This window comes from Sinorhizobium sp. CB7, assembly GCF_041357635.1.
Classification (GTDB): Bacteria; Pseudomonadota; Alphaproteobacteria; order Rhizobiales; family Rhizobiaceae; genus Rhizobium.
The window spans coordinates 1-54522 of record NZ_JAULLL010000012.1 but is presented as its reverse complement, the minus strand read 5'-3'; the positions used below and the strand labels follow the sequence as shown (position 1 = coordinate 54522).

The window sequence follows — 54522 nt, the reverse complement described above, 5'->3', positions numbered from 1 at the left end:
GCAGGGCTGAGGAACCGAAGCGGATATGATCAAACTCGTTATCTTTGCGCTTCTTGTCCTCATCCTCGGCTACGGATTTTCATGGTTGGCGGATCGTCCGGGCGACCTCTCGCTTATCTGGGAAGGGCGGCTTTACGAAACCAAGCTGATCGTCGCGGCAAGCGCCCTGATCGCGCTCATCGCCGTCGTGATGGTGCTTTGGTGGCTCATTCGCCTTGTCTGGACCTCACCGCATTCCGTGACGCGCTATTTTCGTGCGCGCAAGCGGGATCGGGGATATCAGGCGCTTTCGACAGGCCTGATCGCCGCTGGTGCTGGCAATGCTGTTCTGGCAAGAAAGATGGCTGCGAGAACCCGCGGGCTCATCAGCGTCGACCAGGAGCCTCTCATTCATCTCCTAGAAGTCCAGGCAGCGCTGATCGAAGGCAGGAATGATGAAGCGCGCGCGAAGTTCGAGCAGATGGCAAACGATCCGGAGACACGCGAACTCGGGTTGCGTGGTCTTTATCTCGAGGCCAAGCGGCTTGGCGCCAACGAGGCAGCACGCCAATATGCGGAAAAGGCAGCCGACAACGCACCCTACCTTCCCTGGGCAGCGCAGGCCACGCTGGAATATCGCTGTCAGGCCGGCAGATGGGACGATGCCATCCGGCTCCTCGACCAGCAGAAGGTGGCGCGCGTGGTCGAAAAGGAGGAAGCGGGCCGGCTGCGGGCCGTCCTGTTGACCGCACGCGCCGAAGGCAAGCTGGAAGCCGACCCGGCCGGTGCTCGCGACGATGCGCTGGCAGCGCTGAAACTTTCCGCCGATTTCGTACCGGCTGCCCTGATCGCCGCAAAGGCGCTGTTTCGCGAGGACAAGATCCGCAAGGCTGCGACCATCCTGGAGCAGGTCTGGAAAATCGAACCGCATCCGGAGATCGGTCAGACCTATGTCCGCGCTCGCAGTGGCGATTCGGCACTCGACCGGCTGAAGCGGGCGGAGCGCCTTGCGGCTCTGAAGCCCAACAATGTCGAATCGCTTATTGTCGTCGCCCAGGCTGCGCTCGATGCGCAAGACTTCGCCAAGGCACGTAGGAAGGCGGAAGCCGCAGCCCGCATGGAGCCCCGGGAAGGGATCTTCCTGCTGCTTGCCGATATCGAGGAAGCCGAAACCGGCGACCAGGGTCGCGTCCGGCACTGGCTCGCGCAGGCGGTGAAGGCGCCACGCGATCCGGCCTGGGTCGCAGATGGCTTCGTATCCGATAGATGGTTGCCTGCATCGCCCGTGACCGGCCGGCTCGACGCCTTCGAGTGGAAAGCGCCATTTGGTCAGCTCGAAGGTCCTGTGGAGGAGGCTTCAGCCGCTTCCATCGACACGGCGCTGAAAACCCTTCCTCCGATACGCGAGGCGAGGTCAGAAAGCCCGGCAAATGATCACCGGATCATCGAGCTCGAGCGGGCTGCGACCATTGCAGAGGCGGCGCATCCTGTCCCGGCCAAGGAGACGGCTGCTCCACCCAAAACCGACAATTCCGCGGACCGTGAGCCGCGGCCCTTCTTCGGCGGACTTCCGGACGATCCCGGAGTTCGCGACACACAGAGCGAGCCGGAACCCAAGACACGGCTTCGCCTTTTCTGAAATGGAAACAAATACTTATGTTTGAACGCTTCCAGGCCTTCTTTCAAAATCTCACGGCCGACCGCCCTAGATCAGGCTTTGCTCCGGATGATCCGCGGATCGCGGTCGCGGCGCTCTGCATGCAGGTGATGGAGGCCGATGGCAAGATACAGGACAGTGAAAAGAAACGGCTGCGGAAGCTGCTGAAGGAGCAGTATGCGCTGGACGGCAGGCAGCTCGACGCCCTGATCGCCGCCGGACAGGAGGCGGAAAGTGCGGCGGTTGATTATTTCCGTTTCACATCCGATCTAAAGCGTCATCTCGACAATGAGCAACGGCTCGAACTGATCGGCATCCTCTGGGACATCGTCTACGCCGATGGCGAACGCAGCGAAATGGAAGATCATGTGATCTGGCGGATTGCCGACCTGCTTGGGGTCTCGGCTCGTGAGCGGATCATGAAACGGCAGGAGGCTGCCGCGCGCGTGATCGATGTGAAAGTGAAACAAGACGATGCTGACTAAGCTTCCCTCTTCGGAGAAACGTCCCGTTCTCATTGTGCTCCACCAGGAACACTCCAGTCCTGGCCGTGTCGGACAGCTGCTTTTGGAGAAGGGCCATCGCCTGGACATCCGCCGGCCGGTGCTCGGTGAGAGGCTGCCGGTTACACTTAAAGATCACGCCGGCGCCGTGATTTTTGGCGGGCCGATGAGCGCGAACGATCCGGAAGACTTCGTAAAAGCGGAGATAGATTGGCTGGACGTGCCCCTGAAGGAGAACCGCCCTTTTCTCGGAATCTGCCTGGGTGCGCAAATGCTCGCGCGTCATCTCGGCTGCAAGGTGCAGGCACACAAGGACGGGCTCACCGAGATCGGCTGGTATCCGCTGCACGCTACCGAAAGGGGCCGGCTGCTCATGCATCCTTGGCCGCGCATGGTCTATCATTTTCACCGGGAAGGTTTCGATCTGCCGCATGGTGCCGAGCTGCTGGCAGAGGGTGACACCTATCCGAACCAGGCCTTCCGTTACGGCCAGAATGCCTGGGGGCTGCAATTCCATGCCGAACTCACGCGCGTAATGATGCATCGCTGGGTCGTGCATGGCGCTCACCGTTTCATCCTGCCAAACGCGCAGCAGGGACGCGAGCATCTCGAAGGGCGCATGCTGTTCGACGCGCCGTTGCGGGCTTGGTTGACCGAATTCCTGGATATCGTCTTCGAAGACCAGCAGACCGCTCGGCGGAAAACCGAAATGGTGCTCGCTAACGTTCAGCACGCGTAGGCGCGTCGAGACTGTCGATCTTGCGCAGCTGCGGAAAGCCGCTTGCCCAGATGATCGAGACCGCGAGCGTGCCGATGCCGCCGATGATGACCGCAGGCACGGCGCCGAAAACGGAGGCCATGGATCCGGCACGGAACTCCCCGAGCTCATTCGAAGCGCCGACGAAGACCATGTTGACCGCGTTCACGCGGCCGCGCACCTCGTCCGGCGTCCAGAGCGCGATCAGCGTCTCACGCACATAGACGGAAACCATGTCGGAAGCGCCCATGACGGCGAGTGCGGCGATCGACAGCCAGGCGGTCTGCGACAGGCCGAAGAGAACGGTTGCGATACCGAACATGGCAACGCCGAGAAACATGTAGATGCCCGCCCGATGCTTGAGGGGATAGGTGGCGAGCAGCACGGCCATGACGATGGCACCGACCCCGGGTGCGGCGCGCAACAGGCCGAGACCCCAGGGACCGAGAGTGAGAATATCTCGTGCGAAAATCGGCATGAGCGCTGTCGCACCGCCAAGCAGCACGGCGAAAAGATCGAGCGAGATCGCCCCAAGGACGACCTTTTCCGAGGCGATGAAGCGGAAACCGGCGAGGATGGAAGCCCAGCTTTTCGTCTGGTCCGACATGCGCTGCGCCGGCTTCGGGATCATGAAGAGCAGTATGGCGCCGATGCCGGCGAAGACGACGGCAACGGCATAGGCGACGGAGGCCCCGACGCCGTAGAGCAGCCCGCCGGCGACCGGGCCGAGGATCGCAGCGATCTGCCAGGAGGACGAATTCCAGGCGACCGCGTTGGAAAGGTCCTTGGCCGGCACGAGGTTAGGGGCGAGCGACTGGATCGCCGGCGCCATGAAGGCTCGTTCGATGCCGAACACCAGCAGGATGGCAAAAACCGGTAGCGGGGAAAAACTTCCCGTCATCGTCAGGATCAACAGCGCTGCCGAACAAAGTGCACTGACCAGAGTGCAGATAGCTGCTATTGCGCGGCGATTGTAGTGATCGGCTACCGACCCGGTGACAAGAATAAGCAGAAGGGATGGAAGAAACTGAACCAGGCCGATCAGGCCGAGATAGATGGCGCGGCCGGTATGATCGTACATCTGCCAGCCGACCGAAACACTGACGATCTGGATCGAAAAGGACAGGAGGATACGCGCCAAAAAGAATAGCAGATAGGAAACATGCCGGAACGCTGCAAAACGATCCCCGGCGGCGTGTAATGACATAATCAAACTTTCCGAGAAAACAGACGGCTTTTATGCGCCGCGGACGCCTGTTAAGCATGAATTGCCGTGCCGCCCGGGACAGCACTTGCCCGTTTAGTCGTCAATGTCTACATGTCTGTCAACAACGAAATGGAGACGACCATGCTCGCGCTATTTCAAACCATTGATCTGGCTTTGAATCTTTATACCTGGGTGTTGATTATCAGCGCCATTTTTTCCTGGCTCTATGCTTTCAATGTCATTAATTCGAGCAACCAGTTCGTCAATTCGGTCGGCATGTTTCTTTACAATGTGACGGAGCCGGCCTTGCGTCCCATCCGCCGGCTTCTGCCGAACCTGGGAGGCATCGACATTTCCCCGGTCATCCTGCTGCTGATCATCTTTTTCGTGCGTTCGTTGATGTGGAACACGATCTATCCGGCGGTCGTGTGAACCGGCCCTGGCAGGCTTTCGATGACCATGTCCGGCTTTCCATGCGCCTGACGCCGAACGGTGGACGGGACGCTTTCGATGGCGTCGAAAGCGGCGCTGATGGTGAAGTCTATCTCAAGGCAAGGGTGACGGCGGTACCCGAAAAGGGCAAGGCAAACAAGGCGCTCGTCGCGCTCGTGGCAAAGTCGCTCAGTGTCGCCAAATCCTCCGTCAGCCTGATTTCCGGCGAAACGGCGCGCAAAAAAATCCTCCGGATCGATGGCGATCCGGAGGATATTTCAAAGAGGCTCGAAGCTTTAAGCGGAGCCTAGGCCTTCTTTGCCTTGGCGCGTTCAATGGCATCACGGATAAGGTCGCCGGCTTCCTTGGCCCCCCTCCAGCCGAAAATCTTCACCCATTTGCCGGGTTCCAGATCCTTGTAATGCTCGAAGAAGTGCTCGATCTGCTTCAGGGTGATTTCCGGCAGATCGGTATATTCCTTCACCTTTTCGTAACGAAGGGTGAGGTGCGGCGACGGAACGGCAATGATCTTCTCGTCCTGGCCGGAGTTGTCTTCCATCATCAGGACGCCGATGGGGCGGACGTTGATGACGCAGCCCGGAACCAGCGGACGGGTGCTGGCAATCAGGACGTCGATCGGGTCACCGTCATCGGAAAGCGTATGGGGAACGAAGCCGTAATTGCCTGGATAGGTCATCGGCGTATAGAGGAATCGGTCGACGACCAGAGTGCCCGCCTCCTTGTCCATCTCGTACTTGATCGGATGACCGCCGACCGGAACTTCAACGATAACGTTGACATCTTCCGGTGGGTTTTTGCCAATGGAAACGGCGTCGATACGCATAGGGGACCCCCAACTGGTGTGAAATTCTGAAGCGAGATAATCAGATTTATTCCGCAACGCAACAAGGCTCTGCGGCGATGCTTAATAGCAGCGTGAAAACGGATTTTTCGTGTCAATCGGACGCAAAAATGGTTTCCGACGAAAGCATCGGGAAATGCAGCCGAGGGGTGGTAAGGCTCGTCGGCGACGTCGACATCAGGCCCAGACGAAACCGATCTTCTTGAGCTGTTTTCCGTCGAAGGTCTCGATGCCCTCGCAGAAATCTATGCCGCCATTGCCGCGATAGAACCGGTCGCCTTGTTCATTTTCCTCCAGGCACCAGACGACGAGGCCGTTGCAGCCAAGCGACTTCAGCAGGCGCCGGGCTTCACCGAAAAGAAGACGTCCCAGACCAATGCCCTGATATTCGGGGCGCAGATAGAGCTCGTAGATCTCGCCTTCCTGCGGCAGCGCCCTGGCGCGATTGAGTCCCAGCGTTGCATAGCCGGCTACCGTTCCCGCTACATCGACCACGAGAAGCGTCGCAGGACCGCGAGTCGCCTTACGCCACCAATTTTCGCCGCGCCGTTCGATCATCTGCCTCAGGGCGCGATGGGGAATGATGCCCTCGTAGGTGTGTTGCCACGATAGGCGGTGCGCCTCCGAAATGGCTCGGGCGTCATGCGGTTCGGCCCGCCGGACATCGATCGATAACGTCTTCATAACGTTTACTCTGGTCCTGTCGGAGCAATTTAACCATCCATAAACCTATGGAGAGGCCAGTTGCCCACAGACTTTGCATGTGGACGATGGTCAAAATTTAACGCTTTTTTAACGATTGCCACAAGGCTGAAAAGCGGGGGCACACAAATAAAAAAAACCCGGCATGGTGCTGCCGGGGGTTGATCGATGATAAAACCGAAGATGTCTGAGAGCCGGGATGCCGAAAAGTGTGCGCGGTTTTCGCGTGACGTCCGGCTCTATGCGTAGCGTGCCTTTTCGAAGCGCTTGCGCTCGTTTGGATCGAGATACATCTTGCGCAGGCGGATCGACTTCGGCGTGACCTCCACCAGCTCGTCGTCCTGGATCCAGGAGAGTGCGCGGTCGAGCGTCATGCGGATCGGCGGGGTCAGCTTTACCGCCTCGTCCTTGCCGGCGGCACGGATGTTGGTGAGCTTCTTGCCCTTCAGCACGTTGACTTCGAGGTCATTGTCGCGGCTGTGGATACCGATGATCATGCCTGCATAGACCTTTTCGCCGGCATCGATGATCATCGGGCCGCGATCTTCCAGGTTGAACAGGGCATAGGCAACAGCTTCGCCGGCCTCATTGGCGAGCAGAACGCCGTTGACGCGGCCGCCGATCTCGCCCTTGTACGGCTGGTAGTCATGGAACAGACGGTTCATCACGGCGGTGCCGCGCGTATCGGTCAGAAGCTCCGACTGGTAGCCGATGAGACCGCGGGTCGGCGCGAAGAAGACGAGACGGACGCGGTTGCCGCCCGAAGGACGCAATTCGACCATTTCGGCCTTGCGTTCGGACATCTTCTGAACGACGACGCCCGAATGCTCCTCATCAACGTCGATGACGACCTCTTCGATCGGCTCCAGGAGCTGACCGCTCTCATCCTTGTGCATGACGACGCGCGGACGCGAAACGGCAAGCTCGAAGCCTTCGCGGCGCATGGTCTCGATCAAAACGGCGAGCTGCAATTCGCCGCGACCGGAGACGTAGAAGGAATCCTTATCTTCCGCTTCTTCGATCTTGAGGGCGACGTTGCCCTCGGCTTCCTTGAAGAGACGGTCGCGGATAACGCGGGAGGTGACCTTGTCGCCTTCGGTGCCGGCCAGCGGGCTGTCGTTGACAATGAAGGACATGGTGACGGTGGGCGGATCGATCGGCTGCGCGATCAGCGGCTCGCTGACCGCCGGATCGCAGAAGGTATCGGCGACCGTACCCTTGGAGAGACCGGCGATCGCGACGATGTCGCCGGCGCTTGCCTCTTCGATCGGCTGACGCTCGATGCCGCGGAAAGCGAGGATCTTGGAGATGCGGCCGGTTTCGATCGTCTTGCCATCGGCGCCAAGCACCTTGACGGCCTGGTTCGGCTTGATCGAGCCGGAATGGATACGGCCGGTGATGATGCGGCCAAGGAAGGGGTTGGCTTCCAGGATCGTGCCGATCATCCGGAACGGGCCTCCGCCGACGGTCGGCTCGGGAACATGCTTGACGACGAGGTCGAGGAGCGGTCCCAGACCTTCGTCCTTCGGGCCTTCCGGCGAATAGTTCATCCAGCCGTTGCGGCCCGAACCGTAGAGGATCGGGAAGTCGAGCTGCTCGTCCGTCGCGTCGAGTGCTGCGAAGAGGTCGAAGACTTCGTTGATGACTTCCTCGTGGCGGGCATCCGGACGGTCGATCTTGTTGATCGCGACGATCGGGCGGAGGCCGACCTTGAGCGCCTTGCCGACGACGAACTTCGTCTGCGGCATCGGGCCTTCGGCGGCGTCGACCAGAACGATCGCACCGTCCACCATCGAAAGGATGCGTTCGACTTCACCGCCGAAATCGGCGTGGCCGGGGGTGTCGACGATGTTGATGCGGGTATCCTTCCAGACGACCGATGTCGCCTTGGCGAGAATGGTGATGCCGCGTTCCTTTTCCAGGTCGTTGGAATCCATTACGCGCTCGGCGACGCGCTGGTTCTCGCGGAACGAGCCGGATTGTTTCAGGAGTTCGTCGACGAGCGTGGTCTTCCCATGGTCGACGTGCGCGATGATCGCGATATTGCGGAGGGCCATTGTCAGATCTCTGAGGCTGGGGCGCCAATTCGGGAGGGTGCGCCAATTACGTTTGGCGCGCTCATACAGTTTTTTTTGCGTTTGCGAAAGGGGGGACGCATAAAAGCAGTGTCACCCCGCCGGTTCTGATTGCCTAAGCCGTCGCTCAGGGCTGATTTTGCTCAGGCGTCGGAGCCGGAAAGCTCCTCGAATGTCGCCAGTCCCTTCTTCTTCAGCATGGCGTCCGGACTGGGCAGCTTGCCGCGGAAAGCCCTGTAGGCGTCTTCCGGATCGATCGAACCCCCGACCGAGTAAATATTCGCCTTGAGCTTTTCGGCTGTGTCGGGGTCGAAGGCGTCGCCGGTCTCTTCGAAAGCGGCGAAGGCATCGGCATCGAGTACTTCCGACCACATGTAGGAATAATAGCCGGCCGAATAGCCGTCGCCAGCGAAGACATGCTGGAAGTGAGGAGTTGCATGCCGCATGACGATCGATTTCGGCATGCCGATTTCCGCAAGCACTTCCGTCTGCACCGCCATCGGATCATCGACGGCACCGCGTGTATGAAAGGCCATATCGACCAGCGCCGATGACGTGAATTCGACGGTCGCAAAACCGGCATTGAAGGTCCGCGCTGCCAGCACCTTGTCGAGCAATGCCTGTGGCATCGGCTCCCCGGTTTCATAATGCACTGCATATTGCTTCAGGATCGCCGGCACCGTCAGCCAATGCTCGTAGAGCTGCGACGGCAGTTCCACGAAATCGCGGGAAACGCCGGTGCCGGAAACGGAAGGATAAGTCACGTTGGACAACATTCCATGCAGCCCATGGCCGAATTCGTGGAAGAGCGTCCGTGCATCCTCGATCGACAGCAGCGCCGGCTTTCCTTCGGCGGGCTTGGCGAAATTGCAGACGTTATAGATGATCGGTAGTTCGCCGATGTCACCGTTCTTGAGCGGAAGCTTGTGCTGCGACTGGAAGGAGCTCATCCAGGCGCCAGAACGTTTGGAGGTCCTCGCGAAATAGTCGCCGAGAAACAGAGCGATGAGCTTGTCTTGCGCGTCGCGGATTTCGAAAACCCGCACGTCCGGATGATAGGCCGGTATGTCGCGAGCTTCCACGGCGCGGATGCCGAAGAGACGCCCGGCGACATCGAAGCAGGCCTCGATGACCTTTTCGAGCTGCAGGTAGGGCTTCAGCTCGGCTTCGGAGAAGTCGAATTTCCGCGCCCGGATCTTTTCGGCATAATGGCGCCAGTCCCAGGGCATGACGTCATGGTTTCTTCCTTCTTCGGCAATCAGTGCGGCAATGTCGGCCTCCTCTTCCTTGGCACGGGCGGCCGCCTTCACCCAGACCGTTTTCAGAAGATGGTTTACCGCCTCCGGGGTCTTCGCCATCGTATTGTCGAGCTTCAGCTTGGCATAGTTGCCATAGCCGAGCAGGGCGGCCTTCTCCGATCTCAACGCCAGCGTCTCGCGAATGATGGCCCGATTGTCGGTATCGCCGTCATTCTCGCCCCGCGCCACCCAGGCCCTGAAGGCCTGTTCGCGCAGGTCGCGCCGCTCGGAAAAGGTAAGGAACGGTTCGATGATCGAGCGCGACAGCGTCACCGCATATTTGCCGTCTGCACCGCGTTCCCGGGCGGCCGCCGCCATGGCGTCCTTCAGAAATTCCGGAAGGCCGGCGGTTTCGGCCTCGTCGGAGAGAATCAGCGCCCAGCTTTTTTCATCTCCCAGCACATTCTGGCCAAAGCGCGCACCAAGGCCGGCAAGCGTCTCGTTGATCGCGGCGAGGCGCTCCTGCTCTGGTTTTGCCAGCTTGGCGCCAGACTTGACGAAGCCTTTCCAATGGCGTTCGAGGACACGCGTTTCCTCCAGCGTCAGGCCGAGGCTTTCGCGTTTTTCCCACAAGGAATCGATGCGGGCAAAGAGAACGGCATTCATGCCGATCTTGGAATAGTGACGCGACATGCGCGGCGCGATCTCGCGCTCGAGCGCCTGGATGACATCGTTGGTATGCGCGCCCGCGCGATTCCAGAACAGGGACGACACGCGCGAAAGCTCGTCGCCCGCGATTTCGAGGGCCGTGACCGTATTTGCAAATGTTGGCGCGTCGGTATTGTTCGCGATCGCATCGATCTCCGCTTCATGGGCGGCGAGAGCGGCCTCGAAGGCGGGGGCAAAGTCGGCGTCGCTTATCCGGTCGAAACGCGGCAAGCCATTGAATCCGTTCCATTCGACAAGAGCGGGATTAAATTCGTGTGTGGAAGGCATACGGAGATCCTTTGAAAGCAATTGTCTTCTCGTAATAGGAAGCTTCGCTGATTGATATGGCACCTGGCTGCGGCAAGAAAAGAAGCCCAGCGTTTTATGAAAGCGCAGAACCGCTCAAGCTTTTTGTTTCTACGCAGTTCCGGACGGAAAGCCGCTTTGCACCTTTTTCTGGAATTGCTTTAAGCCTTGCGCCAGCCGAGCAGGCCCGGCATCGCATGCCAGAGCGCCTGGACGGCGAAACCCATGAACAGAACGCCTGAGCAGCGCACGATCAGGCGTTCATGGGCGCGGTAGAAACGCCGGACCGTGCCGGCGCCGATGATAACGATCAGAATGAGATCGGCGGTCAGGAATCCGACGAAGGAGACGCTGAGCAGGACCGGCAGCGTCTGAAAATCGAGCGCGCTGGCAGAGCCGGCAACCAGCGCCGTGAATGTCGCAAGCGCCACGGGATATCCCTTCGGATTGGTGACGCCGAAAACCAGCCCGCGCCGAAAGGGCCGCTTGACAGTCACAAGGGCCTGCCCATCGCCCTTCGGCTTCGCATTGACGGCGCTCCAGCCGATCCAGGCGAGATAGAAGCCGCAAAGCAGGCCAAGAAGATCAAAGACGAATGTGCCGATCGTCCTGGCTCCGACGATCGCAACAAGAGCCAGTGACGACCAGAGCAGATCTCCGGCGAGATGGCCTGTCATGAAAAGCGCGCCGGCCTTGCGACCCTGCCCTGCGCCGATTCCAAGCAATTGCAAGAAGGCGGGACCGGGAATGAGCACATAGAGAAGCGCGGCCAGGAAAGCGCCGACGAGCAGGGACTGGGGCATCGGATAGGCTCCGCAAAAACGACTCCGCCAGACTATGCCACGACGCGCGGCCGTCAAGCGCCTTGCGAAGCGCGAATGGAAAAGCCTGCGCGACGGTATCGGCGAGCCTTTCTGATCCCGGTCGAGGATCGAGTGATTACTTGGAAAGATTGCGCTTGCCGAGCGTGCGCAGACGGAGCGCGTTCAACTTGATGAAGCCGGCCGCATCCTTTTGGTCGTAAGCGCCCTGGTCGTCTTCGAAGGTAACCAGCTTGTCGGAATAAAGCGACTTCGGGCTCTCGCGGCCGATGACCATGACATTGCCCTTGTAGAGCTTCAGCGTTACTTCGCCCTCGACATGTTCCTGGCTCTTGTCGATCGCCGCCTGCAGCATCTCGCGTTCCGGGGAGAACCAGAAGCCGTAGTAGATGAGTTCGGCATAGCGCGGCATCAGCTCGTCCTTGAGATGTCCGGCGCCGCGGTCGAGCGTAATGCTTTCGATCGCGCGGTGGGCGGCGAGCAGGATCGTGCCGCCGGGCGTTTCATAGACGCCGCGCGATTTCATGCCGACGAAACGGTTCTCGACGAGATCGATGCGGCCGATGCCGTTATCGCGGCCATAATTGTTGAGCGTTGCCAGCAGGGTCGCAGGCGTCATCCGCACGCCGTTGATCGAGACGGCGTCGCCCTTCTCGAAGCCGACCTTGATGACTGTCGCCTTGTCGGGGGCGGCCTCCGGCGAAATGGTGCGCATATGCACATATTCCGGCGCCTCTTGCGACGGATCCTCCAGGACCTTGCCTTCGGAAGAGGAGTGCAGCAGGTTGGCGTCGACGGAGAACGGGGCTTCTCCCTTCTTGTCCTTGGCGACCGGGATCTGGTGCTTCTCGGCGAATTCGAGAAGTTCCGTGCGGCTCTTGAAGGCCCAGTCACGCCATGGAGCGATGATCTTGATGTCAGGGTTCAGCGCATAGGCGGAAAGCTCGAAGCGGACCTGGTCGTTGCCCTTGCCGGTCGCGCCATGGGCGATGGCGTCGGCGCCGGTCTTTTTGGCGATGTCGATCAGATGCTTGGAGATCAGCGGCCGGGCGATCGAGGTGCCGAGCAGATAGATGCCTTCGTAGACGGCATTGGCGCGGAACATCGGGAAGACGAAATCGCGGACGAATTCCTCGCGCACATCCTCGATATAGATTTCCTTGATGCCGAGCATCTCCGCCTTCTTGCGAGCAGGCTCCAGTTCTTCGCCCTGGCCGAGGTCGGCGGTGAAGGTGACGACTTCGGCGCCCAGCTCCGTCTGCAGCCACTTCAGAATGATCGAGGTGTCGAGGCCGCCGGAATAGGCGAGAACGACTTTCTTCACGTTTTTGTACGATGCCATGATGATTGAGGTCCGTTCGAATGCGTGCGCGGCAATGCCGCAAAACCGTTGTCGCGGCACTTTTAGCGAGATTATCGCAGGGCGCAAGGGGAAGGCGGCTCGGCTCGTGCCGGCATTGTGATAGGTAGCTGTCACAGGGCAGCCGTCACAGAACTGCCTAGGGTCGGCCAGTCACCCGATTTCGATTTGACTTGCGAAGACGGCAGGCCATATCTGCCGAGGTTCGAACAATCACCGCAAGAGGGAGCGCAGCGATGACGCACGCCCAATCCGTATTCAAGAAAGCCAATGTCGCCGTGATCACCGGCGGCGCTTCGGGGATCGGCCTTGCCGCCGCCAAGCACTTCGCCAGGCTCGGCATGAGTATCGTCCTTGCCGATCTCGGCGGCGACAGGCTGGCAAATGCCCGTGCCGAGGTCATCGCGCTCGCTGAAGGAGCCGATGAGCATGTCATGGCGATCGAAACCGATGTCAGCCAAAAGGGATCGCTCGAAGCCCTCGAGCGTGCGGTCATCCAGCGCTTCGGCCGTGTCCATGTTCTCATGAACAATGCCGGCATCGGCCCAGGGACTTCGATCTTCAGTCCGCAGGCGGACTGGGACAATATTCTTGCCGTGAACCTGATGGGCGTCATCAACGGCACGCGCACCTTTGGACCGCACATGCTGGCCCATGGCGAACCCGGCATGATCATCAACACCGGCTCGAAGCAAGGCATCACCACGCCGCCCGGCAATCCGGCCTACAATGTTTCGAAGGCCGGCGTGAAGGTTTTCACCGAGGCGCTGCAGCATGAGCTGCGCAATACCGAGGGCTGCGAGCTCTCCGCCCATCTGCTGATCCCCGGTTTCGTCTTCACCGGGCTGACCAAAGGCGATCGCGAGCAGAAGCCGGCGGGTGCCTGGACCCCGGAACAAACAGTCGATTTCATGATGCAGAGCCTGGAGAGCGGCGACTTCTACATCCTTTGCCCGGACAATGATGTTCCCCGACCGGTTGATGAACGCCGCATGCTCTGGGCGGCCGGCGATATTGTCGAGAACCGCCCGCCGCTGTCGCGCTGGCATCCGGACTATGCCGACAAGTTCAAGGCGTTCCTGGAAAAGAAGGATTGATTCGCATTTTTCTGAAAGGCGGATTAGAAGGTTCTCTTCCTTTCCGGCTTTCAGAGTATGCCATGGATTTTCTGCCCAGCCTGACGACCTTAATCGCGTTTGCGGCCGCGAGCCTGCTTCTGGCCGCAACGCCCGGACCCGACATGACGCTTTCGATCAGCCGTGCCCTGGCGCAAGGAAAGCGCGCGGCTCTTTTTGTAGTTCTGGGTACGAGCCTCGGTATCATTGTGCATACGATGCTGGTTGCCTTCGGCATCTCCGCGCTGATCACGGCCTCTCCGACTGCCTTCCTGATCCTGAAAACCGGCGGTGCCGCCTATCTGCTGTGGCTGGCACTGCAGGCGATCCGCTTCGGATCGAAGCTTTCGGTCAAAAAGCTGGATGAACCAAAAGGCACTCCGCTTGCCAACATTTCCACTGGCTTCTGGGTGAACCTCTTGAACCCCAAGGTCATCATCTTCTTCATGACCTTCCTGCCGCAATTCGTCTCCGCCGGCGATCCGGCGGTCACGCACAAGCTGCTGTTTCTCGGCTTCTTCTTCATCCTGATCGGCATGCCGGTGAATGCTTCGGTTGTACTTGCCGCCGATTGGCTTGCCTCATGGCTTCAGAAGAACAGGAACGTCCTGCGTGGACTGGATTATACTTTCGCCGGGGTCTTTTCGATCTTTGCGGTGAAGATCTTTTTCACGCAGGCCCGCTGAACGCGGGTTCAGGGCGCCGAACGGATCTTGCCGGAGAAGCGGCCCGCTATCCCCCAATAGATCGTTGCTGCAAGCAGGCCCAGAAGCGCGGATCCGCATACGATCGCGGCTGAAGGCAGAAGGCCGGGCTGAGAGGGGATGACGGAAATCACAATCGATACGGCTGCTGACAACAACGCCCCGAAGATAGCGTAGGGCCCCCATCGCCGCTCGCTCCTCCATTCAAAGATGGCAATGGCGACGGCCGAGGGTATGAGGCTTGCGATCGCGACAATTCGTGTCATGAAAATCGCCGTGGCCAGGAACACGGGAAGGATTTCCCGAAGGGTGTTGCCGGGTACCCTGGCCGTAACAATCGCTCCAAGGATGATGCCTGTCACGGCGCATGCGCAGAGATAGCCGGTGGTAATCCTGAGCGGTCGACGCATGCTCAGAAGCATAATCGTCAGTCCTCGCCGTGATTGGCGATCATCATGGCCTCGAAGGCGAGCCGCTCGGTCTTGCGCATGCGTTCCGATTCCGACTTGAGCTGGCCGCAGGCGGCAAGAATATCGCGGCCGCGCGGCGTGCGGATCGGCGAGGCATAACCCGCCTGATTGATGAAATCGGCGAATTTTTCGATCTGCTCCCAGTCCGAGCACTGATAGTTCGTGCCCGGCCAGGGATTGAAGGGGATGAGATTGATCTTGGCCGGAATCCCCTTCAGGAGCTGGATCAGGCCCTTGGCATCTTCCAGACTGTCATTGACGCCCTTCAGCATCACATATTCGAAGGTGATGCGGCGAGCGTTGGAAAGGCCCGGATAGGCGCGACAGGCCTCAATCAGTTCCTTCAGCGGATATTTCTTGTTGATCGGCACCAGCATGTCGCGCAGATCGTCGCGAACGGCATGCAACGAGATCGCCAGCATGACGCCGATCTCTTCGCCGGTTCGGTAGATTTCCGGCACGACACCGGAGGTCGAGAGCGTGATGCGGCGTTTTGAAAGCGAAAGGCCGTCGCCATCAGATGCGATCAGCAGTGCCTGCTTTACACTTTCGAAATTATAGAGCGGCTCGCCCATACCCATCATGACGATATTGCTGACCTTGCGGCCTTCAGAGGGCACCATGGCGCCCAGTGGCACGTCACGATCCGGAAAGTCGCCGAGCCGGTCGCGCGCCAGCAGTAGCTGGGAGAGAATTTCCTCGGCCGTGAGATTGCGCACCAGTCGCTGCGTACCGGTGTGACAGAAGGAGCAGGTTAACGAACAGCCAACCTGGCTGGAAATGCAGAGCGTGCCGCGGCCCTCTTCGGGAATATAGACGCTCTCGACCTCCACTGGCCGGCCGGCGCCGCGCGGTGGAAAGCGCAGCAACCATTTGCGCGTGCCGTCACTCGAAACCTGCTCCTCCACGATCTCCGGCCGCGCGATGGTGAAATGCTGCTTCAGCATCTCGCGCATATCCTTGGCGACGTTGGTCATGGCGTCGAAATCGGAGACGCCGCGGACATAGATCCAGTTCCAGAGCTGGCTCACGCGCATCTTCAGCTGCTTTTCGGCGACTCCCTTTTCCTTGAGCGCCGCCGCCATCTCCTCGCGGGTCAGGCCGATCAGGGAAGGTTTCGGCGAAAGCTCCGCTGGGCGGGCATTCGGCGTCCTTCGGTCGGTAAGGGGCATCGCATCCATGACGGACATATCGTTATCCCGGGTTTCAAACGTACCTTGCCCCGGTAAGCCGGAGGACTTGCGGGTACGATTGGCTCATTGGCAGAATTTGAATGCGGAATGGCGAGAGACTTCGCGATCTGTCCGCTGTTGCGCGGCGCTTTAGCACTATTTTCGATGTACGTCACTATGAATGCAAAGCAAAGGCAGGCACAAGAGCGCCGCGCGTCCGTCGGGACGCTAAGGACGCTCTATCACTTTGAAGTGACGCATAAGCCTTTCCGAAAACCGGCATCGATTTTCGGGTTTGTGCGCAACGCCTGGCTCTGATCTGTTTCTGATGCCCGGAAGCACCGCTCTGTAGATTACTTGCAGGCTTCGATCTGCTTCAGCGCGGCGGAAATGCCGGAGAGAGAATAGGTGTAAGCGGTGCCGGTTCCGCGACGGGACGTCGCCTTTACCGTCATCGAATGGCCGGTCTTCATGGCAGCGACGAGCGCCGGTTCCTGCGCGGCATTTTCCACCCAGGCTGCCTTGTCCTTGGTGAACATTACGAAGGACTTGCCGTCGATGGTCACGTTGACCTTGGAATTTTCCTGCAGCGAGTAGCCCATCATGACTTGCGGCTCGTAGGAGATATTCTGGCCCGGGCGCTGCGATACGATGAAGAAGTTATCGCCATGGTCGACGCTCGCCGGCTCCTTGGCGGTGGGTACGGACAGAACATAGCAGACCGTGCCGTTGCCGGATTTATACGAGTACGCACCCCAGGCCTGAAACTGCTGGAGGCGAGTCGGAGACTGGGCATATGCGATGCTGGCTGTGATCAGTATGAATGTGAGAGCGGTCGCGGTACTTTTTACAAACATGGATTTCCTGCCGATTTCTTGCATTCCAGGGCCCAAACCGGTCAAATTCGGGCAACAACGTGGTCACGTCCTGCTCCATTTTGACTTAATTCAGGTTACCAAACCGTCAACAGAAGCTGCAATTTGCCTTAGCCTGTGCCATTTCAGTCAAAATGCCGACGGGTGGGTCAGTAAGCGCCGCGGGGGTTGCAAAGTTTGGATGGCGACGCCATCCTTCGCGTGAATCTAAGAGCTAAAGATTCAGGCAAGAGTTTGACCTTTAAAATTCCTCGCACGACCTTGTGAAACATCGCTTTCATCAGGGATTTGAGGGAGCCCGGTCGTCAGAAAAATGAGCGGAGCCGGGTCGCGGCGAAAGGTTTTAGACAATTGTTTTCATGCATGTCGTTGCCACAAAACCGCTGCACACTTTTGCGCGACATGCATTAGATCGTCTTCATGGTATCCTCCGGCCTGTCCGCAAGTGCCCGGTCCGCCGCCTCGTAGTGATAGGGGCGAATATGGCTGCTGATCAGGGCGAAGGCAGTCGAAAGGACGGCGACATCGTCGGAAAAGCCGATAACGGCAAAGACATCCGGGATCATGTCTATCGGCATCACAAAGTAACCAAGGGCCGCAAGCAGGATGCCGCGCACACGTGTTGGTGTCTGCGGATCGAGCGCACAATAAAAAGCCGCGACGAGATCGCGTGAGAACGGGATCTGGCGCACGGCTCGCTTGAAAGTTGGCCAGAACTTCTTGCGCACGCTCTTTTCGCGACGGTTTTGGGTCTCCTCGTCGCCCGGCAGCAGGATCTCACCAAATTTGACGTCATCCATCCCGTTATCCCTTTCACTTGCGAACATATGGTGATGGCGAAGGCCGTTTCAATCGGGCCGGCGTGCGGCCGCCTCGTTGAAATCCAATTCGGTCAGATTTGCATCGATGGCGGATCGCTCCAATACCTCGTATTTCATGCGAGCTTACTCCTTTGGCAAAATTCGGACCCGAAATGGAACGCTTCAGGATACTATTTGTTTGTGCAGGCAATATCTGCCGTTCGCCATTGGCGGAGGGCATCTTCGCCCATCTGGCCGCTCAATCAGGCAGGGCCCAAGATTTCGAAGTGGATTCGGCCGGTACCGGCGGGTGGCACCAGGGCGATCCTCCCGACAGGCGATCGATCGCCGTTGCCGGTCGACACGGCATCGATATCTCCAGGCAGCGTGCCCGGAAAATACGGCCCAGCGACTTCGATGCATTTGGTCTTATACTCGCGATGGATCGCGACAATTTGAAGGAGCTGCGCAAAACAGCGCCGGCTTCAGCTCCCGTCCATCTCTTCTGTGATTTCACCTCAGGCACCGAAGAGGATATCCCCGATCCCTATTACGGCGGCGCTGAAGGTCTCGAAACCGTCTACGCCAAGCTCTTTGCCGGCTGCAGCAGATTGCTGGACATTGCGGGGACGGAGCGGGCCTCGCGGAGCGGGAACACTTCCTCGGTCAGATAAGGCCCGCCACCGACCGATTCGCGCGACGACAGCAGGACGAAACGTGAGACCGTGAACGGGGTCGTATGGAAATTGCCGTGGCCGGTCAGATAATGTACGACATCGTCGACGCGGGGGAATTTCAACCGAGCGAGCGTTACATGGGGCGTGAACTTGCGGGGGTCCGGCGGCAGGCCGATCCTTTGGCAGATCCGCTCGATTTCGCCTTGGAGCGCATACATTTCCGGCGATTGGGAAACGCCAGCCCAGATCGCATGGGGTTTTTTCGATCCGAAGGAACCGATCCCTTCGAGCCGGAGCTGAAATTCCGTCCGGCTGATCCGGTCGAGACGCTCGACGATTTCGTCGGCCGTCCGGCCGTCCACGTCGCCAATGAAACGAAGGGTAATGTGGTAATTTTCCACATCGATCCATCGGGCTCCGGGAAGGCCGCCGCGCAACAATGAAAGGCTCATGGCCGCGTTGCGCGGAATTTCGAGGGCGGTAAACAGTCTCGGCATAACGAGATCTCCCCGAATCTTTTGCAGATGCTAACAGCGAATCACGCAATTGGTGTGCGCGCAAGCCCCTATTTCTTCACGGAAGAAATCTTCCCGATGAAATCCGTGACCACAGGCTCGATATGCTGGACCATGACATCCACGCCTTTCGTGTTGGGATGCATCCCGTCTTCCAGCTTCAGCGCGCTGTCCAGGGCGACGCCATCGAGGAAAAAGGGGTAGAGTGGAAGGTCGTATTTGTCCGCGAGCCGTTTATATATTGGGTTGAAGCGCGCGGCGTAATCGCCGCCCATGTTGGGTGGTGCGAGCATGCCGACCAACAGCACGGAAATGCCCCGGCCCTTCAGCCGGTTGATAATGGCGTCGAGATTTTTCTCGGTTTCCTCCGGCGCAATACCGCGGAGCGCGTCATTGCCGCCGAGCTCGAGGATCACACCGTCGGTCCCGTCCGGCACGGACCAGTCGACGCGGGCAAGACCGCCGCTAGTCGTGTCGCCGGAAACGCCGGCGTTGGTGATCGTCACATCGAGCCCCTTGGCTTTCAGTGCGGCCTGGAGCTTTTCGGGAAATCCGTCGCCCGGCGGCAGCTGGTATCCGGCCATCAGGCTGTCACCGAAGCCGACGAGATTGATCGTTGCCGCATTTGCGGCCGGCATCATGGCGCCGAACAACAGCCCTGCAGCAATGACGGCGATTTGAAATACAGTAACTTTAAATCTCATGATCTATTTCCTAAATTGCCTTTGCGGCTATTACGCGCCAATCGATGTCTAGAGAAATATATAGGACGGTTTCATTTGGCTAAAACCATCATCGAACTGAAACGGGCGGATCTGACGCTCGGCAGCGCGGCCGCTTCCGTCCACGTGTTGAAGGGGATCGATCTGGCGATCGGTGAGGGTGAATCGGTCGGTATTGTCGGACCTTCCGGTTCCGGCAAATCAACGCTCCTGATGGTTCTCGCCGGCCTTGAGCGATTGGATCGCGGTGAAATCCATATCAAGGACACGCCGCTTCACCAGCTCAGCGAGGATCAGGTCGCCGATTTCCGAGGCCGCAATATCGGCATCGTTTTTCAGTCCTTCCATCTGATCGCCAACATGACGGCCATCGAGAATGTCGCTGTCCCGCTGGAACTGGCGAGTGTAAAGGACCCATTCGAGATCGCGCGCCGCGAGCTGCAATCGGTCGGTCTCGGCGAACGGTTAAACCACTATCCCGGCCAGCTTTCCGGCGGCGAGCAGCAGCGTGTAGCCATCGCCCGGGCGCTCGCGCCGTCTCCGGCGCTGCTGATTGCCGACGAGCCGACCGGTAACCTCGACACGGATACCGGCCGCCAGATCGCCGATCTGCTTTTCTCGAAGCAGGCCGAGCGCGGCATGACGCTGCTGCTGGTTACCCACGATCCGGCGCTGGCGGGGCGCTGCTCACGGCAGATCCGCGTTCGTTCCGGACAGATCGAGAGCGACAGCGCAGCCACGCCCAAATCGCAGGCGGCGCTTGCATGAGGATTGTCCTGCCGCGCATTTCGCTTGCCTTTCGTCTCGCTCTTCGCGAGCTGCGCGGTGGCTTGAAAGGCTTCTATATTTTTCTTGCCTGCATCGCGCTCGGCACGGCCGCAATCGCTGCCGTCAATTCGGTTTCGCAATCGATCACAGACTCGATCACCTCGCAAGGGCAGGAGATCCTCGCCGGCGACGTGCGCTTCGAACTGAACAATCGGGAAGCAACACCCGAGGAAATGGCCTTTCTCAAGGGGCTGGGGGACGTGTCGACCTCCACCTCCCTTCGCTCGATGGCGCGCCTTCCTGATGGTTCGGATCAGTCGCTGGTTGAGGTCAAGGCCGTCGACAGCGCTTATCCTCTCTATGGCCGGTTCGAAGCGGAACCGGACCAGCCGCTCTCGGAGCTACTTGCGACAAAGGGCGAGTTGCACGGTGCCGTCGTTGCCCCTCTGCTGCTCGAAAGGCTCAATCTTTCGATCGGCGACGAACTGCTTCTCGGCAATACGAGATTGCGAATTTCCGGGACGGTCAAGACCGAACCGGATGTGCTGTCAGACGGCTTCGGCTTCGCTCCCAGGCTTCTTGTCAGCCGCGATACGCTGATTGCCTCCGGTCTCATTCAGACGGGCAGCCTCGTCGAGCATGCCTATAAAGTCCGGATGGACGACCCTGCGGAGACGGTGGGTATCCGAGGGCGGGCAAACGCCGCCTTTCCTGCGGCCGGCTGGGCGATCCGCACCAGCGACCGTGCCGCTCCTTCGCTCAGCGAGAACGTGACGCGCTTTACCCAATTTCTCACACTTGTCGGATTGACCGCATTGATCGTCGGCGGGGTCGGTGTTGCCAATGCGGTCCGCGCCTTCCTCGATGCCAAACGCACGACGATCGCCACCTTCAAATGCCTCGGCGCGCCAGCCGGCACAGTCGTGCTGACCTATCTCTTTCAAATCGCAGTGATCGCGTTGGCCGGCATAGCGGTCGGCCTCGTCATCGGCGCCGTGGCACCGGTGGTGGCCTCGCAGTTTCTCGCCCGATTCCTACCGGTTGCGACCGAGCCGAGGCTCTATCCCGGCGCGCTGACGCTCGCCACTCTATTCGGTATCCTGACGACTTTCGCCTTTGCGATCCTGCCGCTCGGCCACGCGCGCGAGGTGCCGGCGACCGCGCTTTTCCGGGAGCAGGGTTTCGAGGCGAGACGCCTGCCATCCTGGCCCTATCTGCTTGCCGCCGCCGTCTTCATGGCGGCGCTCGCGACACTCGCCATCGTGACGGCCTATGACCGTTTCATCGCGGTGATCTTTGTCGGTGCAATCGCTGCCGCTTTCGTGATCCTGCGCGCGGTTGCTGCCCTGGTCGCCTGGCTCGCAAGCCGGAGCCCGCAGGTGCCCTCGCCGTCGCTGCGGCTTGCTATCGGCAATATTCACCGTCCGGGCGCGCTCACGCCTTCCGTCGTCCTTTCACTTGGGCTCGGGTTGGCGTTGCTTGTGACATTGACGCTGATCGACGGCAATCTGCGCCGTGAGCTCACCGGCAACATGGCGGAGCAGGCGCCGAATTTCTTTTTCGTCGACATTCAGGGGACCGAACTGGACGGGTTCCGCGACATCGTGCACCGGGAGGCTCCGGAAGGAAAACTCGTCGAGGTGCCGATGTTGCGCGGTCGTATCATCGCCTTCAATGGCCAGGACGTCAGCAGGATGAACGTTCCGGCCGCGGGTCAATGGGTATTGCGGGGAGATCGAGGCATCACCTATTCCGAGACCCTGCCCGAGGGCACCTCGCTCGATTCCGGCACATGGTGGAGCAGGGATTATACGGGGGAACCACTGGTATCCTTTTCCGCCAACGAGGCGAAGGATCTTGGGCTGAAGCTCGGCGATACGGTCACCGTGAACGTGCTCGGGCGCAACATAACGGCGAAGATCGCCAATTTTCGCAACGTCGAATGGGAAACGCTCTCGATTAATTTCGTGATGATCTTCTCTCCCAACACGTTCAGGGGTGCTCCGCATGCCTGGCTTGCGACGCTCACCGAGCCATCCGCGACCGCGGCTGAGGATGCGGCGGTGCTTAAAGCCGTCACAAACGCCTATCCGACAATCACCAGTGTTCGCGTTAAGGATGCGATCGATGTCGTCAACACGCTGGTCGCCCAGCTTGCCACCGCCATCCGCGCGGCCGCCTCGGTCGCGCTGATCGCGTCTGTCCTGGTTCTTTCCGGCGCGCTTGCAGCTGGAAACCGTGCGCGCACCCATGATGCCGTCGTCTTGAAGACGCTCGGGGCGACGCGGGCGATGCTGATCCGCGCCTTCAGCTACGAATACATTATCCTCGGCACAGCCACGGCCATCTTCGCGCTTTTTGCCGGCGGCGTGGCCGCCTGGTTCATTGTCAGCCGCATCATGGGGCTTCCGTCGGTCTTTCTTCCAGATGTCGCCGGGCTGACGCTTGTCACGGCCCTAGTATTGACGGTCGGCATCGGGCTGATCGGGACATGGCGGGTGCTCGGCCAGAAAGCGGCACCCGTTTTGCGCGAACTCTAGACACAAGAGCGGGATGCCGAAAAGTGTGTGCGGTTTTCGGGCGACATCCCGCTGCAACTTTCTAATTTAGAGACGGATTCAGATTTCAGCTCGGTTCGACCTGAACTCATCCGGCTCTAGAGCGTTAACCCAGCTCCCGGAATACCGGCACCTTACGCCGATTTAACCCGTTTCAGGGTTGCAGGCTCTTGTTTGTAAAGCCCTAAAGGCTCATATTGTGCACAGGCTTGCTGGGCTCCGCAGCGGCGCCCGGGTCCTTGACCCGACCGTCACAACCCCGGGAGCTTATAAGAGGAAACAATGGCTGATTTTCGCAATTACCAGAACCGGGTTTCACGCAGTGGCGTGCAGGCCGGCGCGGTCGTGGACGAAGGCCTGCGCACATACATGCTCAAGGTCTACAACCTGATGGCGCTCGGTCTGGCGATCACGGGTGTAGCCGCCTATCTCGCCTTCACCTTCGCGGTCTCAGACGGTCAGCTCACCGCCTTCGGCCAGGCCATTTACACGAGTCCGCTCCGCTGGGTCGTAATTCTGGCACCGCTCGCGTTCGTGTTCTTCCTGAGTTTCAGGATCAATAGCATGAGCGTGTCAGCAGCCCAGACGACATTCTGGGTCTATGCCGCGCTTGTCGGCCTGTCGCTATCGACGATCTTCCTGGTCTATACACAGACGAGTATCGTGCAGACGTTCTTCGTGACGGCAGCATCCTTCGGTGCATTGTCGCTTTACGGCTATACGACGAAGCGCGACCTGTCGGCCATGGGCTCGTTTCTGATCATGGGTCTGTTCGGCCTGATCATTGCTTCCCTGGTCAACATCTTCCTGGCGTCGTCGGCAGTGCATTTCGCCATCTCCGTGATTGGCGTGCTGATCTTCGCAGGACTCACCGCCTACGACACGCAGCGCATCAAAGAGATGTATTACGAAGGCGATGACGTGGCGGTTGCCGGTCGCAAGGCGATCATGGGCGCGCTGACGCTCTACCTCGACTTCATCAACCTATTCATGTTCCTCCTTCAGTTCCTGGGCAACAGAAGGTAAGGGAATGACACGAATGAAAAGGCGGCTTCGGCCGCCTTTTTTATTGCCATGTTCAGCGTCAGGTGCTTGTTAAGGCTTTCCCTTTTCAGCCCCGATGCCAAGGCACATATGTCTATCACGATCCGCGACGCCAGCCCTGCCGATCTACCCTTCATCACCGAAATCTATCGCGATTCCGTCCTGAACGGTGTTGCGAGCTACGAGATCACGCCGCCATCGCAAGAGGAAATGATGAAGCGTTTTAGCGCCAATACGGGTCTTGGCTATCCCTATATCGCCGCGCTGGATGAAGGAGGCGCACTGCTTGGCTACGCCTACGCTTCCGCATTTCGTACCCGCCCGGCCTATCGCTGGCTGGTGGAGGACTCGATTTATCTGGCGCCAGCATCACGCGGGCGCGGCATTGGCAAGCTCCTTCTCGCCGGGTTGATTGAACGCTGCGTCGCGCTTGGCTTCAGGCAGATGGTCGCCGTGATTGGCGGCGCCCATCCTGCCTCCATCGCCCTGCACCGCGCCGCCGGCTTCGAGGAAAGGGGTCTCTTGAAAGGCACCGGCTACAAGCATGGGCGCTGGCTCGACACCATGATCATGCAGAAGGAACTCGGTGAGGGAATGGGAACGGATCCCGATCCGGCAGCCTATCCAGGTACGCTCTTCAGGCAAGAAGCCTAAAACGGCGAATCACTTTTCAACCAGTTTCAGCGCCTTGTCGAAGATCTTGAGAACCTGTTGCAGGTCATGACCACGCTTCAGGATCATGCCGTTGACATTGACGACGGAAAAAGCGCCCTGCTTGGCGGCGAGTTTCGGATTTTTCTCGATACGAAAAAGCGGCATCTCACCTGAACGTTTGAAGACGGAAAAGACGGCCTTGTCCTTCAAGTGATCGATCGCGTAGTCCCGCCATTCGCCCTCGCCGACCATCCGGCCATAGATCCACAGAATGGCGTCGAGTTCCCGACGATGGAAGGTGACGGGCAGCGGATCCCTGCTTTGCCTGTATTCCCGGAGATCGATGACGGAAGCGTTTTCGCTCATGACTCGGCTCTCGCCGTGTCGCAAATCCGGATGATCGGTCATCAATCTTCGACGCCTCCGTTCATGACAGCATGGTGACACTTTGCCCTAGCCACGAGAAAAAGCAAGTCCAGGCTGTGCCCAAGCTTATCGGGGATAGTCTCCAATCGCGCCGCATTTCAGACAAAACAGCGCCGCAATTGCGAGAAATTATGCGCGCGTAGTTTGGCGTCAGCACGCCAAACGGCCCGGCCGAGGTGTATCGACCTTAACCCCAGCCCCGAATACGCTTCAGCCGGGCCGCCCTTAGATCACGAAAAATCAGACGTCTTTGCCTGCCAACAGGACCGTGGCGCCGAGAATTGCGGAAGGGTCGCCCTGTGGTGTTGATGTCTGCAGCAGTATGGCACAGCCTTCCAGATTCGCTTTTTCCATGACGTTTGCCGGCAATGTCAGGGTAATTTCCTTGCCATCCCACATTCCGACGGTTTCGACGTCATTCACGCTGTGGAAATAGGAAATTTTCCTGCCGCTGTTTTCGCCCTTCTCCATTTCGACGGTCTTTTCCTTGTCGAAATAGACGACAACGACATTGGCACGGCCTTCTCCGGCGCCGATCTTGATTTCCATCTCGTCGCCTTTCATCTTGGCGGCCACGGGCACACGCAAGCCCTTGCCTTCCTTCGAGAAGGTATCGATCTTTTCATTGATCGCACTGAGGTCGGAGCCATTCAGGTGATCCCGACCATTGATCACCGCCTGCGGCGTATAGACGTTGCTGCGCCCAAGTGTTCGTGCATAGCCATACTGCCTGGATGTGTTTTCCTTCGAACTGAGCGTATCGGCCCAGCCAAGGTAATTCCAATAGTCGACGTGGTAGGCAAGCGCGATAACATCTCCCTGGCGGATCAGTTTCTCGAATGCGGCATCGGCCGGCGGACAGGAAGAGCAGCCCTGGGACGTAAACAGCTCAACGACACCTTTCGGCTTCGGCGCAACGCTGTCCTGAGCTGAAAGCTGGCCAGCAAGCGTCATGCCGGCTAGCAGCGAAATAAGAAACCGCGCGAACATACCTCTACCCCTGCTTCAGGTCCGCGAGACATTGCGACGCGGCCGCCGAACCCGATCGATATGGCGTAGAGATAGCTCCTTCGGGCTTCAACGGAAAGTCACGATGGGGTGAGAGATTGGGCAGAGCGGCTGTCTGAAGGAACACATCCTTGTGAATGTGCAAAAATGAAGAGACGGCCGGAACGATGATGTCCGGCTGTCTCCACTAAAGGCTGTCGCGGGAAGAGAGATTCACGTGACAGGCTTTAGACTATTGTCTTCATGCCATCGCCGCAAAACCGCTGAACACTTTTGCGCGATATGCATCAAGGTCGGATTGCCCTTGGTCAGGCGGCAAGATCCCGCAGAACAGTCTGCAGAATGCCGCCGTTGTTGACGTAGGTGACTTCATCGAGCGTGTCGATGCGGCACAGGATCGGAATCTCCTTCACCGTGCCATCGCCATAGGTGATCTTGGCGATCTTCTTCTCGCGCGGCTTGATGTTTTCCAGGCCCTCGATCGTGACGGTCTCGTCGCCCTTGAGGTTGAGGCTCGCCCAGGTCGTGCCTTCCTCGAAGACGAAGGGAACGACGCCCATGCCGACCAGGTTCGAACGGTGAATGCGCTCGAAGGACTGAGCGATCACGGCGCGAACGCCGAGCAGGTTGGTGCCCTTGGCAGCCCAGTCGCGCGATGAACCGTTGCCGTATTCGATGCCGGCGAAGATGACGAGCGGAATGCCGTCTGCCTTGTATTTCATGGCCGCATCGTAGATCGACATCTCTTCCTTGGACGGATAGTGGATGGTGTAGCCGCCTTCCTTGCCGTTCGGGCCGAGCATGTGGTTGCGGATGCGGATGTTGGCAAAGGTGCCGCGCATCATGACCTCATGGTTGCCGCGACGCGTGCCGTACTGGTTGAAGTCGGCAACGCCGACCCCATGGCCAAGCAGATAGGAACCTGCCGGAGACTGCGCCTTGATCGAGCCGGCCGGAGAGATATGGTCGGTCGTGATCTTGTCGCCGAAAAGGCCGAGAACGCGGGCGCCCTTGATGTCGGAAACGCCGGAACCGGTCTTGCCCATGCCGACGAAATAGGGCGGGTTCTGCACATAGGTCGACGCGTCGTCCCAGGAATAGGTCTGACCGGCCGGAACCTTGACGTCCTGCCAGTTGGCGTCGCCCTTGAAGACGTCGGCATATTTCGTCTCGTAGAGCTCGCGGGTGACGTATTTCTGGATGAACTCCTGGACTTCATGCGCCGTCGGCCAGATGTCGCGGAGGTAGACGGGCTTGCCGTCCTTGTCCTCGCCGATTGGATCCTTGGTCAGATCCGTCTGGACCGTGCCGGCGAGCGCGTGCGCGACGACGAGCGGCGGCGAAGCGAGATAGTTCGCCTGAACGTCCGGCGAAACGCGGCCTTCGAAGTTGCGGTTGCCGGAAAGCACGCCCGCGACGATCAGGCCCTTGTCGTTGATCGTCTTGGAGATCGGGGCGGGCAGCGGACCGGAGTTGCCGATGCAGGTCGTGCAGCCGAAGCCGACGAGATTGAAGCCGAGCGCGTCGAGATCGGCCTGCAGGCCGGACTTCGCCAGATATTCGGCAACGACCTGCGATCCGGGGGCCAGCGAGGTCTTGACCCAGGGCTTGGACTTCAGGCCCTTGGCGACGGCCTTGCGGGCCAGAAGGCCGGCAGCGATCAGCACGGACGGGTTCGAGGTGTTGGTGCAGGACGTGATGGCGGCAATGGCGACATCGCCATGGCCGAGATCGAAATCCGTGCCTTCGACGGCATAACGGTTCTTGAGCTGGCCCGGCTTCTTGTAATCATTTTCCATCGCAGCGGCGAAGCCCTGCTCGATGTTTTCGAGCGCGATACGGCCTTCCGGACGCTTCGGGCCAGCCATCGACGGGACGACGTCGCCGAGGTCGAGTTCGAGCGTGTCGGTAAAGACGAGGTCGGTGCCGTCGCCCTCGCGCCACATGCCCTGGGCCTTGCAATAGGCTTCAACGAGCGCGATGCGATCCTTTGCGCGGCCGGACATCGTCAGGTAGCGGATCGTTTCGCCATCGACCGGGAAGAAGCCGCAGGTCGCGCCATATTCCGGACCCATGTTGCCGATCGTCGCGCGGTCGGCGAGCGGCATGTTGTCCATGCCCGGACCGAAGAATTCAACGAACTTGGAGACGACGCCCTTCTTGCGGAGCATCTGCGTGACGGTGAGAACGAGGTCGGTCGCGGTGACGCCTTCCTTGAGCTTGCCGGTGAGCTTGAAGCCGATGACTTCCGGCAGCAGCATCGAAACGGGCTGGCCGAGCATGGCGGCTTCGGCTTCGATGCCGCCCACGCCCCAGCCAAGGACGCCAAGGCCGTTGATCATCGTGGTGTGCGAGTCGGTGCCGACGCAGGTATCCGGATAGGCGATCGTCTCGCCGTCCTCTTCCTTGGTCCAGACCGTCTGGCCGAGATATTCGAGGTTGACCTGATGACAGATGCCGGTGCCCGGAGGAACGACGCGGAAATTCTTGAACGCCTGCTGGCCCCACTTCAGGAAGCGGTAGCGTTCGCCGTTGCGCTCATATTCCAGCTCGACGTTGCGGGCGAAGGCCTGCGGCGTGCCGAATTCATCGACGATGACCGAATGGTCGATGACGAGGTCGACGGGGACAAGCGGATTGATCTTTTCCGGATCGCCGCCGAGAGACACCATCGCATCGCGCATGGCCGCGAGGTCGACGACGGCCGGAACGCCGGTGAAGTCCTGCATCAAGACGCGGGCCGGGCGATAGGCGATCTCGTTTTCGACCGAGCCCTTGTTCACCAGCCACGCAGCGACGGCGAGGATGTGTTCCTTGGTAACCGATTGACCATCCTCAAAGCGCAACAGGTTCTCAAGCAGTACCTTCATGGAGAAAGGAAGCTTCGACACGCCGGCGAGACCGTTTGCCTCAGCCTTGGGCAGGCTGTAGTAGACATAGTCCTTGCCATTCACGGTCAGCGTGGAACGACAATTGAAACTGTCAAGAGATTTAGACACGAGAGACCCCGTTTCTGATAGCCAACATAGTCGTGCGAACGCCCATGCACTTTTATGCACATCAGGATGCGGGTACGGCCATTTCCGCTGTCCGCACGTGGAGCAGTGAGAGCTCCAGGTTCGGCGCAAGGATGAAATTCACGCCGGCCGCTGGCGTGGTTGCAGGTCTTATAGATAATTTCGTAAAGACTTGCCATAGCGGCAAGGGTCAAAAAAGACATTTTTTGACGCACCGCGAAATTGAAGAAAAAGAAAGAACAGATGCATGCATCTCACCGCTGAAAATCTGGCTGCCCGTCGCGGTGAGGATCTGATTTTCGTTAATGTTTCCTTTCACTTGGCGGGAGGCGAAGCCCTGGTTCTGACCGGCCGTAACGGCTCGGGGAAATCCACGTTGCTGCGTGTCGTCGCAGGTCTCCTGCGGCCGGCGAAAGGCTCTGTCGTCTTCACCGATTCGCGAGGGGGAACCGATCGGCGGCCGAACGAAGTCAGCCACTATCTCGGCCACCGAAATGCAATGAAAAATGAACTTACGGTTGCAGAGAATCTTGATTTCTGGCGAGAGTTTCTGAATGACGGTTCAGGGACGGCGACGGCCTCGGTCGAAGATGCGGCGGAGGCCGTCGGCCTCGGCGGCATTACCCATCTTCCCTTCGGCTATCTTTCGGCGGGCCAGCAGCGGCGTTTCGCCTTTGCCAAGTTGCTTGTCGCCCATCGCCCGATCTGGATACTGGATGAGCCGACGGCTGCGCTCGATAGCAATGCGGACCGCCTGCTCGAGGCGCTAATCGGCGAGCATCAACAAAAAGGTGGCATCGTGCTCGCAGCCACGCATCAAGCCTTGGGGCTCGACAATGCGCAGGAATTGCGCATGAAGGGCTTCGCGGGCACCGGAGAGGGGATCTGGGGAGCATGATGGCCCTCTTTCTCCGCGACCTGAAACTTTCCGTCCGTGCCGGAGGCGGCGCGCTGATCGGCATATTGTTCTTCCTGACCGTCGTCGCGGTCATTCCCTTTGGCGTAGGCCCGGATCTCAACCTGCTTTCCCGCATCGGGCCGGCCATCGTCTGGGTCGGGGCGCTGCTCGCGGCTCTTCTCGGACTGGACAGGCTCTTTCAAGCGGAGCGGGACGACGGATCGCTCGATCTCATGCTGATGCAGGAGACACCGCTGGTCGTCACCGTCATCGTCAAATGCATCGCGCACTGGACGGCCACGAGCCTGCCGCTGGTAATCGCCTCGCCGTTGCTCGGCCTGTTCATGAACATGAATGAGACCGCGATCGGCGCAACGATGCTGACACTGCTTGCCGGTTCGCCTGCCATCACCTTCATCGGCGCTGTCGGCGCTGCCGTCGCCGTCGCGCTCCCGCGCGGGGGGCTTCTCGTGTCGATCCTCGTTCTGCCGCTGACCATCCCCGTCCTCATCTTCGGTGTCAGCGCCACCTATGCGGCTGTCGAGGAGCCAGCCCCGTTCCTGCCGCCTTTTCTGATATTGTTTGCGCTGACACTGTTCTTCGCCGCGATCGGCCCGGCGGCGGCTGCATTGGCGCTCAGGAACACGGCGGATTGATAGGGCCGTCAATTGCGGTGATCGGCATATCAGGGTAAAGAAACGACATGAGCGATACGAGCCTTGCGATCAGTAAATTCAGCGATCTCGCCAATCCGACGCGATTTCTGGCGCTGGCCGCCCGCGTCATTCCCTGGCTGGCCGGCATTACGATCCTCTGTTTCATCATCGGTCTCTATCTGAGCTTTTCGACCGAGGGGGACTACCAGCAGGGCGAGACGGTGCGCATCATGTATGTGCATGTACCCTCCGCCTGGCTTGCCATGATGTGCTATACGATCATGAGCATCTCGGCGATCGGCACGCTTGTCTGGCGCCATCCGCTGGCCGACGTATCCGCCAAGGCTGCAGCACCGCTCGGTGCCGCCTTCACCCTGCTTGCGCTCGTCACGGGTTCGTTGTGGGGCAAGCCGATGTGGGGTACGTGGTGGGTTTGGGACGCACGGTTGACGTCGGTCTTCATTCTCTTTCTGATGTATCTTGGCCTGATCGCGCTCAACCGCGCGATGGACGATCCGTCGAAGGCGGCGCGCGTCACCGCGGTGCTGATCCTTGTCGGTTTCGTCAATATCCCGATCATCAAGTTTTCGGTCGACTGGTGGAACACGCTGCATCAACCCGCCAGCGTCATGCGCCTCGATGGCCCGGCAATCGATCCGGAATTTCTGCGCCCACTCTTCGTCATGGCGATCGCCTTCACCTTTCTCTTTTTTACGCTGCACATCATGGCGATCCGCAACGAGATCTGGCGCCGTCGCGTCGCCGCGCAGCGCCGCCTTGCTGCCCGCATGGCGAGCCACGAGGACTGAGCCGATGACGCATGCCTTCTATGTCTACAGTTCGTACGGATTTGCGGCGGTCCTGGTCATTGCCGTGACCCTCTGGACCTGGGCCGATGGGCGAGCCCGGCAGAAGGAGCTCGCTGCACTCGAAGCCTCCGGCATTCGGCGGCGCTCGCACTCGAAGGCTCCCGAACGGCCATGAGCGCGACACCCGACAGCAACACGCCGAAGCCGCGCGGGTTGGGGCGTTATGCCCTGGCTCTGCTGCCACTTGTCATCTTCGCCGGCATCGCGCTGACCGCCGCCAAGATGCTCTATGACCAGGACGTCCACGGCAAGAATGTCGCCGAAATTCCATCCGCCCTGATCGGCACCAAGGCGCCGTCGTTGAACCTGCAGCCGCTCGATGGTGCCAATGTACCGGCGCTCACCGACGCCGCGATCAAGGGCAAGCTAACGCTGGTGAACGTCTTCGCCTCCTGGTGCATTCCCTGCCGCGACGAGCATCCGATCCTGAAGCAGTTGGCCGAGGACGGAAGGCTCAATATCGTCGCGATCAATTACAAGGACAGCCAAGAGAATGCGCTCCGCTTCCTCGGCGAACTCGGTAATCCTTACAGGGCGATAGGCGTGGACCCGCAAGGTGCGGCCGCCATCGACTGGGGCGTCTACGGCATTCCGGAATCCTATCTGGTGGCGCCTGACGGCACGATCATCTACAAGCGCGTCGGCCCCTTCGATGAGATCAGTCTGAGGGAAGGCCTCTTTCCGGCAATGGAAAAAGCGCTCGGGAAACCTCTCTCATAGGGAACGCGTGCACTCTGGAGCGTTTCAGCTTTTCATAGAAGCGCAGAACCGCTCTAACCTTTTGTTTTTACGCAATTTCGGACGGAAAACCGCGTCGCACTTTTCCTGGAATTGCTCTAAAGGGCTCCCTGCCAGGTTTTTATCGCCTCGACTGGCCAGATCAGCATCAGCACATTCAGGGTGAGATTGTCGCGGATCATCCAGCCGGTGAAGAGCTCGAAGACGATTGCGATCGCGACCGTCACTGCGACCGGCGCACGTGCGGCAAAGAAGAAACCCGCCACCATGAAGATGGTATCCATTGCCGAATTCAGGATGCTGTCGCCGTAATAGTCGAGCGAGATCGTCGCGGTGCGGTAGCGATCGATGATCAATGGCGAGTTTTCCAGAAGCTCCCAACCGGCTTCGATGAAAAGTGCCAGCAGCAGCCGTGCCCCGATCGGCCTGCCTCTGAGGAGAAGATAGGTCACACCGTAAAACAGAAAGCCATGGATGATGTGCGAGGGCGTGTACCAGTCGGACAGGTGCTGCGAGTTGCCGCTGGAATTGACCGCACCCTCCCAAAGCTTGACATAGCCGCAGGCGCAGATCGGCACGCGACCCATCAGATATTCGCTCACGACCTGCGCAATCAGGACGGCGAGACATGCCACCAACCAGAATGTCTGATGTCGTGCGCGCTCTTCCTCGCGCGAAAGCGTCGTCACTTTTCGCTGTCCACGGCCGGCGTTACCGTATGCTTCATGATGAGCGGCATCTGCGCAAGCGTGAAGAGGATTGTGATCGGCATCGTGCCCCAGACCTTGAAGGCAACCCAGAAATCGTCGGAGAAATTGCGCCAGACGACTTCGTTCAGCACGGCGAGGAAAAGGAAAAAGATGCCCCAGCGCAGGGTGAGCTTGCGCCAGCCGGCCTCGTCGAGTTGGAAGGCGGCGTTGAAGACGTAGCCAAGCAGCGATCTTCCGAAAACAAGACCACCGAGCAGGACGACCCCGAAGAGCGTGTTGACGATGGTCGGCTTCATTTTGATGAAGGTCTCGTTCTGCAGCCAGATCGACAGCGAGCCGAAGATGACGACAACGATCCCGGAGACGAAGGGCATGATCGGCAGATGGCCGAGGACGATCTTGGAAACGACGAGCGAGATGACTGTCGCCGCCATGAAGAGTGCGGTTGCGACGAAGAGTGGTCCGCCGAGGGAGGCCAGCGCCGGAAGCTCCTGGACGAGCCACGGGCCGCGCAGATTACCGAAGAAGAATACGAGCAGCGGCCCCAATTCGAGCACGAGCTTCAAAAGCGGGTGATGTCTGTCGGCGGCGCTCGGGGTGATGTCGCTCTCGGTGGTCATGCTTCTTCAAACCTGTCTTCTGTTGCGCGCCGTGCCATGCGGGCCATTGGCGGCATATCTGTGGCATCATTGTCCGAGACCGGCAATGGCTTGGGCGAAATCCTCCGCCTCGAAGGGCTCCAGATCGTCGATGCCCTCACCGACCCCGATGAAATAGACCGGCAGCTTGTGCTTGGCGGAGATGGCGACCAGGATGCCGCCGCGTGCCGTACCGTCGAGCTTGGTCATGATCAGGCCATTGACGCCGGCAACATTGCGGAAGATCTCGACCTGATTGAGCGCGTTTTGGCCGGTGGTGGCATCGAGCGTCTGCAGCACGGTATGCGGCGCCTCAGGGTCGAGCTTGCCGAGCACACGTACGATCTTCTCGAGCTCGGCCATGAGCTCGGCCTTGTTCTGCAGGCGGCCGGCCGTATCGATGATCAGCACGTCAGACTTCTTGGTCTTTGCCTGTTGGAAGGCATCGAAGGCAAGGCCAGCGGCATCGGCGCCGAGCTTGGTGCCGACGAATTCCGATTTCGTGCGGTCTGCCCAGATCTTCAACTGCTCGATCGCGGCCGCTCGGAAGGTGTCACCTGCCGCAATCATAACCTTGAGTCCGGCGCTGGTGAGCTTTGCCGCCAACTTGCCGATCGTCGTCGTCTTGCCGGTGCCATTGACGCCGACGACGAGAATGACGTGCGGTTTGTGCGACAGGTCGAGCTGCAGGGGCTTGGCGACCGGTTTCAGCACCTTGGCAATTTCAGAAGCCATGATGCGGCTGACATCTTCGCCAGTCACATCCTTGCCGTAGCGCTCGGAGGCAAGCGTATCGGTGACGCGCATTGCCGTTTCGACGCCGAGATCGGCCTGGATCAAAAGGTCCTCGAGATCCTGGAGCGTGTCGTCGTCGAGCTTTCGCTTGGTGAAGAGTGCCGTGATCTGCCCGGTAAGCTGGGACGAGGTGCGCGCAAGGCCGGCGCGCAGGCGCTGGAACCAGGAGAGCTTCGGCTGGGGGACCGGCGCTGCCGGCTCGGGAACCGAGGGACGCGCTGCAAAGCCCTTCGGAAGGACAGGCTCGGCTACGGGAACAACTTCGTCCGCTGTTTCGGACGCGACGGGCGGCTCGTCTCTTGCGATCGGCTGTTCGGACAATAGCTCTGTCGGAGAGACAACGTCCTCATCCGGTTCGGACGGAACAGCCGCCTGATCGGTAAACAGCTCTTCGTCGGTGACCTCCTCGGCCGCCGCTTCCGCCTCGAGCAGGGAAAGCGGCACGACGCCGATATCATTCATCTGGCCGGAAGACGGAAGAACCACCTCGGTTTCATCCTGTTCCGCATCCGATGCGGAGGCCTCTGCACTCTGATCGGCAACAGAGGCCGGACTGTCGTCTGTCGCATCCGCGGCAGGTCCGCCCGCCGTATCCATCTCTTGCGGCAAAACCGGATCGTCCGCGAGCGGCAGATGCTCCTCGCGCGAATGCGGCTCCAGCTCCGCCTGGAGCGCATTCGCTTCTGTCTCGCTCAGCGCCTCCGGAGCTTGCGCCGGTTGCTCGTCCACCGGCTTGTCCTTGCCGAAGGTGAAGACCTTTTTGATGAAACTGAGCGCCATGAGAGTTCCGTGAAGATCAGGCCGCGTCGGCAGCCGTCAATTGCATGTCGAGATGCTTGCCATTGTGGCCGGTGATCAAGACCGGCACAAGGTCGCGCGGCCGCAGGCCGGGCGCGGCGACAAGCGTGAAGTTTTCCGTATGCGCCAGGCCATGGTTTTCGATCAGCAGCCATTGTCGTGTTCCGACCATGCTGTCGAGATGGGACTGAAGCAGTCCATGTCCAGTGGCGCGAAGGCGCGAGGCGCGTTCCTTGACGAGCGAGCGGTCGAGTTGCGGCATCCGCGCAGCAGGCGTGCCGGGGCGCGGGCTGTAAGGAAAGACGTGCAGATGGGCGATGCGGCCTTCCTCAGCCAGCCGGGCGGCGCTTTCGAACATCTCCTCGGTCTCGGTCGGAAAGCCGGCGATCATGTCGGCACCAAAGCTCATATCCGGACGCAGGCGTCGGACGTCCTCGATGAAGCGCAGGGCATCGGCGCGCGAATGGCGACGCTTCATGCGCTTGAGAATCAGATCGTCGCCATGCTGCAGCGAGAGGTGCAGATGCGGCATGAAGCGCGGTTCGTCCGCGATCAGGTCCATCAGGTGCCTGTCGGCCTCGATGCTGTCTATAGAGGAAAGGCGCAGTCTGCGGATATCCGGGATCTGCTTCAGGAGCGTCTTTGCCAGCAGGCCGAGCGTCGGTCCGCCCGGCAGATCGGCACCATAGCTCGTAGCGTCGACACCGGTGAGCACGATCTCGCGGTAGCCGCTATCGACGAGATTGCGAGCCTGTTCGACAACCGCACCCATCGGCACCGAGCGGGAATTGCCCCGGCCGTAGGGAATGATGCAGAAGGTACAGCGGTGGTCGCAGCCGTTCTGTACCTGGATGAAGGCCCGGACATGGCCGTCGATATGCCGGATCATCTGAGGCGCGGTGCGGCGCACGCTCATGATGTCGTTGACACGGAGTTTTTCTTCTGCCGAGACACCGAAATCGGGAAGCGCGCGGTAAGAGGCGCTCGCCAGCTTCTCCTCGTTGCCGAGAACGGCGTCGACCTCCGCCATTTCGGCAAAAGTCTCTTTCTCGGTCTGGGCGGCACAGCCCGTGACGATGATGCGGGCATGCGGATTTTCGCGCCTCGCACGACGGATTGCCTGGCGTGCCTGGCGCACGGCTTCGCCGGTGACGGCACAGGTATTGACCAGAATGGCGTTGTTGAGCCCGGCTTTTTCCGCCTCGGCCCGCATCACTTCCGATTCATAGGTGTTGAGGCGGCAGCCGAAGGTGATGACCTCGACGCCGCTCACCGCGCTTCCGCTCCCTGTTCGTTATCGCGCGTCCATGCGCCTGTCGCAGGATCGAGCTTGCCCGACCACTCCCACTCAGCAGGTCCGGTCATGATGACGTGGTCGTCGCTTTCGCGCCATTCGATGCGGAGCTCGCCCGGCGGCATGGCGCTCGCAACATGAATCGTGATTTTTCGGCCGGTGCGGCCCGTGCGGGCAGCGCTGACGGCGGAAGCGCAGGCGGCGGATCCGCAAGCAAGCGTCAGGCCGGCGCCGCGCTCCCATGTCCTCGTCGTTATCGACGTGGGCGAATTGACCTGAGCAAGCGTGATATTGGCGCGCTCGGGGAACATCGGGTGATTTTCGAGAAGCGGTCCGAAGCGGCCGAGATCAAAGGACATCACATCCTTCTCGACCCAGAAGATAGCGTGCGGATTGCCCATCGAAACGGCAGAGGGAGAATGCAGCACCGGATTGTCGATCGGCCCGATCTGCAGCTCGATGCGGCTGGTGTCGTGAAATTCCTCGGCGAGCGGGATCTTGTCCCAGTCGAAAACGGGTTTTCCCATATCGACGGAAATTGTGCCGTCCTCGTGCTCGACAGCGTTCAGGACACCGGCGACGGTCTGGAAGGTGAAAATCCTCTTTCCCGTTTCGGCGGCGAGCGCGTGGACGACGCAGCGCGTGCCATTGCCGCAGGCCTGCGCCTTCGACCCGTCCGAATTGAGAATGTCGATGAAGGCATCGGTGCCCTGCAGTTTCGGATCGTGGATCGCCATGATCTGGTCGAACTCAGTCTCGGCATGTGCGTTGAGCGCGACCGCGGCCGCCGGCGTCACTTTATCCGTACGGCCGCGCATGTCGACGACCAGGATCTTGTTGCCAAGCCCGTTCATCTTCGCGAATTCGACCGTATTGCTCATGGGACAGTTCCGTTGCTCTCGGCGTGTATATGGCGGAAATGCGGGGGAATTACCAGTGGTGCGCGCGCAAGTCATCCTGCGTCAAGCGCCTTTCTTAAAACCGCCGGTACGGTTATTTTGCCGCTTCAGCTTGACTTTCAGGATAGTTTCCTGTTTATCGCGGCGATCTGCGACGAGCCTCAAGACTCCGAGCCACCGACCGGGACCCGCAAAGGTATAAAGAGATCCCGGAGGTCAACACCCGACAGCGCGATGCGCCCTCGGGTGCTTTTTGGCTTTGCGTCTTGTTTTCGTCAAGGAAAAGCACGACGTTTCGGGAATCTCAGCGCATAAGCCTTTCGAGGCGAGCGTGACCAAAAACCCCTGAAACGGAGAAGGAAGAAGAGCCGATGTTTGAAAACCTCCAGGACCGTCTGAGTTCCATCCTGAATGGACTGACCGGCCGTGGCGCGCTTTCGGAAGCCGATGTTTCCGCAGCACTCCGCGAGGTTCGCCGCGCGCTTTTGGAAGCGGACGTGGCGCTCGATGTCGTGCGTTCCTTTACCGATCGTGTGCGCGAAAAAGCTGTCGGCGCGGAGATCCTGAAATCGATCAAGCCCGGCCAGATGGTGGTCAAGATCGTCCATGACGAGCTCGTCGAAATGCTCGGCATCGAGGGCGTCGGCATCGATCTCAATGCGCCCGCCCCGGTCGTGGTGATGGTGGTCGGCCTGCAGGGTTCGGGCAAGACGACGACGACGGCGAAGATCGCCAACCGGTTGACAACGCGCGAGCGCAAGAAGGTGTTGATGGCATCGCTCGACACGCGCCGGCCGGCCGCGCAGGAGCAGCTTCGCCAACTCGGCGTCCAGACGAACATCGACACTCTGCCGGTAATCCCCGGCCAGTCGCCGACCGATATTGCGGCGCGCGCCGTGCAGGCGGCCAGGCTCGGCGGTCATGACGTCGTCATCCTCGATACCGCCGGCCGCACCCATATCGACGAGCCCTTGATGGTCGAGATGGCCGACATCAAGAAGAAGTCGAACCCGCATGAAATCCTGCTGGTCGCCGACTCGCTGACCGGTCAGGACGCGGTCAATCTCGCCCGCAATTTCGATGAGCGCGTCGGCATTACCGGGCTTGTGCTGACCCGGATGGATGGTGACGGTCGCGGCGGTGCGGCTCTTTCCATGCGCGCCGTTACGGGCAAGCCGATCAAGCTGATCGGCGTCGGCGAAAAGATGAGCGAGCTGGAGGAGTTCCATCCCCGCCGCATCGCCGACCGTATTCTCGGCATGGGCGACATCGTTTCGCTCGTCGAGAAGGCGGCAGAGAACATCGACGCCGAGAAGGCGGCCGCCATGGCCGCCAAGATGGCAAAGGGCAAGTTCGATCTGAACGATCTTGCCGATCAGTTGCGTCAGATGCAGAAGATGGGCGGCATGGGCGGCATCATGGGCCTGATGCCCGGCATGGCCGGCATGAAGGACAAGATGGCGGCCGCCGGGCTCGACGACCGGCTCTTCAAGCGTCAGCTCGCGATCATCTCCTCGATGACGAAGGCCGAGCGCGCCAACCCGGATGTCCTGAAGCATTCGCGCAAGAAGCGCATCGCAGCCGGTTCCGGCACGGATGCGGCCGATATCAACAAGCTTCTGAAGATGCACCGCCAGATGGCGGACATGATGAAGATGATGGGCGGCAAGGGCAAGGGCGGCGGCCTCATGAAGCAGATGATGGGCGGCCTTGCCGGCAAGATGGGGCTCGGCGGCATGGGTGGCATGCCGGACCTTTCGAACATCGATCCCAAACAGCTCGAAGCGCTGCAGAAGCAGGCCGAGGCGGTAGGCTTGGGCAAGCCGGGTGGCATGCCCGGCTTGGGTGGTGGAATGCCAGGCGGATTGCCCGGTCTCGGGGGACCGAAGCTGCCGGGCCTGGGTGGTGGCTTTCCGGGGCTTCCCGGGTTGCCGAGGAAGAAGTGAAAGGATCACCCGTGGACATGATTGACCCCGAAGTGAAGACCCAGCTCGCGAGCTATCGTCAGTCGATCGACAATATCGATGCGGCACTCGTCCATATGCTGGCCGAACGGTTCCGCTGCACCAAGGAAGTGGGCGTGCTGAAGGCCAAGCACAATCTGCCGCCGGCCGATCCGGCGCGCGAGGAATTCCAGATCGAGCGTCTTCGCCGCCTGGCGAAGGATGCCCATCTGGATCCGGATTTCGCCGAGAAGTTCCTGAACTTCGTCATCAAGGAAGTCATCCGGCACCATGAACAGATCGCGGCCGATTTCAAGGCGTGATCCCGAAACTGTGCAGAGGTTTCCGACAGGATCACGCGAAATCAAGCACATTAATGAACGATGCCGCCAAACGAGGCGGTCAAGAAAAGCCTAAGGAGTAAGAAATGTCGTTGAAAATTCGTCTCGCCCGCGGTGGCTCCAAGAAGCGCCCGTACTATCACGTCGTCGTCGCCGACGCACGTTCGCCGCGTGACGGCCGCTTCCTCGAAAAGCTCGGTTCCTGGAATCCGATGCTCGCCAAGGACGACGCAAAGCGCGTCGAGCTGAACGCCGACCGTGTCAAGCACTGGCTCGACAACGGCGCCCAGCCGACCGATCGTGTTCTGCGCTTCCTCAATGAGGCAGGCCTTGCCAAGCGCGAAGCCCGCAACAATCCGGAAAAGGCAAAGCCAGGAAAGAAGGCCCAGGAGCGCGCCGCCGAAAAGGCACAGAAGGCAGCCGACGCTGCTGCTGCCGAATAATCGAAAGCATCGATCGCATTCGAAGGGCGGCATGTTCATGCCGCCCTTTTTTATTTCCCATCGGCGGTTGTTCATCCTATGAGAGGGAAATTCTGTTTCATCGAAGCGATCAGGCATCATGACCAAGCTGGAAAACCCCGTATTGATGGCAACGATCGGCGGCGCCCAGGGCATCAGGGGCGAAGTCCGCGCAAGGTCCTATACCTCCGATCCGACGGCGCTCGGCGATTACGGCAATCTGCACAGTCTCGACGGTCGCACCTTCGAGATCCTAGAGATCCGCGAAGCCAAGAATATGGTTGTCGTCCGATTCCGAGGCGTCAACGACCGCAATGCGGCCGAGGCGTTGAACGGCCTGGAGCTCTATATCGAACGCGACAATCTTCCCGACGAGGAGTTGGAAGAGGACGAATTCTTCTATGCCGATCTCGAAGGGCTGGAAGCTGTCGACGAGAAGGGGACGGCCTATGGCGTCGTCACCGGAATCTATGATTTTGGTGCCGGCGATCTCCTGGAACTGAAGGGGCCGGGAAAGCGGCCCGTGCTCATCCCCTTCTCAGAGAGCGCCGTGCTGGAAATCGATCTCGAAAACGGTCGGATCCTGATCGACCCGCTTGCCGCCGGCCTGGTAGAGGAGCCGGAAAACCCAACCGGGACGAGGCCGCAAAAACGCGGCAAGAAGTAGAGAACGATGACCTTCCGCGCCACGGTCCTGACCCTTTATCCGGAAATGTTTCCGGGTCATCTTAGCGTTTCACTTGCCGGCAAGGCACTGGAACGCGGCCAATGGACGCTTGATGCGGTGCAGATCCGCGACTTTGCGACGGGCAGGCACCGCACCGTCGACGACACGCCGGCCGGCGGTGGGGCGGGCATGGTGCTGAAACCGGACGTGCTGGCGCGAGCGATCGACAAGGTTTGCGACAACGACAAGCGTCCCCGCTTGTTGATGAGCCCGCGGGGCAAGCCGTTGCTGCAGCAGCGCGTGCGCGAGCTTGCTGCCGGCGACGGTGTCGTCATCGTCTGCGGCCGCTTCGAAGGCGTCGACCAGCGGGTGATCGATGGCCGCGGGCTCGAGGAGATCTCGGTCGGCGATTATATTCTCTCCGGCGGCGAGCCGGCCGCACTCGTGCTGCTGGATGCGATCGTGCGCATTCTGCCCGGCGTTATGGGCAATGACCTTTCCGGCCTGCACGAAAGCTTCGAGGACGGTTTGCTGGAGCATCCGCACTATACGCGACCGCAGGAGTGGGAAGGCCGCGAGATCCCTTCCGTTCTGACCTCCGGCAATCACGGGGCAATCGCGCGATGGAGGCGCGAGGAATCGTTGCGCCTCACGAAGGAAAGACGCCCAGACCTGATTGCCAGGGCCACTTCGGGGGAGAAGGGCTGAGCGCTTGCTGAAATGCGCCGAATTTCCGCATCGGTTCATAAAATTGTCGTCCGAGGGATGACAAGGCCTGGTGTTTCGTGTATTGGCGCACCCGGAAATGGGTATATCCCGTCTGCCAGCAAACAAAGAATGGCGAATTCGCTCCCGCCTGCAAGGGCAAAATCCCGAGGCCTGGCTAAAGGATCCATGTCGAGCGCTCTGGCTGTTTCAGAAGAAATAGAGGTTAGACAATGAACATCATTCAGCAGCTGGAAGCCGAACAGGCTGCCAAGATCGACGCCAAGCGCACCCTTCCGGAATTCTCGGCCGGCGATACCGTGCGCGTCAACGTGAAGGTGACGGAAGGCAACCGTACCCGCGTCCAGGCCTATGAAGGCGTCTGCATCGCCCGTTCCGGCGGCGGTCTCAACGAGAACTTCACGGTTCGCAAGATTTCCTATGGCGAAGGCGTCGAGCGCGTTTTCCCGGTCTATTCCCCGATGATCGAAAGCGTCGAAGTCGTTCGCCGCGGTAAGGTTCGCCGCGCCAAGCTTTACTACCTGCGCGACCTGCGCGGCAAGGCTGCCCGTATCGTTGAAAACACCGGCACCCGCGCCCGCAAACTTAACGAAGCCGAACGCCAGGCGCTCGCCGATGACAAGGCACGTATCGAGGCCGAGAAGGTTGCAGCTGCCCAGGCTCTGGCAGCTGAAAAGGCAGCAGCCGAAGCGGCCGAAGCAAAGGCAGCAGCCGAGGCTGCTGAAGCCAAGGGCGAATAAGCCCGGTTTTATGCCTTTCTGGAAAATCAGTTTCGCCGGACATCGTCCGGCGATTTTGATTCCGGGCGTTGCTAACGCCAAAGATGCCGGTTTAGGTACGGATGAGCCGTTCGCTCTGCCTGCATCGAAATGCCTCCCGATCATTGCCGGTGAAGGTGACGACGACCGCTGCAATCACCGTCGCGCAATATCAGAGGAGACGCAAATCATGTCCGTCACACGCGAAACCCTGGTCCTGACCCATTCCGGGGCGGTACAGGCACTCTCGGCCGCGATCGCCCATGCCGAGAAGATCGGCATCCCGCAATGCGTCTTCATCGTTGACGCCAGCGGCGAAACGATCGCCAGCATCCGCATGGACGGTGCAAAATATCTGAGCATGCATACGGCACGCGCCAAAGCGCGCACGGCGGCCTCGATCAACGCGCCGACGGGCGCCATGGCCTTTGAATTCGGCACGGCCGCTGGCATCGCCTCCCAGGGCGGCGTTACACATCTGCCCGGCGGACTGCCCATCCGCTTCGGCAACAAGCTTGCGGGAGCAATCGGTGTGGGATCGGGCACCGGCGACCAGGATTTCGAGGTTGCTCGCGCAGCACTTGCCGCGATCGGCGCTGATGCCGTGTAGTCTGGACGCAGCGAACGTCATCGATCCCCATTTTTAGGCTATGCGCTAACCCTCATGCTGGAGCTGAAACAGGTGCCGGATTCTTGCCGCAAGCGAGGTCGCCTGTTTGCCGCTCATCGTCGATTCGGCGAGGCCGATCAGATGGCGTTCGGCCTCGATCCGGCGCGAAAGGAGCAGGCCCAGTTCCTCGGCAAGTGCGGGGCGGTCGTGCATGACGGTAGCGAGTTCCTCCTGGGTGATTTCATAGACGACCACAAAGGTTAGTGCGCGGACGGTTCCCGGTTCCGCCGCGCCCATCAGGACGCCACCTTCTCCGAAGCAGTCTCCGGGCGAAAGGCGCGTCAACTCGATTTCGCGGCCATGCTCTTCCCGGGTAATGACAACCACGCCGCTGCGAATCACCATCAGCGATGTCAGCTTTGAATCCTGCGCGGCGATGACCGTATTGCTGCGGTAGGTGCGCCGTGTCATCTTCGCTGCCAGCGCCTCCTTCTCATCTTCGGTCAAGGGCGCAAAAAGCGCCATGGCGGACAGCAGACGCCATGCTGTTTCAGGGTGCTTCGAAGCAGTGGCGTCCTCCTGAAGATCGATGCCGGTGAGGCCGCTTGCGGTTTCGGGCGGTGCAAGCGGCAGACCCGCCGCCTTGCAATGACGAAAAACGAGATCGTAAATCTCGTTCCGCGCCGTGGTCGTCCGAGATATGTCCTTGACACGGCAGCTGAGTTCGATCTCGACGGCCTGGCTGTCAAGTTTCTTGATCGTCACCGACGGCGATGGCTGCTTGAGGATGGAATTGCTGCTGAGGAGCACGGTCTGCATCACCTCTTCGATGACGGCCGGCGGTCTTACCGGGACAATTCTCACGATCAAGGAAATGCCGTGACTTTCATCGGGACTGTTCAGATTGACCAAGCGCGCCTTTGCCAGCCCGCTATTTGGGATGATTATGAGATCGTTGGTGCTGTTCAGCAGGTGGGTTGACCTCCAGTTGGTCTCCACGACGCGACCCTGGGTTCCATCGTCGAGGACGATCCAGTCACCGACCGTATAGGGCCGGCCGAGATTGAGGGCAATTCCGGAGAAGACGTCGTTCAATGTGCTTTGCAGGGCGAGACCGAGAATGATGGCAAAGACACCGGAGGTAGCGATGAGCGTTCCGACCGGAACGGCAAAGACATAGGCGATGATGGAAAGGCCGGCGCCGAGATAGATGATGCCGACGACGAGATCCTGAAGCAGCCGAACTTCGCGGGGCTTGTGTTCGAAAATGAGAAAGAGTCGGACCGAGCTTACCAGAACCATGGCGCCCGCGATCCACCACAGCGATTTCGCCGCGCCGATGAAGATGCGGTGCGAAATGTCCTCCCCGGTCGTATCCGACATATAGGGCTCGATGCCATGGTAGAGCAGGATCGCGGTAAGCAGGACGAAAAAGGCGACATGACAGACAAGCCTCAGCGTCGGATGGCCGCGAAGCACGATGAGGTTCAGCGACAATCCGGCGACGACGAGAATGCAGAATTGGATAATGGGATCGTTCAGCGTTTCGAGTGTCATAACGTCTTCATATCGACAGGGACAACGTCGCGATCATACAGTGCCGCGGCGCCTGGGGAAGACGGTTTGGTAAGGGCGTATCAACGCGGCCGGAATGTATCCCAGTGTATTCAGGCGGCCGAATGCTACATTCGCTTTCAATTCCCGCGGATAATGAAATAGCCAGGATACATGGACGCAGTCTTTGCGGCCGGAACTCAACTGCCCGCCCAAGGAGTGTTTCCATGAAACCAGTCCATCTCGGACTTGCCGGAGCCGCCGTATTGTCGACCGCCGCCTTCGCTGCCATCGGCTGGACCGCCGAGACCGTTGCGAATTCCGCAACCGCCTCGCCGATCTATGGCGTCACCATACCTGAAGGCTATCGCCAGTGGGAGCTGATCGCGCCGGCGCAGGAGGCAGCGCCCCTGGACGAACTGCGAGCCGTGCTTGGAAATTCCGTCGCCGTCGAGGCCTATCAGAAAGGAACGCTTCCCTTCCCGGACGGGACGGTTCTGGTGAAGCTCGCCTGGAAGCACGTTCAGTCCCCGGAATTCGAAACGGCGTCGATCCCTGGGGCAGCAACCACCGTCCAGGTCATGGTCAAGGACTCCAAGAAATATGCGTCGACCGGCGGCTGGGGGTTTGGCCGCTTTGTCAACGGCAAGCCGGTCGACGAAGCGCAACACCAGACCTGCTTTGCCTGTCACGAAGCCCGCGTGAAAGGGCGCGACTATGTCTTTACCCGGCTTGCGCCGTGAACGCCATGAGGATTCTTGCGTCGATGACGCGCTTCTTCGGATCTTTCTGGCTTTATCGCTCCTCGAATAGCTCACGCTCTTCAACAAATAACCGGGTGAAGAAATCCGCCACGGTTCGGATGGCGATATCCTTTTTGTCGTGCCGCCGTGTCAAAAGCCACAGCTCCCGCGTCGGCGGTGCATCGCCGAGCGAACAGGCGGAAAGCCGCTTATCCGCTCGTCCGATGAAATGCGGCAGCAGAGCCACTCCGGCATCGGCGGCCGCGGCGGCGGCTTGCGTGAACTGATTGCCGGTTCTGAACGCTATTCTTGCCCGGGGAAATTGCCGGGCAAGCCATACCGCCTCGGGAATATGGGCATTCGCCTCGTCAAAGCCTACGAATACCGGCGGTGATCCATTCTCAATCCGGCGGCGCCATTCAATCGAAGCGTAAAATCCGTAGCCAATTGTCGCAAGCCGTTTGGCGATCAGGTCGCCATCCTGCGGACGCCCAAGCCGGAGGGCGATGTCCGCTTCGCGGCGCTCAAGGCTTATGGTCCGGACATCCGAAGCAAGCTCGAGATCAAGTCCAGAATATTGGGTGACCAGGCTCGCGAGCCGCGCGACAAGAAAGCCATGCGTCAAACCGGGTGTCGCACTGATGCGAACGAGCCCCTTCGGCCTGTCGTCTGCGCCACCTCTGCTCAACGACGCGGCGGCTGTCTCCATATCGTTGGCCGCGGTAAGGACGCGATTGCCCGCAAGTGTCAGGACATAGCCATCCGGCCGCCGTTCGATCAGTTTTTCGCCGAGCGACCGTTCGAGCGAGGAGATGCGCCGCGAGACGGTCGCGTGATTGACGGAAAGGGCGCGCGCCGCCGCCGACAGGCTGCCGTGTCGCGCGAGCGCGATGAAGATGCGAACATCTTCCCAATCGAGACCTGTGCGAATTTGATCAGCCATTGCGAGAAATTAGCTAATTTTCTCACAGCGCGCGACCGGCTAGCTTTACCCCAACGCAATCCACCACAGGAAAATGGCCATGTCAGCGCTGGATATCACGCTTACTCTCATCGGCGGCCCGACGGCACTTATCGAAATCGGCGCCTTGCGTCTTCTCACCGATCCGACCTTCGATCCACCCGGCCTCTACAAGAAGGCGCCTGTTCATTTCGAGAAGACCTCCGGTCCTGCCCTCACGGTGGAGGAGATCGGCACGCTCGATGCTGTCCTCCTGAGCCACGATCAGCACCTCGACAATCTCGATCATAGCGGGCGCGCGATGCTCCCGACTGTTGGAGCGACGTATACGACCATCGCGGGAGCGGCCCGTCTCGGTGGGAATTCGATTGGTCTTGCGCCCTTCGAAACCCGCACCCTGGAGGGGCGAAACGGAGAGCGGCTGTTTGTCACTGCTGCCCCGGCGCGGCACGGACCGGTCGGTATTGAGCCAATCTCCGGCGACGTCGTCGGCTTTCTGCTGGGAAAGGAGCAAGCTGGCGACGCCATCTACATCACCGGTGACACTGTCTGGTATGAAGGAACGGCGGAAGTCGCGCGTCGCTTCTCCCCCAAGGTGGTGATGCTTTTCACCGGCTCGGCGGAACCGAGGGGACGGTTTCATGTGACCATGGATAGCAATGACGCCTTGGAAGCAGCAAGTGCGTTCCCGAACGCTGCCATCGTCGCCGTGCATAATGAAGGCTGGGTGCATTTCAAGGAAAGCGCGGCCGAACTTGCTGCGGCCTTTGCGACCCTTGGTGCGGGCGCACGTCTAACAACCCTCGAACGAGGCATGCCGAGGCGGTTTGAATTTTAAAGGCTGACTGCAATCCCGGGGAGCCGTTCCCAAGGCGCCAAATCCACTTCGGCGATACGCCTCGTCATGCTTACACGGAATGAACTTGCAAGGCGGGCAGGTAACAGACGCTCCATAGAGCGGTCTTCAAACCATTTGGCTTTCCCGAGAAAAACTGGAGCGGGCGAAGGGATTCGAACCCTCGACCCCAACCTTGGCAAGGTTGTGCTCTACCCCTGAGCTACACCCGCTCAATCCGTCCCGGTCCGGGGTAGTTTAAGTGGACCGGTGGTTGCCGCCCTTGCGGCGACCGGCGCTATATGGCCTAACCGTTTTTCAAATGCAACAGGGAAATGACGGAATCGCCAATAAAAAATTTTCGCTCGAGATACGGTGTGAATTTATCCGCCGCCTCCGGTCGCCACCGCAAAGATTGCCAAATGCCTGGCGGCGACGTATCACGAAGTGCATCCTGTTTTCCCGTCGGAATGAATCACCATGACCGCTCTTTCACCCAAAGGCCGCGAGGATCTTTTCCGTTTTCTCGATGAACTCGGCATCAGCCACAGCACCAAGGATCATGCGCCGGTCTTCACCGTCGCTGAATCGGTGGCGCTGCGCGACCAAATTCCGGGCGGTCATACCAAGAACCTCTTCGTCAAGGACAAGAAGGACAAATTCTTCCTGCTGACGGTCGAGGAAAATGCGGTCGTCGACCTGAAGAAGGTCCACGGCCTCATCGGCGCGGCGAGCAGGGTTTCCTTCGGTAAACCGGAAAAGCTGATGGAATATCTGGGCGTCGCTCCGGGCTCGGTGACGGCGTTCGGCGCGATCAACGACAGCGGCAACAATGTCACCTTTATTCTCGATGCGGAGCTGATGAGCCATGACATCATCAATTGTCATCCGCTTTCGAACGATGCCACGACCTCCATCGGACGAGATGATCTGATCCGCTTCATGGAAGCGACCGGGCATAAACCGCTTGTCTTGAAAGTGACGGACTGACATACGATTTAGGCGTTATATCCGGCCTAGAAGCCGGCGAGACGGGAGACACTCATGAGCGGCACGGACAATCCCTATAGCAATTCCTTCGGCAACCAGATGACCGCTTCGGCGAATGTCGGTGCGGCGCCCGCGGAGGGTGGCTCCTATATCAAGGAGACGACGACGGCGAATTTCAGCCGTGACGTCCTTGAGGAGTCGCGCCGCCAGCCGGTGCTCGTGGATTTCTGGGCACCGTGGTGCGGGCCGTGCAAGCAGCTGACGCCGGTCCTGGAAAAAGTGGTCAACGAAGGCCGCGGCCGGGTTAAGCTGGTCAAGATGAACATCGACGATCATCCCGCCATTGCCGGCCAGCTCGGCATCCAGTCGATTCCGGCGGTTATCGCTTTCGTGAACGGCCGCCCTGCGGATGGCTTCATGGGCGCGGTGCCAGAAAGTCAGGTGCGCCAGTTCATCGATCGCCTGGCAGGCCCTGCCGGCGCCGATGAGGCTGCGGAGATTGATGCTATTCTCGAGGAAGCAGCGACGCTGCTCGCCAACGGTGACGTCAACGGTGCTGCCGAACTTTTCGGTTCGGTGCTGCAGGTCGATCCCGAAAATGCCAAGGCGCTCGCGGGCATGGCTGAATGCATGATCGCGGCGGGTCAAAACGACAGGGCTCGCCAGGCTCTTGCCGATCTGCCGGAGACGCTTGCCAAGGATGCCGGCATCCAGGCAGTGGTCAAGAAGCTCGACCAGATAGACGAGGCTCGCAAACTCGGCGATCCCGTGGCGCTGGAACGCGAGCTGGCCGGCGCTCCGGACAATCATGATGCGCGCATGAAGCTTGCCAAGATCCTCAACGTGCAGGGCAAACGCGAGGAAGCGGCCGATCATCTGTTGACCATCATGCGCCGTGACCGTACCTTCGATGACGATGGCGCGAGGCGACAGCTTCTGCAGTTCTTCGAAGTCTGGGGTGCGAAGGATCCGGCGACGATCGCGGCACGACGCAAGCTGTCGTCCATCCTTTTCTCGTGAGGTTTGCGGCTGGATCAAGAGCATTTCAGGCCAAATCGGCCTGAAATTGAATCCTGATCTGCATTTAAGGAGTTAGAGCGGGATTTCAGCCGAAAACCGCTCACACTTTTCGGCATCCCGCTCAAGCGCCCTTGCGTTTTTGGCCGAGGGCACCACATTTCGGGCATGGCTGAAATTGTGACAGTCGAAGCGCCCGCCGGAAATTCGGGATGAGTTCTGATGCATGTGGGAAATGCCAGATATGTGAAAGCTCGAGACCTGCCTGATACGGCTGTGATCTTTCCCCTGAATGGCGCCCTGCTGCTGCCGACCGGGCAGCTTCCCCTCAATATCTTCGAGCCGCGTTATCTTGCCATGTTCGATGCTGCACTCGCCGGAAACCGGCTGATCGGCATCGTCCAGCCGGCGCTCGGCGAATACGAGGGAGAGGAAAGCCCGGCCGGCGCACCGCATCTCGCCCAGGTCGGGTGCCTCGGACGCATCACCTCTTTCGCGGAGACCGGTGATGGGCGCTATATCGCTTCGCTGACGGGCATCTGCCGTTTCCGCCTTTTGGAAGAAAAAACCGGCCACGAGCCCTATCGCACTTTCCGGATTGCGCCCTTCATCGCGGATCTGACGTCCGAGAATGAAGAGGACGCTGTGGACCGGTCGGCATTGCTTGCCGCCTTCAGGGCCTATCTCGACGCAAACAAGCTGGAGGCCGATTGGGAGAGCGTCGAGCGGGCGAGCAACATGACGCTCGTCAATTCATTGTCGATGATGTCGCCCTTCGGGCCCGCGGAAAAGCAGGCGCTTCTGGAGGCCCCCGATTTGAAGACGCGCGCCGAGACGTTGATCGCCATCACCGAGATCGTGCTTGCGCGGGCTTTCGGCGATTCGGATTCCGTACTGCAGTAAGGATGCGCGGATGGACGAGAACATCAGCAAGGTCGATCCGAAGCTGCTCGATCTCCTCGTCTGCCCATTGACCAAGGGGCGGCTGAAGTATGACCGTGAGACGAACGAACTGGTTTCGGAGAAAGCGAAGCTCGCCTATCCGATCCGCGACGGCATTCCGATCATGCTCGTTTCCGAGGCGCGGCGGCTCGAGGACTGATGTCGATTAGATAGCCTGTCCCGCAAGCAGCCGCGGATTCGCCCGATCGGCCGTGCCTGCAGCCTGACCGATGAAATAGGATTTGAGGCCGGGCAGGCGGTCGACGAGACCAAGGCCGAAGTCCCTGATGATGCGGATCGGCGTGATATCGTTCGAAAACAGGCGGTTCAGCACATCGGTCGTAACGCCCATGCGGAAAGTATCGAAACGGCGCCAGGTCTGGTAGCGCTCGAGAATATTGATCGAGCCGATATCGAGGCCGAGCCGGTCGGCTTCGACGACGGTTTCAGCCAATGCCGCCACATCCTTGTAGCCGAGATTGAGTCCCTGACCGGAAATGGGATGGATGCCGTGAGCGGCATCGCCGGCAAGCGCGAAACGCGGCACGACGAAGTCACGGGCGAGCGTGAGGCCCAACGGGAAGGCGCGTCTGTCGCCGAGCGCATGAAGGCTCCCAAGCTTGTGACCGAAGCGGCGTTCCAGCTCCTCTTCGAAAACGAGATCGTCTGCAGCGATGAGCCGGTTGGCATCGGCGGTGCGCTCGGTCCAGACCAGCGAGGAGCGATTGTTCTTGAGCGGCAGAATTGCGAAGGGGCCCGAGGGCAGGAAGTGTTCTTCCGCGCATCCGTTGTGCGGGCGCTCGTGCTCGACTGTCGCCACGATGCCGGATTGCCCGTAATCCCAGCTTACGGTCTTGATGCTCGCCATGTCGCGCAGTCTCGATCGTACGCCGTCACAGGCGACGAGCAGGCGCGCTTCCAATATGCTGTCGTCGGAAAGCGTTACGGTGATGTTCGTTTCCCCCGTTTTCAGGGCGGTCGCAGTCAGCCCATGACGAATCGGAATGCCGAGCCGTTCGCAGGCCCCGCGCAGTGCACCGACCATCGTCACGTTCGGGACCATATGGGCAAAGGGTCGACCTTCTCCCGTGTTTCCGGGATGTACCTCGCCGTCGAAGGTGAGGAAGACCGGCCGCACGGGATCGGAGGTCCGAGAATCGGTAACGATCATCTTCGTGATCGGCTGGGCTTCGGGCAGGATCTCGTCCCAGATGCCGAAAACCTCCAGCATCCTTGCGGCCGCGGCGATGATCGCCGAAGCGCGGCCATCCTTTTTCCAGGCATCCTCAGGTGCCGCTTCGACGACCTCGATTTGAAGATGAGGGGCCGCCTGCTTGACGGCGACCGCGGCTGCGAGACCCACATAACCGCCTCCGACAACCAGCATGTCCAGCATCGCGCACTCCCGTCTTCAATGACCATCTCCTGACCTATATAGATCATCCGGTCCGTTCTTCCTATCGCTGGAGCCTGTCGAAATGCCGCAAGAAACAGCAATGCAGCAACTCATCGCCACGCTGGATATCGAGATGCTCGAGGTCAATCTCTTTCGCGGCCGTAGTCCGCAGGTTGGCTGGCAGAGGGTTTTCGGCGGGCAGGTGATCGGCCAGGCGTTGATGGCGGCGCAAAGGACGATGGCCGCCGACCGCCATGTCCACTCGCTTCACGCCTATTTCATGCGTCCGGGTGACCCGTCGGTTCCGATCGTCTATCAGGTAGAACGCATTCGCGACGGCGGAAGCTTTAATACCCGGCGTGTGCTGGCCGTGCAGCACGGCCACGGGATATTCGCGCTATCGGCCTCCTTCCAGCTGGACCAGCTCGGCTTCGAGCACCAGATCCCGATGCCCGAGGTCCGTCAGCCCGAAGACCTTCCCGGCGAGCAACAGATCAAGGAGCAGTATCTCCAGCATGCCCCGGAGCCGGTCAGAAAATACTGGCAGCGCGAGCGACCGATCGAAATCCGGCCTGTCTCGCTGACGCACTGGCTCTCCGGCGAGAAGCTCGAACCCAGGCAGGATGTCTGGGTGAGGACAAGGGGTGATGTGCCCGACGACAGGCATTTTCAGGCGGCAATCCTTGCCTATCTTTCGGATATGACGTTGCTGGACGCGTCGCTCTACGCCCATGGCACTTCCATCTTCGATCCAGGCCTTCAGGTCGCAAGCCTCGACCATTCCATGTGGTTCCATCGGCCCTGCAAGCTCGACGACTGGCTGCTCTACACGCAGGATAGTCCCAGTGCATCTGGCGCCCGCGGCCTGACACGCGGTAGCCTATTCAGCCGTTCCGGTGTCCTGATTGCGTCGGTCGCGCAGGAAGGTTTGATTCGGAAAAAGGCAAATGATTAAATAAAGTGCAAATTTATAAATTTGCGCATTATTTGTGCGCTTATTGCCCGTTCAATTGCCTTTTTATGAGCACGAGCGATCTTAGTCTTTATTTTTCAATAACTTATTCCCTGCTTTGAATCTGGCACGCCCCTTGAATGTCTATTGACGGTCGCTGCTCAATCGATCGTTAGCGGCAAGGAGAGTCGGCTCCCCGCCGAGGATAATAAAGGATGGGAAACCAGATGAAAATTGTGATGGCCATTATCAAGCCGTTCAAGCTCGATGAGGTTCGCGAAGCCCTCACGGCTGTCGGCATTCAAGGCCTGACCGTGACGGAAGTGAAGGGCTACGGGCGCCAGAAAGGGCATACCGAAATCTATCGCGGTACCGAATATGCGGTCAGCTTTCTTCCGAAACTGAAGATCGAGGTCGCTGTCGCATCCGAAATCGTCGACACGGCGGTCGAAGCCATCGCCTCCTCCGCCAAGACCGGCCAGATCGGTGACGGCAAGATTTTCGTCTATTCGATCGACCACGCCGTGCGTATCCGCACGGGCGAAACCGATTCAGAAGCGCTGTAAGAACCGCTGATCCAAGGAGCTTTATTCAATGTCAATCTCGAAGTTTTCTTCCACCTTTGCGCGGATCGGCGCTGCTTCCGCCGCCCTGCTGGCGCCGGTCGTCGCCTTCGCGCAGGAGACGGCCCCGGCTGCCGCAGCGGCTGCTCCGGCCATGACGGTAGACAAGGGTGACAATACCTGGATGCTTGTTTCCACGGTTCTCGTTCTCCTTATGACCATTCCGGGCCTTGCGCTCTTCTACGGCGGTCTCGTCCGCGCCAAGAACATGCTCTCGGTGCTGATGCAGGTCTTCATGATCACGGCCGTCGTCATGATCATCTGGGTGACCTACGGCTATTCGCTCGCCTTCACCGACGGCGGTTCGCTGAACAGCTTCGTCGGCGGTTTCTCCAAGGCCTTCCTCGCGGGCGTCGACACGACGACCCTGTCGGAAACCTTCACCAAGGGCGTCGCCATTCCGGAGCTTACCTTCGTGTGCTTCCAGATGACCTTCGCCTGCATCACACCGGCCCTGATCGTCGGCGCTTTCGCCGAGCGCATCAAATTCTCGGCCGTCATGCTCTTCGTCATCCTCTGGGTCACGTTCGTCTACTTCCCGATGGCGCACATGGTCTGGTTCTGGGGCGGTCCGAGCGCCTATAATGGCCCGACCGGCCTCATCTTCTCCTATGGTGCGATCGATTTCGCGGGCGGCACCGTCGTTCACATCAACGCCGGTATTGCCGGTCTCGTCGGCGCTATCATGCTCGGCAAGCGTACGGGCTATAAGAAGGAAATCATGGCTCCGCACTCGATGACGCTTACCATGGTCGGCGCATCGCTTCTGTGGGTCGGCTGGTTCGGCTTCAACGCCGGTTCCAACCTCGAAGCCAACGCTTACGCATCGCTCGCCATGATCAACACCTTCGTTGCGACGGCTGCGGCCGCGGTGGCCTGGTGCATCGTCGAAACCTTTACCCGCGGCAAGGCTTCGATGCTGGGTGCTGCGTCAGGTGCCGTCGCCGGTCTCGTTGCCGTCACGCCGGCAGCGGGCTTTGCCGGCCCGATGGGTTCGATCGTTCTCGGCCTCGTCGTCTCGCCGGTCTGCTACTTCTTCGTTGACGTCGTGAAGAACAAGTTCGGCTATGACGACAGCCTCGATGTTTTCGGCGTACACTGCGTCGGCGGTATCCTCGGTGCCATCGGCACGGGCATTCTGGTCAACCCGGCTCTTGGCGGTGCAGGCATCGTCGACTACTCCACGCCGGACTTCGCCGCTTCCTATGCCGGCACGGCAACGCAGGTTTGGGCACAGTTCAAGGGCGTCCTGACGACCCTCATATGGTCCGGCATCGGTTCGGCGATCCTCTACAAGATCGTCGACGTCATCATCGGCCTGCGTGTCGCAGTCGAAGCCGAGCGCGAGGGCCTCGACCTGGCATCGCACGGCGAGGCGGCTTACCACGCGTCTTAAAAACGCTTGCGGCGCCGCCATGCTTCCGGCGCCGCTGAACAGCCCGTCGTGGCCTATCGGACTATAGGCCGTTTCATGGCCCGGACCCCCAGGTTCGGGCTTTTTTTATCGCTTTAGGCTGTTGTTTTCATGCATGTCGTTGTCGCAAAACATGGGGTAATCGCGGCGCGATCGCCCCAG

At 59.9% G+C, this 54522-nt stretch carries 58 protein-coding genes and 1 tRNA gene (1 of these 59 only partly in view); 34 read left to right on the top strand and 25 right to left on the bottom strand.

What is annotated here, in order from left to right; translation table 11 throughout:
- The 4 genes in view from AAE029_RS22420 to AAE029_RS22405 are tightly spaced (at most 17 nt apart) and all read left to right on the top strand, a layout consistent with a single transcriptional unit that may run on beyond the window.
- Positions 1-10, top strand: the final stretch of a protein-coding gene (locus tag AAE029_RS22420; RefSeq protein ID WP_371075107.1) for a mitofilin family membrane protein. It extends 1259 nt beyond the left edge of the window; the window shows 10 of its 1269 coding nt (coding positions 1260-1269); its start codon lies off the left edge, out of view; it ends in the stop codon at positions 8-10.
- Between the two features lie 15 nt (positions 11-25).
- On the top strand, positions 26-1618 hold the full coding sequence (locus AAE029_RS22415; RefSeq protein ID WP_371075106.1) for a heme biosynthesis protein HemY: 1593 nt from the start codon (positions 26-28) through the stop codon (positions 1616-1618).
- Positions 1619-1635: 17 nt separating this feature from the next.
- Positions 1636-2121 carry a TerB family tellurite resistance protein gene (locus AAE029_RS22410; protein ID WP_371075105.1) on the top strand — a complete coding sequence of 162 codons (486 nt, stop codon included), beginning with the start codon at positions 1636-1638 and terminating at the stop codon, positions 2119-2121.
- A complete protein-coding gene (locus AAE029_RS22405; protein ID WP_371075104.1) occupies positions 2111-2878 on the top strand; it encodes a glutamine amidotransferase in 768 nt (255 codons plus the stop codon). Before AAE029_RS22410 ends, AAE029_RS22405 begins: the two co-directional genes overlap by 11 nt.
- Here the strand turns inward: AAE029_RS22405 and AAE029_RS22400 are convergent.
- Entirely contained in the window at positions 2859-4103 is a 1245-nt protein-coding gene (locus AAE029_RS22400) for an MFS transporter (protein WP_371075103.1), read from the bottom strand. The genes AAE029_RS22405 and AAE029_RS22400 overlap by 20 nt on opposite strands.
- Before the next feature lie 111 nt (positions 4104-4214).
- Between AAE029_RS22400 and AAE029_RS22395 the strand changes: the two genes are divergently transcribed.
- Positions 4215-4535, top strand: coding sequence for a YggT family protein (locus AAE029_RS22395; protein ID WP_371075274.1), 321 nt, complete (start codon positions 4215-4217; stop codon positions 4533-4535).
- The gene (locus tag AAE029_RS22390) at positions 4532-4846 is read left to right on the top strand and encodes a DUF167 domain-containing protein (RefSeq protein ID WP_371075102.1); all 315 of its coding nucleotides are present in this window, start codon (positions 4532-4534) and stop codon (positions 4844-4846) included. The genes AAE029_RS22395 and AAE029_RS22390 overlap by 4 nt, the downstream gene beginning before the upstream one ends.
- On the opposite strand, the gene ppa is transcribed toward AAE029_RS22390, so the two are convergent.
- From ppa to AAE029_RS22360, 6 genes are all read right to left on the bottom strand, one after another.
- On the bottom strand, positions 4843-5379 hold the full coding sequence (gene ppa, locus AAE029_RS22385; RefSeq protein WP_371075101.1) for an inorganic diphosphatase: 537 nt from the start codon (positions 5377-5379) through the stop codon (positions 4843-4845). The two genes, AAE029_RS22390 and ppa, sit on opposite strands and share 4 nt — an antisense overlap.
- A 195-nt stretch (positions 5380-5574) precedes the next feature.
- On the bottom strand, positions 5575-6081 hold the full coding sequence (locus tag AAE029_RS22380) for an N-acetyltransferase family protein (RefSeq protein WP_371075100.1): 507 nt from the start codon (positions 6079-6081) through the stop codon (positions 5575-5577).
- Between the two features lie 257 nt (positions 6082-6338).
- A complete protein-coding gene (typA, locus tag AAE029_RS22375) occupies positions 6339-8156 on the bottom strand; it encodes a translational GTPase TypA (protein ID WP_371075099.1) in 1818 nt (605 codons plus the stop codon).
- A gap of 161 nt (positions 8157-8317) precedes the next feature.
- Entirely contained in the window at positions 8318-10408 is a 2091-nt protein-coding gene (locus AAE029_RS22370) for a M3 family metallopeptidase (RefSeq protein ID WP_371075098.1), read from the bottom strand.
- 179 nt (positions 10409-10587) lie between these two features.
- Complete coding sequence (locus AAE029_RS22365; protein ID WP_371075097.1) at positions 10588-11229, bottom strand: LysE family translocator; 642 nt, start codon at positions 11227-11229, stop codon at positions 10588-10590.
- A gap of 136 nt (positions 11230-11365) precedes the next feature.
- Positions 11366-12589 carry an argininosuccinate synthase gene (locus tag AAE029_RS22360; protein WP_371075096.1) on the bottom strand — a complete coding sequence of 408 codons (1224 nt, stop codon included), beginning with the start codon at positions 12587-12589 and terminating at the stop codon, positions 11366-11368.
- A gap of 254 nt (positions 12590-12843) precedes the next feature.
- On the opposite strand from AAE029_RS22360, the gene AAE029_RS22355 reads away from it, so the two are divergent.
- Entirely contained in the window at positions 12844-13704 is an 861-nt protein-coding gene (locus AAE029_RS22355) for an SDR family NAD(P)-dependent oxidoreductase (RefSeq protein WP_371075095.1), read from the top strand.
- A 62-nt stretch (positions 13705-13766) separates the two neighbouring features.
- A complete protein-coding gene (locus tag AAE029_RS22350; protein ID WP_371075094.1) occupies positions 13767-14408 on the top strand; it encodes a LysE family translocator in 642 nt (213 codons plus the stop codon).
- A gap of 8 nt (positions 14409-14416) precedes the next feature.
- Here AAE029_RS22350 and AAE029_RS22345 read toward each other — a convergent pair whose 3' ends face one another.
- The 4 genes from AAE029_RS22345 to AAE029_RS22330 all read right to left on the bottom strand — a co-directional run bounded on the left by AAE029_RS22345 (position 14417) and on the right by AAE029_RS22330 (position 17743).
- Positions 14417-14848, bottom strand: a complete 432-nt coding sequence (locus tag AAE029_RS22345) for a hypothetical protein (RefSeq protein ID WP_371075093.1) — start codon at positions 14846-14848, stop codon at positions 14417-14419.
- Positions 14849-14853: 5 nt separating this feature from the next.
- Entirely contained in the window at positions 14854-16086 is a 1233-nt protein-coding gene (rlmN, locus tag AAE029_RS22340) for a 23S rRNA (adenine(2503)-C(2))-methyltransferase RlmN (RefSeq protein WP_371075092.1), read from the bottom strand.
- Between the two features lie 335 nt (positions 16087-16421).
- Entirely contained in the window at positions 16422-16925 is a 504-nt protein-coding gene (locus AAE029_RS22335; RefSeq protein ID WP_371075091.1) for an invasion associated locus B family protein, read from the bottom strand.
- Positions 16926-17350: 425 nt separating this feature from the next.
- On the bottom strand, positions 17351-17743 hold the full coding sequence (locus tag AAE029_RS22330; RefSeq protein ID WP_371075090.1) for a YkvA family protein: 393 nt from the start codon (positions 17741-17743) through the stop codon (positions 17351-17353).
- Positions 17744-17916: 173 nt separating this feature from the next.
- Here AAE029_RS22330 and AAE029_RS22325 point away from each other — a divergent pair, with 173 nt between their 5' ends.
- Positions 17917-18417: a low molecular weight protein-tyrosine-phosphatase gene (locus tag AAE029_RS22325; RefSeq protein WP_371075089.1), complete on the top strand. Its 501-nt coding sequence runs from the start codon at positions 17917-17919 to the stop codon at positions 18415-18417.
- Here AAE029_RS22325 and thpR read toward each other — a convergent pair.
- Positions 18324-18917, bottom strand: a complete 594-nt coding sequence (gene thpR / locus AAE029_RS22320; RefSeq protein WP_371075088.1) for an RNA 2',3'-cyclic phosphodiesterase — start codon at positions 18915-18917, stop codon at positions 18324-18326. The two genes, AAE029_RS22325 and thpR, sit on opposite strands and share 94 nt — an antisense overlap.
- A gap of 68 nt (positions 18918-18985) precedes the next feature.
- On the bottom strand, positions 18986-19639 hold the full coding sequence (locus AAE029_RS22315; protein WP_371075087.1) for an arylesterase: 654 nt from the start codon (positions 19637-19639) through the stop codon (positions 18986-18988).
- A gap of 75 nt (positions 19640-19714) precedes the next feature.
- Here AAE029_RS22315 and AAE029_RS22310 point away from each other — a divergent pair, with 75 nt between their 5' ends.
- The 4 genes from AAE029_RS22310 (at position 19715) to AAE029_RS22295 (ending at position 24681) form a co-directional block, all read left to right on the top strand.
- A complete protein-coding gene (locus AAE029_RS22310) occupies positions 19715-20425 on the top strand; it encodes an ABC transporter ATP-binding protein (RefSeq protein WP_371075086.1) in 711 nt (236 codons plus the stop codon).
- Positions 20422-22965, top strand: coding sequence for an ABC transporter permease (locus AAE029_RS22305; protein ID WP_371075085.1), 2544 nt, complete (start codon positions 20422-20424; stop codon positions 22963-22965). Before AAE029_RS22310 ends, AAE029_RS22305 begins: the two co-directional genes overlap by 4 nt.
- Positions 22966-23265: 300 nt before the next feature.
- A complete protein-coding gene (locus tag AAE029_RS22300) occupies positions 23266-24009 on the top strand; it encodes a Bax inhibitor-1 family protein (protein WP_371075084.1) in 744 nt (247 codons plus the stop codon).
- 108 nt (positions 24010-24117) lie between these two features.
- The gene (locus AAE029_RS22295) at positions 24118-24681 is read left to right on the top strand and encodes an N-acetyltransferase family protein (protein ID WP_371075083.1); all 564 of its coding nucleotides are present in this window, start codon (positions 24118-24120) and stop codon (positions 24679-24681) included.
- A gap of 9 nt (positions 24682-24690) precedes the next feature.
- Here the strand turns inward: AAE029_RS22295 and AAE029_RS22290 are convergent, their stop codons facing one another.
- The 3 genes from AAE029_RS22290 to acnA all read right to left on the bottom strand — a co-directional run bounded on the left by AAE029_RS22290 (position 24691) and on the right by acnA (position 29114).
- Positions 24691-25089 carry a DUF2794 domain-containing protein gene (locus AAE029_RS22290; protein ID WP_371075082.1) on the bottom strand — a complete coding sequence of 133 codons (399 nt, stop codon included), beginning with the start codon at positions 25087-25089 and terminating at the stop codon, positions 24691-24693.
- Positions 25090-25347: 258 nt separating this feature from the next.
- A complete protein-coding gene (locus tag AAE029_RS22285; RefSeq protein ID WP_371075081.1) occupies positions 25348-26097 on the bottom strand; it encodes a DUF1223 domain-containing protein in 750 nt (249 codons plus the stop codon).
- Between the two features lie 326 nt (positions 26098-26423).
- Positions 26424-29114 carry an aconitate hydratase AcnA gene (gene acnA, locus AAE029_RS22280; protein WP_371075080.1) on the bottom strand — a complete coding sequence of 897 codons (2691 nt, stop codon included), beginning with the start codon at positions 29112-29114 and terminating at the stop codon, positions 26424-26426.
- Positions 29115-29379: 265 nt separating this feature from the next.
- On the opposite strand from acnA, the gene ccmA reads away from it, so the two are divergent.
- The 5 genes from ccmA to AAE029_RS22255 are packed head-to-tail and all read left to right on the top strand — an operon-like array spanning position 29380 to position 32275.
- Positions 29380-30030: a heme ABC exporter ATP-binding protein CcmA gene (gene ccmA / locus AAE029_RS22275; RefSeq protein ID WP_371075079.1), complete on the top strand. Its 651-nt coding sequence runs from the start codon at positions 29380-29382 to the stop codon at positions 30028-30030.
- Positions 30027-30686: a heme exporter protein CcmB gene (gene ccmB / locus AAE029_RS22270; RefSeq protein WP_371075078.1), complete on the top strand. Its 660-nt coding sequence runs from the start codon at positions 30027-30029 to the stop codon at positions 30684-30686. The genes ccmA and ccmB overlap by 4 nt, the downstream gene beginning before the upstream one ends.
- A 47-nt stretch (positions 30687-30733) precedes the next feature.
- Positions 30734-31495, top strand: a complete 762-nt coding sequence (locus tag AAE029_RS22265; RefSeq protein WP_371075077.1) for a heme ABC transporter permease — start codon at positions 30734-30736, stop codon at positions 31493-31495.
- A gap of 4 nt (positions 31496-31499) precedes the next feature.
- Positions 31500-31670 carry a heme exporter protein CcmD gene (gene ccmD / locus AAE029_RS22260; RefSeq protein ID WP_371075076.1) on the top strand — a complete coding sequence of 57 codons (171 nt, stop codon included), beginning with the start codon at positions 31500-31502 and terminating at the stop codon, positions 31668-31670.
- Positions 31667-32275, top strand: coding sequence for a DsbE family thiol:disulfide interchange protein (locus AAE029_RS22255; protein WP_371075075.1), 609 nt, complete (start codon positions 31667-31669; stop codon positions 32273-32275). The genes ccmD and AAE029_RS22255 overlap by 4 nt, the downstream gene beginning before the upstream one ends.
- Positions 32276-32391: 116 nt before the next feature.
- On the opposite strand, the gene AAE029_RS22250 is transcribed toward AAE029_RS22255, so the two are convergent.
- From AAE029_RS22250 to dapF, 5 genes are all read right to left on the bottom strand, one after another.
- Positions 32392-32982: a DUF2585 domain-containing protein gene (locus tag AAE029_RS22250; protein WP_371075074.1), complete on the bottom strand. Its 591-nt coding sequence runs from the start codon at positions 32980-32982 to the stop codon at positions 32392-32394.
- Positions 32979-33623 (bottom strand): septation protein A, encoded by a 645-nt coding sequence (locus AAE029_RS22245; protein ID WP_371075073.1) that lies wholly within the window; start codon positions 33621-33623, stop codon positions 32979-32981. Before AAE029_RS22245 ends, AAE029_RS22250 begins: the two co-directional genes overlap by 4 nt.
- A 66-nt stretch (positions 33624-33689) precedes the next feature.
- The gene (gene ftsY, locus AAE029_RS22240; protein ID WP_371075072.1) at positions 33690-35216 is read right to left on the bottom strand and encodes a signal recognition particle-docking protein FtsY; all 1527 of its coding nucleotides are present in this window, start codon (positions 35214-35216) and stop codon (positions 33690-33692) included.
- Between the two features lie 16 nt (positions 35217-35232).
- Positions 35233-36507, bottom strand: a complete 1275-nt coding sequence (gene mtaB, locus AAE029_RS22235; protein WP_371075071.1) for a tRNA (N(6)-L-threonylcarbamoyladenosine(37)-C(2))-methylthiotransferase MtaB — start codon at positions 36505-36507, stop codon at positions 35233-35235.
- The gene (gene dapF, locus AAE029_RS22230) at positions 36504-37409 is read right to left on the bottom strand and encodes a diaminopimelate epimerase (RefSeq protein WP_371075070.1); all 906 of its coding nucleotides are present in this window, start codon (positions 37407-37409) and stop codon (positions 36504-36506) included. The genes mtaB and dapF overlap by 4 nt, the downstream gene beginning before the upstream one ends.
- 389 nt (positions 37410-37798) lie before the next feature.
- Between dapF and ffh the strand changes: the two genes are divergently transcribed.
- The 7 genes from ffh to AAE029_RS22195 all read left to right on the top strand — a co-directional run bounded on the left by ffh (position 37799) and on the right by AAE029_RS22195 (position 42933).
- Positions 37799-39373, top strand: coding sequence for a signal recognition particle protein (gene ffh, locus AAE029_RS22225; protein ID WP_371075069.1), 1575 nt, complete (start codon positions 37799-37801; stop codon positions 39371-39373).
- 17 nt (positions 39374-39390) lie between these two features.
- Positions 39391-39693: a chorismate mutase gene (locus AAE029_RS22220; protein ID WP_371075068.1), complete on the top strand. Its 303-nt coding sequence runs from the start codon at positions 39391-39393 to the stop codon at positions 39691-39693.
- Positions 39694-39797: 104 nt separating this feature from the next.
- Positions 39798-40154, top strand: coding sequence for a 30S ribosomal protein S16 (rpsP, locus tag AAE029_RS22215; protein WP_371075067.1), 357 nt, complete (start codon positions 39798-39800; stop codon positions 40152-40154).
- Positions 40155-40272: 118 nt separating this feature from the next.
- The gene (rimM, locus tag AAE029_RS22210; protein WP_371075066.1) at positions 40273-40839 is read left to right on the top strand and encodes a ribosome maturation factor RimM; all 567 of its coding nucleotides are present in this window, start codon (positions 40273-40275) and stop codon (positions 40837-40839) included.
- 6 nt (positions 40840-40845) lie between these two features.
- Positions 40846-41547, top strand: a complete 702-nt coding sequence (trmD, locus tag AAE029_RS22205; RefSeq protein ID WP_371075065.1) for a tRNA (guanosine(37)-N1)-methyltransferase TrmD — start codon at positions 40846-40848, stop codon at positions 41545-41547.
- Positions 41548-41777: 230 nt separating this feature from the next.
- Positions 41778-42305 (top strand): 50S ribosomal protein L19, encoded by a 528-nt coding sequence (rplS, locus tag AAE029_RS22200; protein ID WP_371075064.1) that lies wholly within the window; start codon positions 41778-41780, stop codon positions 42303-42305.
- A gap of 208 nt (positions 42306-42513) precedes the next feature.
- Positions 42514-42933 (top strand): heme-binding protein, encoded by a 420-nt coding sequence (locus AAE029_RS22195; protein WP_371075063.1) that lies wholly within the window; start codon positions 42514-42516, stop codon positions 42931-42933.
- A gap of 45 nt (positions 42934-42978) precedes the next feature.
- Here the strand turns inward: AAE029_RS22195 and AAE029_RS22190 are convergent, their stop codons facing one another.
- Positions 42979-44490, bottom strand: coding sequence for a cyclic nucleotide-binding domain-containing protein (locus tag AAE029_RS22190; RefSeq protein WP_371075062.1), 1512 nt, complete (start codon positions 44488-44490; stop codon positions 42979-42981).
- Positions 44491-44714: 224 nt separating this feature from the next.
- Here AAE029_RS22190 and AAE029_RS22185 point away from each other — a divergent pair, with 224 nt between their 5' ends.
- Positions 44715-45230, top strand: coding sequence for a cytochrome P460 family protein (locus tag AAE029_RS22185; protein ID WP_371075061.1), 516 nt, complete (start codon positions 44715-44717; stop codon positions 45228-45230).
- A 52-nt stretch (positions 45231-45282) separates the two neighbouring features.
- Here AAE029_RS22185 and AAE029_RS22180 read toward each other — a convergent pair whose 3' ends face one another.
- Positions 45283-46173 (bottom strand): LysR family transcriptional regulator, encoded by an 891-nt coding sequence (locus AAE029_RS22180; protein ID WP_371075060.1) that lies wholly within the window; start codon positions 46171-46173, stop codon positions 45283-45285.
- A 79-nt stretch (positions 46174-46252) separates the two neighbouring features.
- On the opposite strand from AAE029_RS22180, the gene AAE029_RS22175 reads away from it, so the two are divergent.
- A complete protein-coding gene (locus AAE029_RS22175) occupies positions 46253-47029 on the top strand; it encodes an MBL fold metallo-hydrolase (RefSeq protein ID WP_371075059.1) in 777 nt (258 codons plus the stop codon).
- A gap of 155 nt (positions 47030-47184) precedes the next feature.
- Here the strand turns inward: AAE029_RS22175 and AAE029_RS22170 are convergent.
- Positions 47185-47259, bottom strand: a tRNA-Gly gene (locus AAE029_RS22170).
- A gap of 247 nt (positions 47260-47506) precedes the next feature.
- Between AAE029_RS22170 and AAE029_RS22165 the strand changes: the two genes are divergently transcribed.
- From AAE029_RS22165 to AAE029_RS22150, 4 genes are all read left to right on the top strand, one after another.
- Complete coding sequence (locus AAE029_RS22165) at positions 47507-48016, top strand: prolyl-tRNA synthetase associated domain-containing protein (RefSeq protein WP_371075058.1); 510 nt, start codon at positions 47507-47509, stop codon at positions 48014-48016.
- 54 nt (positions 48017-48070) lie between these two features.
- The gene (gene trxA, locus AAE029_RS22160) at positions 48071-49036 is read left to right on the top strand and encodes a thioredoxin (RefSeq protein ID WP_371075057.1); all 966 of its coding nucleotides are present in this window, start codon (positions 48071-48073) and stop codon (positions 49034-49036) included.
- A 219-nt stretch (positions 49037-49255) separates the two neighbouring features.
- Entirely contained in the window at positions 49256-49936 is a 681-nt protein-coding gene (locus AAE029_RS22155; RefSeq protein WP_371075056.1) for an LON peptidase substrate-binding domain-containing protein, read from the top strand.
- Between the two features lie 10 nt (positions 49937-49946).
- Entirely contained in the window at positions 49947-50135 is a 189-nt protein-coding gene (locus AAE029_RS22150; RefSeq protein WP_371075055.1) for a Trm112 family protein, read from the top strand.
- Between the two features lie 6 nt (positions 50136-50141).
- Here the strand turns inward: AAE029_RS22150 and AAE029_RS22145 are convergent, their stop codons facing one another.
- Positions 50142-51371 carry a ubiquinone biosynthesis hydroxylase gene (locus AAE029_RS22145; protein WP_371075054.1) on the bottom strand — a complete coding sequence of 410 codons (1230 nt, stop codon included), beginning with the start codon at positions 51369-51371 and terminating at the stop codon, positions 50142-50144.
- Between the two features lie 82 nt (positions 51372-51453).
- On the opposite strand from AAE029_RS22145, the gene tesB reads away from it, so the two are divergent.
- The 3 genes from tesB to AAE029_RS22130 all read left to right on the top strand — a co-directional run bounded on the left by tesB (position 51454) and on the right by AAE029_RS22130 (position 54342).
- A complete protein-coding gene (gene tesB, locus AAE029_RS22140) occupies positions 51454-52326 on the top strand; it encodes an acyl-CoA thioesterase II (RefSeq protein ID WP_371075053.1) in 873 nt (290 codons plus the stop codon).
- A gap of 212 nt (positions 52327-52538) precedes the next feature.
- A complete protein-coding gene (locus AAE029_RS22135; RefSeq protein ID WP_371075052.1) occupies positions 52539-52889 on the top strand; it encodes a P-II family nitrogen regulator in 351 nt (116 codons plus the stop codon).
- Positions 52890-52917: 28 nt separating this feature from the next.
- The gene (locus AAE029_RS22130) at positions 52918-54342 is read left to right on the top strand and encodes an ammonium transporter (RefSeq protein ID WP_371075051.1); all 1425 of its coding nucleotides are present in this window, start codon (positions 52918-52920) and stop codon (positions 54340-54342) included.
- The last annotated feature ends 180 nt before the right edge of the window (positions 54343-54522 follow it).

Excerpts from the sequence above, each read along its gene's own strand:
- AAE029_RS22415 (WP_371075106.1), top strand. The coding sequence starts at position 26 with ATGATCAAACTCGTTATCTTTGCGCTTCTTGTCCTCATCCTCGGCTAC.
- AAE029_RS22410 (WP_371075105.1), top strand. The coding sequence starts at position 1,636 with ATGTTTGAACGCTTCCAGGCCTTCTTTCAAAATCTCACGGCCGACCGC.
- AAE029_RS22405 (WP_371075104.1), top strand. The coding sequence starts at position 2,111 with ATGCTGACTAAGCTTCCCTCTTCGGAGAAACGTCCCGTTCTCATTGTG.
- AAE029_RS22400 (WP_371075103.1), bottom strand. The coding sequence starts at position 4,103 with ATGTCATTACACGCCGCCGGGGATCGTTTTGCAGCGTTCCGGCATGTT.
- AAE029_RS22395 (WP_371075274.1), top strand. The coding sequence starts at position 4,215 with ATGTCTGTCAACAACGAAATGGAGACGACCATGCTCGCGCTATTTCAA.
- ppa (WP_371075101.1), bottom strand. The coding sequence starts at position 5,379 with ATGCGTATCGACGCCGTTTCCATTGGCAAAAACCCACCGGAAGATGTC.
- AAE029_RS22380 (WP_371075100.1), bottom strand. The coding sequence starts at position 6,081 with ATGAAGACGTTATCGATCGATGTCCGGCGGGCCGAACCGCATGACGCC.
- typA (WP_371075099.1), bottom strand. The coding sequence starts at position 8,156 with ATGGCCCTCCGCAATATCGCGATCATCGCGCACGTCGACCATGGGAAG.
- AAE029_RS22370 (WP_371075098.1), bottom strand. The coding sequence starts at position 10,408 with ATGCCTTCCACACACGAATTTAATCCCGCTCTTGTCGAATGGAACGGA.
- AAE029_RS22365 (WP_371075097.1), bottom strand. The coding sequence starts at position 11,229 with ATGCCCCAGTCCCTGCTCGTCGGCGCTTTCCTGGCCGCGCTTCTCTAT.
- AAE029_RS22360 (WP_371075096.1), bottom strand. The coding sequence starts at position 12,589 with ATGGCATCGTACAAAAACGTGAAGAAAGTCGTTCTCGCCTATTCCGGC.
- AAE029_RS22355 (WP_371075095.1), top strand. The coding sequence starts at position 12,844 with ATGACGCACGCCCAATCCGTATTCAAGAAAGCCAATGTCGCCGTGATC.
- AAE029_RS22350 (WP_371075094.1), top strand. The coding sequence starts at position 13,767 with ATGGATTTTCTGCCCAGCCTGACGACCTTAATCGCGTTTGCGGCCGCG.
- AAE029_RS22345 (WP_371075093.1), bottom strand. The coding sequence starts at position 14,848 with ATGCTTCTGAGCATGCGTCGACCGCTCAGGATTACCACCGGCTATCTC.
- rlmN (WP_371075092.1), bottom strand. The coding sequence starts at position 16,086 with ATGTCCGTCATGGATGCGATGCCCCTTACCGACCGAAGGACGCCGAAT.
- AAE029_RS22335 (WP_371075091.1), bottom strand. The coding sequence starts at position 16,925 with ATGTTTGTAAAAAGTACCGCGACCGCTCTCACATTCATACTGATCACA.
- AAE029_RS22330 (WP_371075090.1), bottom strand. The coding sequence starts at position 17,743 with ATGGATGACGTCAAATTTGGTGAGATCCTGCTGCCGGGCGACGAGGAG.
- AAE029_RS22325 (WP_371075089.1), top strand. The coding sequence starts at position 17,917 with ATGGAACGCTTCAGGATACTATTTGTTTGTGCAGGCAATATCTGCCGT.
- thpR (WP_371075088.1), bottom strand. The coding sequence starts at position 18,917 with ATGCCGAGACTGTTTACCGCCCTCGAAATTCCGCGCAACGCGGCCATG.
- AAE029_RS22315 (WP_371075087.1), bottom strand. The coding sequence starts at position 19,639 with ATGAGATTTAAAGTTACTGTATTTCAAATCGCCGTCATTGCTGCAGGG.
- AAE029_RS22305 (WP_371075085.1), top strand. The coding sequence starts at position 20,422 with ATGAGGATTGTCCTGCCGCGCATTTCGCTTGCCTTTCGTCTCGCTCTT.
- AAE029_RS22300 (WP_371075084.1), top strand. The coding sequence starts at position 23,266 with ATGGCTGATTTTCGCAATTACCAGAACCGGGTTTCACGCAGTGGCGTG.
- AAE029_RS22295 (WP_371075083.1), top strand. The coding sequence starts at position 24,118 with ATGTCTATCACGATCCGCGACGCCAGCCCTGCCGATCTACCCTTCATC.
- AAE029_RS22290 (WP_371075082.1), bottom strand. The coding sequence starts at position 25,089 with ATGACCGATCATCCGGATTTGCGACACGGCGAGAGCCGAGTCATGAGC.
- AAE029_RS22285 (WP_371075081.1), bottom strand. The coding sequence starts at position 26,097 with ATGTTCGCGCGGTTTCTTATTTCGCTGCTAGCCGGCATGACGCTTGCT.
- ccmA (WP_371075079.1), top strand. The coding sequence starts at position 29,380 with ATGCATCTCACCGCTGAAAATCTGGCTGCCCGTCGCGGTGAGGATCTG.
- ccmB (WP_371075078.1), top strand. The coding sequence starts at position 30,027 with ATGATGGCCCTCTTTCTCCGCGACCTGAAACTTTCCGTCCGTGCCGGA.
- AAE029_RS22265 (WP_371075077.1), top strand. The coding sequence starts at position 30,734 with ATGAGCGATACGAGCCTTGCGATCAGTAAATTCAGCGATCTCGCCAAT.
- ccmD (WP_371075076.1), top strand. The coding sequence starts at position 31,500 with ATGACGCATGCCTTCTATGTCTACAGTTCGTACGGATTTGCGGCGGTC.
- AAE029_RS22255 (WP_371075075.1), top strand. The coding sequence starts at position 31,667 with ATGAGCGCGACACCCGACAGCAACACGCCGAAGCCGCGCGGGTTGGGG.
- AAE029_RS22245 (WP_371075073.1), bottom strand. The coding sequence starts at position 33,623 with ATGACCACCGAGAGCGACATCACCCCGAGCGCCGCCGACAGACATCAC.
- ftsY (WP_371075072.1), bottom strand. The coding sequence starts at position 35,216 with ATGGCGCTCAGTTTCATCAAAAAGGTCTTCACCTTCGGCAAGGACAAG.
- dapF (WP_371075070.1), bottom strand. The coding sequence starts at position 37,409 with ATGAGCAATACGGTCGAATTCGCGAAGATGAACGGGCTTGGCAACAAG.
- ffh (WP_371075069.1), top strand. The coding sequence starts at position 37,799 with ATGTTTGAAAACCTCCAGGACCGTCTGAGTTCCATCCTGAATGGACTG.
- AAE029_RS22220 (WP_371075068.1), top strand. The coding sequence starts at position 39,391 with ATGATTGACCCCGAAGTGAAGACCCAGCTCGCGAGCTATCGTCAGTCG.
- rpsP (WP_371075067.1), top strand. The coding sequence starts at position 39,798 with ATGTCGTTGAAAATTCGTCTCGCCCGCGGTGGCTCCAAGAAGCGCCCG.
- rimM (WP_371075066.1), top strand. The coding sequence starts at position 40,273 with ATGACCAAGCTGGAAAACCCCGTATTGATGGCAACGATCGGCGGCGCC.
- trmD (WP_371075065.1), top strand. The coding sequence starts at position 40,846 with ATGACCTTCCGCGCCACGGTCCTGACCCTTTATCCGGAAATGTTTCCG.
- rplS (WP_371075064.1), top strand. The coding sequence starts at position 41,778 with ATGAACATCATTCAGCAGCTGGAAGCCGAACAGGCTGCCAAGATCGAC.
- AAE029_RS22195 (WP_371075063.1), top strand. The coding sequence starts at position 42,514 with ATGTCCGTCACACGCGAAACCCTGGTCCTGACCCATTCCGGGGCGGTA.
- AAE029_RS22190 (WP_371075062.1), bottom strand. The coding sequence starts at position 44,490 with ATGACACTCGAAACGCTGAACGATCCCATTATCCAATTCTGCATTCTC.
- AAE029_RS22185 (WP_371075061.1), top strand. The coding sequence starts at position 44,715 with ATGAAACCAGTCCATCTCGGACTTGCCGGAGCCGCCGTATTGTCGACC.
- AAE029_RS22180 (WP_371075060.1), bottom strand. The coding sequence starts at position 46,173 with ATGGCTGATCAAATTCGCACAGGTCTCGATTGGGAAGATGTTCGCATC.
- AAE029_RS22175 (WP_371075059.1), top strand. The coding sequence starts at position 46,253 with ATGTCAGCGCTGGATATCACGCTTACTCTCATCGGCGGCCCGACGGCA.
- AAE029_RS22165 (WP_371075058.1), top strand. The coding sequence starts at position 47,507 with ATGACCGCTCTTTCACCCAAAGGCCGCGAGGATCTTTTCCGTTTTCTC.
- trxA (WP_371075057.1), top strand. The coding sequence starts at position 48,071 with ATGAGCGGCACGGACAATCCCTATAGCAATTCCTTCGGCAACCAGATG.
- AAE029_RS22155 (WP_371075056.1), top strand. The coding sequence starts at position 49,256 with ATGCATGTGGGAAATGCCAGATATGTGAAAGCTCGAGACCTGCCTGAT.
- AAE029_RS22150 (WP_371075055.1), top strand. The coding sequence starts at position 49,947 with ATGGACGAGAACATCAGCAAGGTCGATCCGAAGCTGCTCGATCTCCTC.
- AAE029_RS22145 (WP_371075054.1), bottom strand. The coding sequence starts at position 51,371 with ATGCTGGACATGCTGGTTGTCGGAGGCGGTTATGTGGGTCTCGCAGCC.
- tesB (WP_371075053.1), top strand. The coding sequence starts at position 51,454 with ATGCCGCAAGAAACAGCAATGCAGCAACTCATCGCCACGCTGGATATC.
- AAE029_RS22135 (WP_371075052.1), top strand. The coding sequence starts at position 52,539 with ATGGGAAACCAGATGAAAATTGTGATGGCCATTATCAAGCCGTTCAAG.
- AAE029_RS22130 (WP_371075051.1), top strand. The coding sequence starts at position 52,918 with ATGTCAATCTCGAAGTTTTCTTCCACCTTTGCGCGGATCGGCGCTGCT.